We start from the raw sequence: 57,671 nt of genomic DNA on the forward strand, positions 1-57,671 counted from the left end.
GAACGTCGTTTCTTTGCGCTACCGCCCACGCTTCTTCGACGGAAATCATATTTTTCTGTACGGCGTGATGGGATTTTACGTACAAAATTGCTGCCGTGCGCTCGCTGATCGCATCTTCGATATGCTCGGCATTGCCTTCGTTCGCATAACCGACTTCGACAAGCTTACCGCCGCCGAGGAACACCATCGTCTCGACCGGCGCTCCGTATTGAACATTATGGCCTTTAAGGATGAGGACTTCGTTTTTCTCGATCGGATCTTGATGCAGCAGCTCGCTTCTCCGACGATTGCCTTGCGTGACGATGCCGGCAACGCATAATGCGATGCCGCTTGACGCCGAATTGACGACGACCGCCGCCTCGGATCCAAGGATTCCGGCGATGTGATCGCCCGCCTTGTCGACGAGATCGGCGATCTCGACATAGCTTTGCCCGCCGCGCTTCATCGCTTCCATGACCGAATCGGTCGGCGCCGACACGCCAAGGATGCTCATTCGACCGCTCGCGTTTATTACGCGTTTTAACCCGTATTTAGCATTCAAAGAATCGGCCATTAACGAAAACCCCTTTAGCATAAAGATGATGAGTGCCTATCCGCTTGCCACCTTCGGAATCAACGAATTCCGTCCGCTCTTGCCGAACTTCGAAAAGCGTCAAGTTTGCCGCGTCTCCGACCTGAATGCGACCGAGTTCCGGCTTGTTCAGCCACTCGGCAGCGCGAACGGTCACTGCGTTGATGACGTCGGCAAACGGATAACCGAGCGCCAGAAACTTGGACATGACGTGCGCCAGACTGCGAACCGGTCCGTTTAACCGATTGCCTCTATAAATGTCCGAGCTGATCGTGTCGAACGCGATGCCGCTTCGTTGCGCCGCTTCCGCCGTCTTGAACGAGAAGCTCGCCGTTCCATGGCCGACGTCCATCCGTAAGCCTCTTGCGATTGCGTCGACAAGCTCGGGCAACGGCCGACCGTCGGCGTCAAACAAATTGTTGCTTTTGCCGTTAAGGAAATGCGTCACGACATCGTTCCCGTTCAGCAAAGGCAAAATGTCCTGAATGCGCGGCGGAGCCGATCCGATGTGAACCATAATCGGTAAGTTCGTTTCTCTCGCGATGTCGCGGGCGATCCGAAGCGGCTCGATGCCGTTTTCCTTCACGACGCTGCCGCTCATTCTTGCTTTTAATCCGACGATGAAGTCCGGATATTTCCGCGCCGTGTCGATCGCGAGCCCGCGGTCGATCCAAGCCAAGTCAGACAGCTCGTCGATTCTCGCAAGGCCGATCCGCGAAACGTTCAGTAGCGCCAATACGTTCGTACGTGCCCGCTCCCGGCTTGCCGCCAAGTCGCCGATCCGATCCGCGCCGCAGCTTCCTGCATCAACGATCGTCGTGACGCCTTGTTTGATGCCGATCTCGTCGATCTCGTCCCCGTATGGATCGAACTCGGGAACCGCATGGACGTGCAAATCGATCCACCCGCTTGACACATATAAACCGGTGCAATCTTGCTCGATCACGCCCGCCGCCGCACGTCCCGCTTCCGCCACTTCCGCAATTGCGCCGTCCTCCACGACAATATCGACGGGAACGCCGCTAACAAGCTGTGCGCTTCGCAAAACGTATCTGTCTTTCACGTTTGTGTCACCTTCGGTTTCATCGTTGAATGTACATAACGTTATAATGTTTACTCTACATCGGAAACGGTTGGCGGTCAACAAACATTATAATGTTTCCTTGGCGAGGGATTGTTATTCTCGTATGTCGAGTTAGACGAACAAATTCGCTGGGCTGGTACATAGGAGGGGTGAAGAGTTGGAGTAAATTATGGGGTTAGTCTAGTTGCCTGCTCGGGGCGGCGTGGTCCGCCGTATAGGTATACGACGGACGGTAAGAATGTCAATCCTGTCCGACCAATCTGTCTCGCGTGTCCTGCTCGGTACCGTTCAGACGTTTCGTCAACGTCGCACGCCAGCTTATCGAAAGTGCGTCTACTTCCAGAAGGCTCCGAATGCCTGCGACATTGTCTTTCTCATGGTGCATCATTCGATTGGCGTAGTCGACCGATATTGCTTTGGGATGACGGGACAGCAGGCGGCATCCATCCTCCCGGGACACGAGTCCTTCCTTCAGCACGCGAAAATAAAAGCCGGTGTAGCCGGTATTTTGCACTTTGAGAGGCATGTCCGGTGCATCGTATTTGACGGACAACTTAAAACAAGGTTGCCGCGGCTGGCTCACTTGCACGACTGCCTCGCCAAGCGCGAAAGTATCGCCAATGCACACGTCTTTCTCCAGCAGCCCTCGTATCGTCAAATTTTCTCCGAATGCGCCGTAGTTCAACGTTCTCTTCAAATCATTTTCCCAATATGCATAATGTTCGTGGGGGTAGACGCATACAGCCTTCTCCTTGCCTCCGTGATGAACAAGATCAGCCTGCCCGTCCCCTGCAAAATTGGTCCATGTCAGAAATAACGGTCCCTCTGCGGGACGCTTATGTATTCCTGTTGACACTTCCTTGTTCTTGTAAGTCACCTGTGTCGGCATGCCCACGTTGATCGAAAGAATATCGACATTATTCATGATACGGCTCCTCACGACAATGTATGGAGATCAGCCCAGCAAGCCAGTTCACCCTTTTTTGACGAATTCGGATTTTAACTTCATCGCGCCGAATCCGTCGATTTTGCAATCGATATTGTGATCCCCGTCGACGAGGCGAATGTTTTTTACTTTAGTGCCGATCTTAAGGACGGACGAGCTGCCTTTCACTTTAAGATCTTTAATAACGGTTACGGTATCCCCGTCATTTAATAGATTGCCATTGGCGTCCTTGACAATACGGAGATCCGAGCTATCATCCGATTCCTGCTCTCTCGACCATTCGTGCGCGCACTCGGGACAAATCAACAATCCCCCGTCTTCGTACGTATACTGTGAATCGCATTGGGGGCAATTCGGGTATTCCGCCATCATTCATCTCTCCGTTTCCATTACAGCTATATCATGATGCAAGGCATAACAGGTTTACATATTATCACATGTGTTATTATATTTATACACTTCATACACTCAATAGTCAGTAGGGAGCTAATCCAATGAACCGTCTCACCGACATTCAACATTTCAAATCCGAATTTTTTAAAGCTCTGGCGCATCCGATGAGAATACGAATTCTCGAAGTACTTAGCGAAGGCGACCGCAACGTCAACGAGCTGCAAAACATCCTAGGCTCGGAAGGCTCCGCCGTATCCCAGCAATTGGCCGTCTTGCGAAATAAAAACGTCGTCAGCACGATCAAAGACGGGACGTCGGTCATCTATTCGTTAAGAGATCCGTTAATTAAAGATCTGCTAGCCGTCGCGAAGCAAATTTTCGACAACCATCTTGTCGATGCTATTTCGCTGCTTGAAGGCATTCGCAACGAACAATAATCGAGCGATACACATTGACAATAAACATTGACGGGAGTAGTATTTTTAATATATTCAAATAATCAAATATTTAAGAATAGAAGGTATGGGGATGAAATGGACGGGAAGATATGAAGGTTATCGCGCTTCCTCTTTTCGCAAGGATATCGTCTCCGGGCTGATCGTCGGCATTATCGCCATTCCGTTAGGGATGGCGTTTGCTATTGCTTCCGGAGTCAAGCCCGAATACGGCATCTATACGACGATTATCGCTGGCATACTTATCTCCTTGCTCGGGGGGTCTCGCTATCAAATCGGAGGTCCGACCGGCGCTTTCATCCCAATTCTGTTCGCTATCGTCTTGCAATACGGGTACGAGAATTTATTGATCGCCGGATTTATGGCCGGCATTATCCTTGTGATCATGGGCGTCCTCAGGCTCGGCGCGCTCATCAAGTTTATTCCGCGCCCCGTTACGATAGGCTTTACGGCTGGTATCGCCGTTATCATCTTCAGCGGTCAAATCGTGCAATTCCTCGGCCTTACCGGCACCGTGAAACACGAGCATTTCCTCCCTAACATGAAAGAAATCGCAACTCATCTGTCCACCTTTAACGCTTATAGCGTCGCGACCGCGGCAATCTGCTTGGCAGCTATGTTGCTCACCTCCAAATATTTGCCCAAAATTCCCGGTTCGCTCGTCGGACTCATTGCTTCCAGCATCATAGCAACCTTATTCTTCAAAGGCCATGTCGCCACGATCGGCTCATCGTTCGGAGCGATCCCGAGCTCGCTTCCTCACTTTCATTTCCCGGATATGACGTGGGACCGCGTCCAGACGCTCCTTCGCCCTGCGCTTGTTATCGCAATGCTTGGAGGCATAGAATCGTTGCTGTCGGCCGTCGTTGCAGACGGCATGACAGGCGCGCGCCACAATAGCAACCGCGAGCTTGTCGGGCAAGGCATTGCGAACATGGCGGTACCTCTTTTCGGCGGCATACCTGCGACAGGCGCCATCGCCCGCACGGCAACGAATATCAAGAACGGAGCGACCTCGCCGATATCAGGCGTCGTGCACGGCGTCGCCGTGTTGCTCATCCTCCTGCTATTCGCCCCCTTCGCTTCCGAAATCCCGCTCGCAAGCATGGCTCCGATTCTGATGATGGTCGCGTGGAATATGAGCGAACGCAAAGAGTTTATGCACGTGCTGCGAACGAAAACAAGCGATTCCATCGTGCTGCTCATTACATTCCTGTTAACCGTCTTCACCGATTTAACAACGTCCGTCGAAGTCGGTCTTGTTTTGTCCGTTATTTTGTTCGTTAAGCGGATGAGCGAACTGCTGACTGTAACGAAAGTGCTGCCCGATTCGGCCGACAAACGTGAAAAAGTAAGAGCTCACATCGTCAGCGAAAGTCATGATTGTCCGCAGATCAGCATTACGACTTTGGATGGTCCGCTCTTTTTCGGAACTGCGCACAGGTTGGAGAAAGCGATTCGCGATACGTTCCGCCTGCGCCCCCATCTTTGGATTATCCGCATGTCGAAAGTAACTTATATGGATATGACGGGCGAGGCCAAACTGGCCAGCTTGGCAACAGACTTCGGCAAACATGGCGGAATTGTTCTCATATCGGGCATTCAGCCTCAAGCAATGGAAGTCGTCAAGAAGACGGGACTCCATGCATTGATCGGGGACGATCGCTTCTTCGCGCATACCGGAGACGCCATCGATTACGCCCTGCGTCATCTGGAATCCGCCAAATGCATCGGCTGCCAGCATTTCGCGTTCCGCGAATGCCAGGCGCTGTCGAAGGGAAACGCACAATAGTTTAGTTGCGAAAACATTTATTTTTACTTTTTGCGTGAATTTTAATTGATAATGAGAATTAATATCAATATAATGAGAATTGTTATCAGTTAAATGGAAAGCCGAGGGACTTCCGATGAAACAATTGGATAAAGAAAAGATTAAGCTTCAGTATTTAATGTTCGCGAATAGCCTGAAAACGCTCATGCTGAGCACAGTGGACGGAAACGGCAATCCGTTCGTCTCCTACGCCCCGTTCGTTAAGCTAAACGGCAAACTGTACGTGTACATCAGCAGCATCGCGCATCATTACCGCCACATCGAGAACCATCCGTTCGTCGACGCGATGCTCATTGAAGACGAATCGGCTTCAGCCAACCTGTTCGCTCGTCAACGCGCGCGGTTCGTCTGCACGGCCGTTAACATTGGCAACGAAGGGCACGAGGAATTGTTCGCGCAGTTCGAAGAAAGATTCGGGAAAAGCATGATCGGCATGCTTCGCGGCCTCGACTTCTCTTTATTTGAACTGACCGCCCGTGAAGGCCGTTATGTCGCCGGCTTCGGCCAAGCGTTCGACATCGACCTCGCCGGCGAGAAATTTGACCACGTAGCTCGCGATGGACATAAGCAGGCCAACTCATCCGATTCTACATCAGAGCAATCCTCTTAAAACTTAAGGAGTTGTTACTTTATGGCGATTACAACTGTACTTCCAATCTGGCAAGCCATTCAATCGCGATTCCACAAAACGGTTCGCGGGCTGCCGGAATCCGACCTGTCTCTCTCGCTAGGCAGCGCTTCGATCGGTTCGATGCTGCGTCATAATGGCGAAGTCGAGTACATGTTCGCGGAATGGTACTTTGACCGCAAAATACCGGAGGATATCGAGATCCATACGGGGCGCGGAGCGGCGAACATCAAAGTCGACATGTCCAGCCTGGACGAACTGATCGCGTTCCTAGAAGCTTCAAACGATCATCTGATTGAGGCAATGAAAAGTTTACCGGAAAACAAATGGACCGAACCGGTCGAATCTCCTATGGGCGTCACGACACCGCTCGAAGCCGTCGGCAGGCTGATGTACCATACCGGCATCCACGCCGGGCAAATTTCTCTCATCCAAAAAGCAACGAAGGAAAACCAGTCGGCAACACAAGTTCACTAATGAGCCTCCTTCACTTCTTCGACTCGTTTATCGAACCGGGCCATCGCCGACATCGTCACAATTCGATTATGACGATGGTCCGGCGAAACGTCGCGTACTTCTTACCCGGCAACCGCAAGTCCTATCGATCTGATGATCTATTCAGGCTACACGTTTGCATAATTCCGGCTCAGTTCCGGTACCTGCGCCGCAACGATCGGAAAGCTGAATAAATAACCTTGCATCGTCCTGCATCCGAGCTCGGTAAGCATCTCAACCTGCTCTTCCGTCTCTACGCCTTCCGCAATTACATCCAATCCGAGGCATGATGCCATCGATTGGACCGCATGAACGATAGCCGTATTGATGGGGTGGTCTTTCATCCCTCTGACAAAAGATTGATCAATCTTTAGCTTGTCGATCGGGAATTCCTTCAAGTAACTTAACGAGCTGTAGCCGATCCCGAAATCGTCGATCGCAATGCTGACGCCAAGCGCCTTCAAGTCCTTCAGCGCAGCTATCGAACCTTGGACGTGCATCGTCATTCCTTCTGTTATTTCCAACACCAGATACGCCGGATCGAGTCCGGTTTCGGCCAGCACCGATTCGATTCGTTCCTTCAGCTTCTGGTCGTAAAATTGGCTCGGTGACAGGTTCACCGCCACAGGTACGTGAATAATCCCCTCATCCTGCCATCGTTTGTTTTGGAGGCAACCTTCGCGCAGCGCCCATTCACCAATATCATAAATAAGCCCCGTTTCTTCCGCGACCGGAATAAATGTAGCGGGAGATACTCTGCCGAGCTCCGAATTGTCCCAGCGAACCAAACATTCGAAGCCGACGATCCGGCCATTCAACGTATCGATCTGCGGCTGATAATGAAGCGAAAGTTCGTTCAGCTCGATCGCCTTTCGCAAGTGTCGCTCAATCGTCATTCGCAACTGCATTTTCTCCTGGAACGACGGCTCGAACGTCTGGCAACAATTTCCGCCTAGCGACTTGGCATGGTCCATCGCAATATGCGCGTATCTCGATAAATGCTCAGGGTCTTGGTGATCATCGGGGAATCGGCAAATTCCGATGCTAGCCGACATCTGTACATCATGATTATCGATTCGGACCGGATGCCCGAGCGCAAGTCGCATCTGCTCCGATAGCCGAGCTTCCGCCTCTTTCGTCAAGTCTGCGGCAAGCACCACAAACTCGTCCCCACCCGCGCGGAAAATAACCGTATTGTCGCGATCGAACGTCTTTAACCGCCGTGCCGTCAATTGCAACACTTTGTCGCCTACTTCGTGCCCTAGCGTGTCGTTAGCGATTTTGAAGTGATCCAGATTGATGAAGAAAACGCTGAAACTATCCCGCGAAGCGACGAATTCGTCCATCGCTTCCCGCACATATCTCCGATGGGGCAGCCCTGTCAAAGGGTCGTGCATATTTAACAGGTTGAGCTGGTCCTTCAGTCGTTTCTGCTCTGTCATGTCGAGCGCAAGTCCGCACACCTCGACAACGGTCCCGTTTTGGCGGATCGGCTGAAATACGCCTTGGATAACTGATTCTTTCCATTCGAATTCGTAGAAAACGGAATCCTCTCCGTCCCACGCTCGGCGATACAGCGTAGAGATGAACCCCGTAATCTCGGCAGGATAGAACGATTCCAATCCTTCGCCGATCACCCGAGACGTCGAAATGCCGAGCTTCTTCAACATTTCTCCCGCATACTTCGTATGGTTGAACCTCCCGTTCTCTTCTTTAAAAGCATAGATCATCCCGTTCAACTTGTTCACGACCTGAAGCAAGGAGTCGGACACGACAACTTGCTCGTCCGTACAACTAGCCATGAACCCGATGAACAGTTGCATGATGCCGTCGATACCGTCCCATCTTTCTTTAATCCGCCAAGGGGTTTGCGAGCCGGGCGCGGCTTTGCAACGCATCAGGAATTCATCCACGAACAACGGATTGGGCGGCTGAATAAATAGCATATCTTTATGGAAAAAGTCCGCTGCTCCCATCGCCAATGCATCAAAGGCAAATGTGGACCCTTCGTTGGTATAGCTGCTCAACATGACGACTGGAACTGTATAGTCGGACATCATTTTCTGAAGCGCAGTCAATCCGTCCATTACCGGCATTTCCACATCCAACGTAATCAAGTCCAATTGAAGCTCTGCCAGTCGGTCCAACGCTTCCTGTCCGTTAGAAGCCGTTGCGACGACGACGAAAGCCGGGTCCTTCTCGAGGATTGCCTGAACCAGTCGTCTCATAACCGCCGAGTCGTCAACAACCATCACTTTCTTGGGATAGCCGGCTGAACGAGCGTTTGCTTCGATCAAGGGTCTTTCACCCTCCTTTATGTTGTTGCCACATATGGAGTTATCAAATGGGATCTGCGAGCTTATGTAATCAAACTTTGAACTTGTCGATCAGCCGCTGAAGCTTGTCCGCCATCTCCGTCAATTGCCCGGCCATCGCCGCGTTCTCTTCAGCCCCTGCCGACGTCTGTTCCGTTACAGCAGACATGCTCTGCACTTGCAGCGACACTTCCGTGCTCTGCGAAGACTGCTCTTTGCTGGCCGAAGCGATCTCGGATACTCTTCTTGATGATTGATGAATTCTCTCGATGATGTCCTCGAACGCAGAGGCCGCTTGCTTCGCCATCTCGTTCCCTTCCGATACGGCGGCTACGGATGCCTCCGTCTGCTTCTGAATATTCGCGATAATGCCTCCGATCCGCCTTGTCGATTCCGTGCTTCGTTCGGCGAGCTTGCGCACTTCGTCAGCGACGACTGCAAACCCTTTGCCTACTTCTCCCGCACGTGCCGCCTCGATTGCCGCGTTTAAGGCGAGCAGATTCGTCTGGGAAGAAATGTCTTCAATCACCTCAATTATATCACCGATCTGCTTGGAGTTGTCGGACAGCTCGTTGATTTTATCGCTGATTCGACTCATCTCACCGATCGCATTCCGAATAATGCGCCCGCCGTCATTCGCCCGTTCTGCCGCTTCCGCCGTCGACTCGGCCACTTCTTTGGAATGGGCGGCAACACGGTTAATGCCGCTTGTCATCGTCTCGATTTTCTGCGTTACATCTTCGACCAATTCGGCCTGATTCTGATTGCCCATCGCGATCTCGTTCACGCTAACGGAAAGCTCCTTGTTGCTAGTCGTCAAATTGCCTGTCACCTGAATGATGTCAGCGACCAGATTACGTATCATCGCCATCGCTCGGTTAAAGTTGATGCTCATTGTGCCGAATTCGTCTTTCGTATCCGGAACGATAACGTGGGTGAAGTCCCCTTGCGCCATATAATCCGACAGCTCATTCACTTTCTTGATCTGATTCGCGATCATGCGACTGTAGGCAAATATGGCGGCGACGATAATGAAAATCCCAATTAGACCTACAATGGCAATCTTAACAATCAGTCCTTGAATCGGCTCGTTCAATTCCTTGTTCGTAACGGCGATGGTCAATTGCCAGCCCGCCGACGGAACGACCGCTTCATACGTGCGAATGTCGCTTTGCTCGCTCGGAGGCTGTTTGTCTTTGCCAGCAAGATATTTGCCATCCGCATCAGCCAAATACGCCCATCCCGTATCGCCGACTTTCGTCTCCGTGATCGAGCGTTGTATCGTCGACAGGTTGATATCACCTGTAACGACACCCAGAAACTCATCTTTCGCGTCGAACATCGGGACGGAGATGGTGACCATTGTAACACCGGTCCGCTCATCGTAGTACGGCTCGGAATATTGAATGCCATCCACGCCCTTCGGACCGACGATCTTGTACCATTCCTGATTCGGGTAATCGTAATCCGGACTGTTGTAATCTTCCGTTGATACTTTCTTCTCCCCGTCGCGATACACGTAAGTAGAGAAATATTTGGAGCCGACGTCGTGCTTATACGGTTCGAAGAAAATGCCGAGGCCGAACGTCGTCGCATTGGCGTCAACCGCCCGGCTGGTCATCGCCCGGTAATCGTTCAGCGTGTTCAAAGTCCCGCGCGCTTCCGCGGTTCTTGCGAAAGTTTCCGTGAGCTTGGCATGTGCGGACAGGCTGTTCTCTACGTTTTCCACAATGCCATTTAACTGTTTTTCCATACCATATCCCGTTTGTTTGACGATAATCTGCCGCGAGTAGGCGAATGCGACTCCGATCATCGCGATAAAAACAAGCACGACGAGCGGCAATATGATTAACATCGTTTTTGTTTTGACACTTTTGACACGATTTAGGACGGATATCATTACGTCACTCCTTAAGATAATAACTGACTTTATCATAAGCCGAGGTTGTTAGAAGATTTGTGTAGTAAATGTTAGCAATGTATGGAAGATGATCAATCTTTCGGATTGAATGCAAAAAAAACCGTCAAGGCGTTTTGACGGTTCTTACTTTGTATTGACCTTATCAATTGACGGCTATAGCCGCGCCCTTGTGATTACGATACTGTCCCGGGGTCTGTCCGGTCCACTTCTTGAAAGCGCTCTGGAAAGCGCTCGGTTCGGAGAAATGAAGCGCGTAGGCGATGTCTCCGACCGAAAACTTCGTTTGCTTCAAAAAACGGATCGCCATCTCTTTGCGCACCCTCGCCGTCAACTCCACGAAAGACGTCCGCTCTTCTTTTAGCTTGTTCTGCAGCGTTCTCGTACTCGTCCCGAAAGCGTCCGCCGTCTGGCGCAACGTAGGGAAATGCGATGGCATGCAAGTTCGAAGCCAGTCGACGATCTTGTCGGCGTACTCGCCTTCTCTTTCCCAGCCGGATAAAGTGTCTTGAACGATCGTCTCGAACATGTCCAGCAGCTTCTCGTCGGCATACAACACCGGGTCGTTCAGGACGGCTTGGTCGAGTACAAGCTGTGTCGACCGTTCGCCAAAGCGGGGAACGACGCCGAACGCTTGAACGTAGGGCGCGATATCGGCAGGCGTCTCATGCGCGAAATGAACGGCTCTTAGAGTGATCGGCCGGTTGCTCAGCTTCGATATAAGCCGGTAGAGCGAATGCGCCATATCTTCTACGCAATGTCGGGATATTGGGCTACTGCGCTGAGGGAGCAACGAGATCGAAGCTTCATCGCCACGAACATCCCAGAGCAGATTAATTCCGCTGCACAAAATATCGTTATATTTACGGTACGCGTTTAACGCATCCGATATCGTCTTTGAATGCAGCAACACGTAACCGAGTACGCCCATATCGGCGAACTCCATCATGCCGCCCTGATTTAAACCGAAATGTTCGTCGTTCGAATACTCGGCGGCAGCGAGCATTAGGCGCTCCAGTTCCGACTCTTCGATTCTAGCTTCGATATCTTGAAGGAGTGAGTAATCGAAAGACACAGCGCGACAAAAAAGTTCTGCGTCGTAACCTTTGCGGGCGAGCGTTTTCATAATCGGATACGCCATGGATATCGCAATTCCCCGGGAAATCATGCCGTTACCTCCTTTGCGCGAATGAGCAATTGCGTTGCGTCCGCGATCATAGCATCCGTCTTCGGATCGAATTATGCTTAGTACAGATGTTCTCCGCTAAGTGTATCACGGAGGCAATTGGAGGAGGAATAGCAGAAATGAAACCGAAAATTCTAATCATTAACGGGCATCCCGACGATCAAAGCTTCTGCGCGGCATTGTCGGAAGCATACAAGGAAGGTGCTGCCGGGCGCGAAGCCAGCGTGCAAAACATAGACCTCGGTCGCATCGATTTTACGCCGATATTGAAGTTCGGCTATCGCCGGAGGACGGAACTGGAGCCGGCACTGCTGGAAGCACAAAAGTTGATCCGTTGGGCCGACCATCTTGTTTTCATCTATCCGACGTGGTGGGGGACGATGCCCGCCTTGTTGAAGGGTTTTCTCGACCGCATTCTGCTGTCCGGTTTCGCCTTTAAGTATCGCGACAACTCGAGCTTATGGGACAAATTATTAAAAGGAAAGACGGCTCGTCTCATCGTCACGACCGACACGCCGTCCTGGTACAATTGGCTTGTTTACAAACGCGCCGGCCACAACGTCATGAAAAACAACATTTTGCGGTTTTGCGGCGTGAACCCCGTCAAAATTACGGAGGTCGGACCCCTCAGATCGTCTTCCGAGAAGCAACGCGGCAAATGGCTGGCCGACGTGCGTCGGCTCGGCGAGCGCTTGGCATAAGAAAAAGGCGAGGTTTCCTTCCGGAAACCCGCCCCGCCTTATTCGTCCTCGACAAACCGAAAGTCGGTTAAAGTAAATCGACCTGCTTCGTAATGCACGTCCGCCTCGATCGTGCCGATATATTCGGGAGTTGCGAACGCAACTCCTTCGTTAGCTCTTCGCTAACAAAACGAAGCCGGATGGAAAAAGTTTCCGGATGGTCAGGATTTTTATTCCACCTTCGCCAGGATGTCTTCCTTGTACTGGCGGACCGCCTCATCGGTATCAATCGTGTAGCCGCATTCCAAACCGACGAAACCGTCGAAGCCTGTTGCCTTGATTGCCCGCAAAATGTTGACGTAATTAAGTTCGCCGGTTCCCGGTTGCTTGCGGCCCGGATTGTCCGCGATATGATAGTGGTTAATCCGGTCGATGTAGCCGGTGGCGTTGCGAATGACGTTGCCTTCTGTTATCTGCTGGTGGTAGACGTCAAACACAAGCTTTACATTCGAACTGCCTACCTGGTCGATGACGTCGACCGATTCATCGGAACGCTGCAGGAAATGACCCGCGTGGTCGACGAGTCCGTTCAGCGGCTCGACTTCCAGTACGATGCCCGCCTCTTCGAACAACGGGGCGCAGCGCTTTAACGTCTCGACCATCGCCCGTCGCTGTACGTCGCGAGGAACGCCGGCTAGTTCGTTGCCGGTCTGGGAAATGACCGAGCGGACGTTCAAAATTTTGCAAGCTTCGATCGTCTGGCGAATGCCGTCCATGTACGCGTCCCTAAGCGATTCGTCGACCAAGCTGATGAACTTCGTGCAGGTGGTGCTGATGCCCACGCCGATTCTTTCCTGCTCCTTCGCCGTCCGGCGCAAGTCCGGCAAGTCCCACCAAGCGTAATACTCTAGGCCGTGCAAACCATGCTCTTTGATTTTCTCCAAATGATATACTTCGTCTTTGCCCGAATACGCCCCAATACACAATGAATATTTCAAGTTAATCCCTTCCTTGCGTTAAATTTAAAGTTTGACCGGTTGGCCCGAAACCGCCGAGTCGTTGGCAGCGATTGTCACGTCGTGCGTCTTGAGCGAATCTTCGTAATCGGACAAAATCTTCGAAGTGTCCCCGGTGCGAAGTGCATGGAGGAACGCTTCGTCCTCGAGGAAATAAGGGTTCGCTTCGTTCGGATGTTTAGTCGAGCCCTCGCGCGTAATCTCTGTCAACGCGTCGCTCCTTAGCTCCAGTATACCGTTCTCCGTATAAACATCCAGACCGACATGGTGCCCAACCGGGAGCAGACACGTATTCGAGATGGTGGCGACCATCCCATTCGCCAGCTTCATCGTCACCGTACCGACGTCAGGCACGTCCGTCCCTTCGACTTTCTCCACCATGACCTTTAAAGCATAAGCCGCATATACCTCTTCAATTTCCCCGCAAGTGAATCGCAGCAGATCGACGATATGTGTCGTCTGTTCCACGAATTGGCCGCCGGACCCCGCCTGGACTCTCCACCAAGGCACCATCGGCATGCCACCCATCCAGTAGCCAAGCGCCATACCTGCTTTATCGCTTTCCAATATTCGTTTGGCTTGCAATGCGGACGCATCGTATCTCCAGTGATAGCCGACCGACGTGATCAGCTTGTTTTGTTTGACCGCTTCTCCGATCATTCGGGGCGTCTCCCGATCGATGCCTAGTGGCTTCTCGACTAGAAAAGGAATGCTGCGTTCGACGAGCTTCCGCTCCGCTTCGCCGTGCGCCATCGGAGGTACGCACACATATACGCCGTCAAGCTTGGCACTGTCCAGCATGTCATCCAATTGGTCGAATGCCTTCGCTCCCTCGTGTTCCGAAGCCGCTTTCTCCGCCCTGGAACGATCGACGTCGTAGAACGAAGTCAGATTTACTCCATCCATCTTGACCAAGTTTTGAATATGGTGATTCGCAATGCCACCTGTTCCGATAAAACCTAGTTTTAATGTCATGTTCCGATCCTCTCCCGCAGTCAGGATATCGAATTATTCAACTTCGACCTCATTGTAGTTCAGCGGAGAGCGGATTAAAATATAATATAATTCATTTCTCATATCGTAAAATGAAACAGGAGGTGCAGCATGTCAACTTATTACGGCAGGCATTTCGTCACGACTGAATGGGACAGAGAACTTCCCCTTCATCTGACGAGCGTCGGCCTGGTGGAACAATCGCCGATCGACCGTGAGAACGGCTTTGGAAGTTTGCACTGGCTCCACACGGTTGAAGGTTCCGGATTGTTCACTGTGAACGGAATCACGATGAAGCTGCAGCCAAACCACGGTATTCTGATGAAAGCCGGAACGCCTCACAGTTATCGGCCGGAATCCGAACGATGGACGACATGGTATATGACTTTCGACGGCGCTCTCGCGAACCCGATCGTCGCTTCGCTTTCATTACCATTGAACGCCCCCGTGAGTTGGAGCGATAATAGCCCGCTCTCATTCATCCATGAACAATATGGGGAGAAATTCGGTTACAGCTTCGACTTTGCAGGCGTTAACGGCTCTCTTGAAGTATACGCCTTCCTGGCATTGCTCAAGAAATACGGTCAGTCGAGCGGACAGATTTCCTTGTCCAAAGGACATGAGAGACTGAAACCGATCTACTTGCTCATCGAAGAACGTTATGGGGATGCTGCACTGGGACTCGACCGAATGGCACAGCAACTCGGCGTTAGTCCCCAATATTTGAACAAGCTGTTCCGGCTAAGCTGGGGGATGAGCCCTTATCAATATTTGGTCCAGTTTCGGATTCAGAAATCAAAGGAGAAATTGTTGGCGGATCGGGACAGAACGGTGAAAGATATCGCTGCGGATGTCGGGTTCCAGGATGACAGTCATTTCGTGCATACGTTCCGCAAGCAATCGGGCATGACTCCTGTTCAATTTCGTTCCCTGTTCGGTCAGTAAAAAACCACGCCGGGTGGCGTGGTTTGAGAAACGTTATTCGTTGCCAAGGAAACCTTTCTTGAACGCATCGAGCAAAAACTCCAACGTGATCGGAATTACTTTCACATCCGCAGTAATTCTCCCTCCGACGGGACTCCGAGCAGGGAATTGCTTTCAAATCCGCAGTAATTCCCCCTCCGACGGGACTCCGATGAGGGAATTACTTTCACATCCGCAGTAATTCCCCCTCCGACGGGACTCCGAGCAGGGAATTACTTTCACATCCGCAGTAATTCCCCCTCCGACGGGACTCCGATGAGGGAATTGCTTTCACATCCGCAATCTCTCTCTCCGGTGGGACATCCGCCACAAAGCAAGCAATAAAAAAACACGCCCACATCGGCGTGTTTTTGAGCAATCGGCATCTTCGGACCGCATCATGATAAGATCGAAGCTTGAATATTCGCCTTCATGATCCTTCTGTCTTCTTCGGTCAACTTTGGGCAAACGAAACATTTCTCCCCGCCTTCGCGACCATCGTAGTAGCAGCAAGAAGATTTCATCACCCACTGCTCTCCGGCCTTATAAGGACTTTCCACGTAACGGATTTTGCTCATGAACGGATTTCTTCTCGAATGGAACAGTTCGGGCGGAATAGACTCGGACAGCAGCCGGACATGATGAAGGAGACTCGCCTTCATCGCCTCGGGCATAGGCGATTTCTCGGCAAAATCAACGAGATTTCCGACGATGCCGCCGAACTGTTGCCATATTGCTTCCGGCTTAAAACCTGCCGCCTTGGCGATCGCCTCTACGGCCGGTGTCACGAACTCCGAAATATAGGCGCTCCAATCGGCTAATACGAACTCGTCTCCACCGTTTTCAGGAATTTCGCTTGCAACGACTTCCACGACTTTATAACCGAGATGCGGGTGTCCATGGCCTTCTTTGTATTCGATCTGGAAAAGAATCCGATCGGCCGAAAGATCGAGCGTACATCCGTACTGCGCTAAGAAGATCAGTTTGGTCAAGCATAAATTCGCCAATGATGTACCCAAGAAGGAACCCGGCAGCTTCAGATCATACGCCTGAACCGTTGTCCCCGCGACGCGCATCAGCTCTTGCAGCCGAGGCTCGTCGAAAAACACGTTCGGATGATGCTCTTCCAGCAAATGCTCTGCGCCTTCGGGAGAGATATGTAAATAAGCTTTTGCTAAGGAAAAATCGTAAGCAATGCCCATAAAAATGCCCCAATCAATGATAATGATAATTATCCTCAATGATAGCATAAGACTGCTTCTATTCACAACGACGGCGATTCGCAACAGACTGTTTCTATTCACAACGACGGCGATTCGCATCAGCCGGCACGCAAAATGCCCCTATGGAACGATCCGTAGGGGCATTTTGCTACCGTTTTCGTTCAATTCAAGCGAATGCCGCTTAAACTGGCGCCGGCGACAAACAATCGCTCGATGCCCTTCTCGACTGTCGGGTCCGAAATAAGCGGCGGCGCTTGGTGCGGCTTCGTGCGGGCATCGATAATGACGTTGTCGCACGCCCAGTGCTTAAACACGAATCCGGCGTTAACGCCGTAAATGTCGTGCGAAGGGTTACTGCGCGTAAATGTCGCCCATAAGAAATTCGATGTTGACGCACTTAAGAACGCGCTGTCGTCACACAGAACGATCATCGGGCAGCTATCAAGAGAGCCTTGAGCGCTAATGGCATCGCATAACTGGGCAATTTCTTTTTGCGCTTGCGCGTAATCTACGAATGCCCCGCCTTGCCTCTCGATGGCGATGATACCCGGCATAACAAGCCGAGCATTGCCGAAGCCCGGAAGCTTCGTCAGCGCGCCTGGCACTTCGGTGCACAGCTCCCTCTTTTTCTCGCCGACGGCTGCGAATACGACTTTACTCCCACTGTTTAATCCCGTGCCCGAATAGTCCAGCGTGTCGATTGTCGTGTTCGTCTGAAAATGGATATCGCGGCGAAGATCAATGCGTTCAAGGATGTAGGGCAAAAACTGTTCCACCCGATGGGTATCCAGCGGTTGATCCTCTTCGGCGGTAATAAACAAATACTTCGCCAAGCTAAGCTGACCCGTACCCAGAATCCGGTTGGCGATCGTCAAAATTTCGGCCGGTTGCTTGATCGGTTCGTATGGCGTATACCTTTCGCTGCCGATCGCAAGCAATAACGGATGCACGCCGGCATCGTCTACCGCATGCACTTCTTTAACGCCGGGAATTTCTTGCCGGATCGCGCTGCCCGTCAGTTCATGAATAAGCGCGCCGAAAGCAGTATCCTCTTGAGGAGGGCGGCCAACGACCGTAAACGGGAAAATGGCGTTTGGTCTAGCGTACACTTTATGCACCCTCATCACCGGGAATGGATGCGTGAGACTGTAATAGCCGAGGTGATCGCCGAACGGTCCTTCCGGTTTCGTCTCCCCTGGATGAATCTCGCCCGTAATAACGAAATCCGCGTCGTTGCTGACGCAAAAACCGTCGATATAACTGTAGCGGAACCGGTGACCCGCCAGCAATCCCGCGAATGTTAGCTCGCTCATGCCTTCCGGTAACGGCATGACGGCAGACAGCGTATGTGCCGGAGGTCCACCAATGAAAATGCTGACTTTAAGCGGAACACCCAGTTTGTTCGCTTTATCCTGGTGTATGCCGATACCCCGGTGAATCTGATAGTGAACGCCCACTTCCCGATCCGTCACATAGTCGTTGCCGTTCAGTTGGATGCGGTACATGCCGAGATTGGCGTTCATGATGCCCGGCTTGTCCGGATTTTCCGAATACACTTGCGGCAACGTCACGAATGCGCCGCCATCGTTCGGCCAGCTCTTAATAAACGGAAGATCGGAAATGCTGATTTCTTGCAACGCGACCGGTTTGCCGTCGGTTTGCTTATGCGGAAGCGCCTTCCACGCCGCAAGGCCCGTGCCGACGTGTTTGAAAGGATTGCGGAACGCGACCATCGGATCGTTACGCAAGGCGATGACATTCCGAACCCCTTCCAATGTATGACGAAAAATAAACTTGCTCCGTTCTATCGTCCCGAACAAATTCGATACGGCGCGGAATTTGGAGCCTTTTACGTTCTCGAACAACAAGGCCGGGCCGCCGGCCTCGAACACTTTCAGATGGATCGCCGCCATCTCCAGATGAGGGTCCACTTCCTCGCGGATACGAATGAGATGCCCGTTGTTCTCCAAATCGATTATGCATTCTTCCAAGCTATGATAGGTCATATCCCTGCTCCAATCGTGAATGTCCGAATTAAATCTTCGCTTGTACGATACCGATATTGTACCATTCCCGCATGCGTTGATCTATTGACAGATCAACTGTACTACAGACATAATACAATCAAGCCAGAAAGTAGGTGAGCGCGCACGTGCTGAATTTTTACGAACTGAAGCTGAACACCCGTGATCCCGTCTATTTACAAGCAGTGCTGTACGTGAAACGGCAAATTCTGCTTCGCAACGTAACGTCCGGAGACAAATTGCCGTCCAGAAGAGAAGTCGCTTCTCAGCTAAGCATTAATCCGAACACGGTCCAGAAGGCGTTTAAGCTAATGGAGGATGAAGGATTCGTCCATACGAGCAGCACGTCAGGGAGTGTCATCTACGTCGATGACGAGATATTCTCCCGTATTGAAGCCGAGCTTACGCGCGAGCTCGTGCAATCGTTCATCGAGTCTGCTAAGGAAATCAAATTGTCGTTCAAATCGGTCGTCGAGCTGATTAGTGAACACTGGGAATAATCTGCAGATGTAATGCATGAGTTTCGCTTGTCATCCTTGTACTATGCCACTAATACAAATGAGGTGATTGCTTTGAAAGGCCTGTATCGTCTTGCCAACATTGAATTCGTCCGATGGATGCCTTTCGCAGGACCGCTGCTGATTGCGTCTTTCGTCATTCCGATATGGATGCTGCGTTCGGCAGCTTCAGATTACAACATGTTTGCGAATCATCCGCGATACGAGGATCTGTACGCCGCATCCGGTTGCGGGCTGCTGTTGCTATTCTTGCTTGCTCTTCTTTGCCTTTATTTTCTGATTACGATCTATTCAGGCTATTGGGGCAGCAAAAGCGTGTATACGTATTTGACGTTGCCGATCCGGCGCGAATCGTTGTATTGGAGCAAAATGCTCGTGTTCGCGACGTACTTGCTTTTGTTTATCGGGGTGCAGCTTCTTGTCATTAGTCTCGGTTATGCGATCTTCGCGGCCAAAGCGCATGTGTATCTGGAAGGCAGATATGCGATGAACAATGGCTTGTTCCTTGCTTTCGCCCGGTCGGACGAATTCCGGTTACTCGCACCTTATTCCTTCAGCCGTGTCCTATCTTCCGTCGGTCTTCTGACGGTGCTAATGACCGGTATATACTACGGCGCTTTATGTGAGCGAAGCCGGACGTATTGGGGGTTCGCTGCCATCGGCGTCGCCGCTCTGTTCGCGTATCGCATACTCGTCTATCGCCTGAACGAATCCGCGCATCTGTTCGAACCAAGACACCTCTATCCGAGCAGCATGCTGATGCTTGCGCTCACCGGATTTTTCATCTGGCACAGCATCCGCATCGTCAAAAATGGAAACATCGCCTAAAGAGGAGGTACAGTTATGGCCGTATGGAAAAAACACGCCGCTTTCCCTGTGTTGGCGCTGGCGATCTCCGTGATCGTCATCGTTATCACATCTGTATACTCCCGCAAAGACAACGGCACCTTTTACTGGAAAGACCTTTCCGGCAGCCGTGACGCGATCGGAATCGTCGCGATCGGAGGAGAATTGCGTGACGGATATCATCGAACTTCCTTTCGTCTGCAGAACGGCAAGTTAAGTGCACAAACGGAAGTGTTCGAGCAGGCGAGGCTTGCGGAAATGTATCGATACATTTCCGGCGGATACAAAAGAATCGGAAACAAACAGTATTATATTGACGGGCAAGGAGAGTACAGAATTCATTCGCTTATTCGTATGGCGTCCACCGGACTGTATGCAATTCCCGAGGGTACTGCAATCGTATCGCCATCCATCTACTACAGACTTAGTAACGGCGATGGCTCGCCGGCCTCAGCCAATCCGCTGGAGTATGGACTTGCAGGAATCGGGGATAAAGTATTTTTTACAGTACCTGTATCGTATGGCGCTACCGGAACGAGCGGCATTTATGAGCTCAGTTTTACCGAGTGGTACAATGCAACACAATTTCCCGACAAAAACCCGAAGCCGCGCCAACTCGCAGAAATCAGCCTCGAAGCGAACGAATCGGATGTGCCGCCCAACATTGAAATTCTCGGTTTGGAAGCCGTCGGCGATAAGCTGGCGTTATTGTCTGTGGAACACAACGAGTTGCATGTCACAAGTTACGACAGCAAGAGCGGGAAGCTGCTCGGGAAAGCGATCGTACCGCAGTTTTACTTGTCCGGACGACCGGGTTCACCCCCGTCTGATCAGGATCATACGCACGATGAACGTTACGAAGCGTATAGCGACAACGAACATGGCATTTTGAACATTAGTTTCGGGAGTTCGAAATCTTATGTGCTAAGTTTTGACTTTAATAATGGGGTTAAACTGCTGAACGCAATCACAGCTTCTTTTCCAGAAGGCGTTGACGACCCTCTGCGTTGTCTTACCGATATAAGCTACCGGGACAATAAACTTTATATCGTCAAAACATTTCGGGAGCAGCGACCCGATCCCGCGGATCCTTCCCAAGATCGCATGCTTCCTTTGCACTTCTATCTGTATGTATATGATCATGAGAAACTCGTCTATAAGGGAGAACTCGTAACCGCCTTAAACGACGATACGGCAATTCTCGGTGCTGCACGGGAGCAATTCAGCATAGAGCAAAAGGACTTTCGCTATTTCACAAACTTTACGATTGAATAACGGTCGGGAAAGGAGAACATCCATGATCGAATTGAAATATGTGAATCGTCGTTATCCGACGAGCAGCGCACTGCAATACAAGCAGATCGTCACGATTCCAACGGGCGAAATCGTCGGCGTCCTCGGAGAAAACGGCAGCGGGAAAACGACGTTGTTGAAAGCCATTATGGGCATCGGGGAATTTCGTGACGGAGAAATTACGATCGACGGGAAGCCTGTGAGAGATCAATACGAACGCATGGCGTTTATTACCGAAGAAGGCAGTTATGTGCCTGATATGTCGCCACAGAAATACGGCCGGTTTCTGGCCGAATTTTACCCAAAGTTCGATGAGACGCATTATGCCGAGCTGATCGAAGCTTACGAGCTTCCAGCGACTCGCCGTATCCGAACGTTCTCCAAAGGCCAGAAAATGAAGTTGGAGATTTGCGCCGGATTGGCAAAACGAGCGGACTATTTGATTATGGACGAACCGTTCGTCGGTAAAGATGTTTTCTCGCGGCGCGACTCCTTGAAACGAATGATCGACGGCCTGACAGGCGAAGAAACAGTGCTGCTAACAACCCACTTAATCGACGAGATCGAGAACGTGATCGACCGCGCGATCATTCTTCACAAGGGGATCATTCGAACGGACTTCTACATTGACGATATGCGGGCGCAAGGACTCAGCCTGGCGGATATTATGCAGGAAGCTCGTGAAGCAAAATTTTACTCGCCGATCCGCTGGCCGAGTTCGAACTGAAAAATACGGGGAGGTGAGCGGACATGAGAAAGCGTCAGACGCAACGCTCCCCGAACCGAGTCAACACCGTTTCCCAATGACGTCTCATCATCTCCCTCATGTAGACGTCTTCCAGCATTTCCTGATGGATGGAGATGGACGTCTTGCCCGATGGCGTGGACAGAAATCATAACATGATTGGTTGTGGACAAGGAGCAAGAATTCAGCTACGCTTTGTTCGAAATTGTTGATTCGCGAAGGAACAGGGGCAGGATAACATTGCGTATTAACGAAGACATGAAACGTTTCTTGCAAGTCGATGGCGCTGGAAAAATGTTGCTGACGCTGTGTTGCTATGGGATTGGGATGGGCATATTGGCCCCGATGAACGCCATTTATATGAGCGACAGCATCGGGTTAACGAAAGGCGAAATTGTGTCCGTATTCATCGTATCCCTGCTTCTCAATATGGGTACGACGATTACAGTCGGACTAATTAGCGATAAGCTGCGCGGGCGCAAAAATCTCGCGATCGCAGCGGCGTTGATATGCTTGATCGGGTTGTTAATCTACATGGACGCGGACAGCTACCGCCAGACTTTGATCGGAATGTGTTTGGCGAGCGCGCCGTCCGGCCTCATTATGGGCCAATTGTTCGCGATGTCTCGGAATCATTTTAGCCGATTGGCTGCGGACATTGTGGAAATGGCGCAAATATGGCTTCGTGCCGGATATAGCGTCGGATTTTTCGGCGGGCTGCTGCTTGGAGCAAACTTGTATTTGCTCGCAACGTTCAAAGGCGTCATATGGGGGAACTTCGCGGGATACGCGACACTTGTGTTGCTGCTTCTCTTCTACCGGGAAATCCCCGCCGACAAAAAAACATCAGCGCCGGGAGCCAGCGAACCGTTCTCCCTGCTGATGCTGGTTGCATTATTGATGCTTGCCTGCGCGGACGCCATTCGCGGACTGTACTTGCCGCTTGTCGTGAAATCGTTATTCGGAAAGCCGGAAATCGTGTCGTATATATGGAGCGCGCAGGCTGTATTCGAACTGCTGTTCATGACGCTGGCCGGTTATTGGGCGGCCAAATACGGCAGCCGGACGATTATTTGGCTCGGCGGTATCGGCGCACTCGTTGCTTATACGGTTTATGCGCTGCAATCGCCTTTTGTCGTTTTTTTCCTCGTCCAGCCCGTGTATTCATTCTTCGTCTCTATTCTGTACGGCGTGGCGATGGGATACGTCCAGCGCATGTTCGCCGGTCGGGCAGGATTCGGTGCCAGCTTATACGTCTTCATCTCGTTAACGGCGTCGCTGATCGGTTATTTGCTTCCACTCTTCATCGAAGGGTACGATCCGTCCCTCTTCATGATCCCGATGGCGCTCGTGTTCGTATCTTTAACGATGATCGCAACAGCGATGATTCGGGAACGTCGAGCAGCGAAGGCGACACATGCCGGTTAAGTCCGACGCATATAAGCGCGAACTGTGAGCGGCGCGAAGATCGCTACGATAACAGCTGCTCCGATGAGCGAAATGGTGAGATCCCAGCCGAAAGTACCGGAATCAGCCAACTTGCGGACAGCTGTGACGAGATGCGACACCGGGTTAATGTTGACGAACCATTGCAGCCATTTCGGCATCGTATCCGTCGGCACGAAAGCATTGGATAAGAACGTAAGCGGGAACAGTACAAGCATCGATATCCCTTGTACGCTCGAAGCTGTACGTGCGATGACGCCAAAGAAGGCGAAAATCCAGCTCATAGCCCACGAGCAGAAGATGACAAGAAGCGCGGCAATGGCGACATGACCAAGTCCGCCGTCGGGGTGATAGCCCATAATATATCCCATCGTTAGCGTCAACACGGTTGCGATCGTATAGCGGATCGTATCGGCCAGCAGCGCGCCGGCGAGCGGCGCGATTCGCGCAATCGGCAGCGATTTGAACCGATCGAACACGCCTTTGTCCATATCTTCCCGGAGCTGGACGCCGGTAACGATCGAAGTCGTAATGACGGTCTGCACGAGGATGCCGGGAATAATGACGGGCAAATAGCTGGCGACATCGCCGGAGATGGCACCGCCGAAAATGTACGTGAACATCAAGGTGAAAATAATCGGCTGAAGCGTGACGTCGAACAATTGCTCTGGCGTCCGCTTGATTTTCAGTAAGCCGCGATAAGCCATCGTGAAAGAGTTACGTATGGCCTGACCTAAGCTTGCGCGGTTTTTCAAAGGGCGGCTGGTTATTGCTTTCATGGAAGAACTGTTCATACTTTTGCCTCCTCTAGCTCTTTGGACGAACTTGCGTTTGTCGTATCTCCCTGCACCCCATGTCCCGTGATCGTCAGGAATACTTCGTCAAGCGTCGGCTTCTGCACGCTGATCTCGGATAGCGGAATGTCTGCTGCGCGAAGAGCGATCAGCAGATCGGTCACCCGGTCGGCATCGGCCATCGGCGCGGTAATTTTGGCAGCTTCCGAAGACACGCTCGAATGAACGCCCAGTACTTGATCGATCGTCCGGCGGGCCAATTCGATCTGTCCCGGATTCAGCACCCTCAGATGCAGCGACGAGTTGCCGACCGACATTTTCAGCTCGTCGACGGTGCCTTCCGCAACGACTTTACCGCGGTCGATTACCGCGATCCGGTCGGCCAGTTGATCGGCCTCGTCGAGATATTGCGTGGTCAGCAGCACGGTCGATCCCGTCTTCACCAGTCGGCGAATCGTATCCCACATTTGAGAACGGGTTCGCGGGTCGAGTCCGGTCGTCGGTTCGTCCAAGAAAATGAGCGGCGGCTGCGAAATCAGACTTGCGGCCAAATCCAATCTGCGCCTCATGCCTCCCGAGAAGTTTTTGAGCGGGCGTTTCGCCGCTTCCGTCAAGCCGAATTCCTCGAGCAGATCCGCTGCTTTGCGCTTCGACTCCGCACGTCCCAGACCGAGCAGCCGGGAGAAAATAATCAAATTTTCCGTAGCGCTAAGCGACTCGTCAACCGAGGCATACTGACCGGTCACTCCGATCAACTGGCGAACAATATGCGATTCCTTCACCACATCGTGACCGAATATCCGCGCCGAACCTGCATCCGGCCGAAGCAATGTCGCCAGCATGCTGATGGTCGTCGTTTTGCCCGCCCCGTTCGGCCCCAGCACGCCATAGATCGAGCCAGCGCGCACTTTCAGGTCGACGCCATCCACCGCCCGGTTGTCTCCGAACACTTTAACAAGTCCGTTCGCCTCGACTGCCCAATCGCCATTGTTCGGCGTTATCTGATCATTAATCATCCGTGTCATTGCGATTCCTCCTGTAACTGATTTCTAACGTCATCGTATATGTGCAGTATGAACTGAATGTGAACGAGTCGGCATCGGTCGCAAGATGGCTTCTTGTCTCCGCCTCAAGGGGCCTTTCCGTGAAAATGACAACCAAAAAGGCTGTTCCTTCGGAACATTATCCGATAGGAACAGCCTTATTTGATCGCAGCCACCCTCTACTCCCTCTCGAGCAAGTCATAATCCGGCGAGCGTCTGAATGTCTCATACGTATTTTGCATGACGCGAAAACGTACGAGATTCTCCTCAGAGTCACCCGTTCTCCGGTTGTTCGCTAGTAAGGCAAGCCGTTGGTTATGAAGCGAAGACGCTTCGCTCCGGGTTCGGCAAGTACGCAGCGATTGTTCATACGATCGACGTTCCTGCTCCGCTTGCGATGCTTTGCGATACAGATCCGGATCAAGTGTTTTCAATTCTTCCAGTTCGGCATCTGTCAGCGGCTTGCCTAATTGATGCTTGTCCCGCAATGATTGTACGCGAATGCGCGTCCGCTCTTGCTCGTCGGGTATACCAGGCAACAAATGGATGTCCCGTACGTTGAGACCTTTTGGCTTAAGTCCTTGGTTAAGGCCGATCAATGGTGAATGAGAAGGAATCTTCATTCTGCTTCACCTCCCTATATCTTTACTATCGTACAAGGCCGCCAAAAATTGTATAGTGCGCCTTCAGTCAACGCTTCAACGCCTTTTCGTCCACTTGATTCCCTGTCACAATTTTATCCGCTGGCATGAGTAGAACGCAGAATGCCGCAAGCGCCACCGGGACAAGCGCCCATAGGAACGTACGGGCAATCGAGGAAGATAGCGCATCGATGAGCGTGCTCAGCATATGCGGAGATAATTCGGCGCGATGGGCAGGCGTTAATGCCGAACGGGGATCCACCAGGGCACTCCCCATCTTGTCGTTAAAGTAATTCCGCTGAATAATGCCAAATACGGTAATCCCTATTGACATCCCCATCGAGCGAAGGAAAGCAACGGAAGAAGTCGCGGCTCCGCGTTGCCGCATCTCGAAAGGATGGACGGCCGCTTGCATCAAGACGGACATCGATACGCCAATCCCCATCCCGGCAACAACCATGCACACCGTTGTCATTAAACGCGTCGAAGAAGGGGATAACCCGCTAAGTAAATAAATACCGACGATAAACAAGAGAACCGAACCGATCATTAGATTCCTGAAACTTGTCCTCGTCGTTAGTCTGCCGCCGATTTGACTGAACAAAACTCCAGCTAACAGCATCGGCATCAGGATCATGCCCGAGCCGGTCGCGGATCCGCCGAAAACGCCTTGAACGAAAAACGGAACATACACCGTAGCGACTACAAAGCCGATCCCGTAAAAAAACGAAGTACCGACACTGGCTGCAAACAGGCGGTTTCTGAACATCCGGAACGAAACGATCGGCGCTTCCGCCCTTATCTCGGCCGTAATGAATATGGTTAACAAGACAGCAAGTAACAGGAACAGCCCCAGTATGATGCCCGAATCCCATGCATACCGAGTACCGCCAAGTTCGAGCGCAAACATCAGGCTGACGATCGCGCCGATCAGAGAGGTTGCTCCCAGCCAATCGATTTTCTGCCGAGAATGCGTCAATGATTCTTTATAAAACACGACTGTGAGCGCGCAAGCGACAATGCCAATAGGCACGTTCACGTAGAAAATCCAGTGCCATCCCAGGTGGTCCGATATGAAGGCGCCAAGCAGCGGGCCGAAAATGCCGGATGCGCCGAACACCGCCCCGGATATGCCCGATATTTTGCCGCGTTTTTCCGGAGGGAAAATATCGAACAGAATCGTCAGAGCGATCGGGAAAATGGCTCCGCCGCCGATGCCCTGAATCGCTCTGAACACGCTAAGCTGCAAAATGCTTGACGCAAGCCCGCACAGAATGGATCCTGTGAGAAACACCGCAAGGCCGAATACGAAAAAACGTTTACGTCCATACATATCGGATAGTTTTCCGAAAATCGGCGTGCCTGCCATCGATGTTACCAAATAAGCGGAAGTTACCCATACGAAGTCATCCATCCCGCCGAGATCGGACACAATTGTGCTCATCGATGTCGCGACAATCGTGTTGTCCATAGACGGCATCAGAATAGCAAGCATTAATCCGGCGACGATATAGTTGACTTTCTTCCCATGTTCGGACATAAGAACCCTCCTCCAGCCAATCCCCGGCATCGTTACGGCTTTCCTTCTTGCGGAACATCCGGTACAATCGGGATACGACGGTTAGTTATTATAAGCAACCATATTAATAAGTTACTTATAATAAGTTTACGTAGTATTTATTTTGACGTCAAGGAGTTTTCCTATGCCTAATTCGGATACAAATGCGCTGGACGCGCTCATTCGCACTGCTCACTATGTAAAACATGAATTCGAAACACGATTGTCCGCTATGGACTTGCCCGCCTTCCTTACTGGGCCGCGACTTCGCCTGTTAATCTCCGTATCCGAATCGGAACCGATCAGAATGAGCGATCTGGCTGCAGCGATGGACATTAAAGCCATTACAGTTACCCAATTCGTCGATGCGCTGGAGAAAGAACATCTGATCGTCCGAATTCCCGACCCTAACGATCGACGCGCAACGCTTGTGAAACTGACCGACGCGGCTCGTCCTCTGATCGAACAAGGGCGGGCGGCAGCGGCCAAAGTAAAAGAAGAGCTGCTGCAATCGCTGCCCCTGGAATCTCGCAATCAGCTGGTCGCACTTCTCACGCAACTCGTAGGCAAAGAAAGATAAGGCGACGCAGCACGCCGGGCTCCTGTGGGCAATAGCCCGGAAAAACCGGGCTACGTAGCGCTGACAGCCGGTTTCTCGAGCAGTAGCCCGGAAAAACCTGGCTACGCAGCGACGAAAGCTGATTTCTTGGGCAATAGCCCGGAAAAATCGGGCTAAACAACGCCGACAGCCGGTTTCTCGAGCAGTAGCCCGGAAAAACCTGGCTACGCAGCGACGAAAGCTGATTTCTTGGGCAATAGCCCTGAAAAACCTGGCTACGCAGCGACGAAAGCTGTTTTCTTTGGGCAAGGCCCGGTAAAACCGGGAATAGACCAAAAAAATGCAATAACGGCGCTGGATAAATCCCAAGCGCCGCCATTTTTCAAAGAAGATTATTTACAGATCAAACCTAAACGGCTTGGCCGGAAGCCCCGCACTGCTGTACAGGTTCACTTCTACGTAATCCGTCCAGGCGAATCGGATTTCGAGCGAGCGCGCCTTCTCGATCGCTTCGCTATCGATGCGCAGAGCGTTACCGCGAACGTCGACTTCGAAGTCCGTCGTCTCTTCCCCATCAATGAACAGTTGCAATCCGTTCAACTGATCCCCATTAACGACCAGACCAGCTCCAGCATGAAGGAACGCGATGCTCACGCTTGCGCCAACGCGCATAATCTCGCTAGTCTCCGACGCCTCGCAGAGCACGTCTTGCCCGTACACTTTGCCTCTTGCCAGCAATGCGAGTCGTTCCCCGACAGGGCGCTTGTTTTTCGGATGGATGTCCCAGATCATTCCCCCATCCATCACGCTCGCCATATATACAAGAGGAACCGTCTTCGATACGAGCTCTTGCTGCTCCCTCACGATCGGATAGTTAACTCCTTTGGAAGAAAACCATGCGCGGAAAGGCGCCAATTGGACGGAAAGGAATGGCAGCTCGTCTTGCCATTCCGCTCTCCAGCAAGCGATAAGCGCCGTAAACAATTTGCCGTACAAGTTAGGCTTGACCGCGTCGGATTCCCCTTGATACCAGAGCACGCCGCGCGCGGTATACCCGGCAATCTGCTTCACCATCGCATGAAAGAGGCGAGCCGGCCGATTGAAAAACTTCGGGCCGATCAAATCCTTTACGCTTGGATCCGATTCCGCGGTGTATTCCACCGGTTGCTCCGTGAACTCGTGCCCGACTAACCAATCCATGTATTCTCTGTGCTCGGGCCCTTGCATGGACGCCTGCAGTTCCTGGAATTGGCGCTCGTACTCTACCAGATCGAGGTCTCTGGTAGCTTCCTCGTATTCTCGCAAGTAGATGCTTAAATCTTCATCCCGCTCCAAATACTGTTCGCCAAGCCAGGTAGATGCGGTCGTACCGCCCCAGTTGCAGCCGACAATCCCTACGGGGACGTTTAAGCTTTCATTGATTTTGAGCGCGAAATAATAACCTATCGCCGAATAATAACCCGCGTTATCCGGATCGCAAGTTCTCCAGAAGCCGTAATCGCTGAAGTCCCCGTCTTTCTCTTGTCCTTCGTAACACAATTTCGGCGTGTCGAAAAAACGAATCGAGGGATTGTTGGCTGAAGAGACGGAATGGGCGGCTTCGGCATCCAGTCTCAATACATATTCCATATTGGATTGCCCGCCCGCGATCCACACTTCACCGATGGCGACGTTACGAATGACGAGTCGCTCTCCCGTAGCAGCAGAGGATACGCTCATCTCGCAGCTTTCGACCGCTTCCATTGGAGGCAGCACGGCCGTCCATACGCCGTCGACCGGACTGACGGTCATCTGCGCATGGCCGAGCGCGACGGTAATCGCGTCTCCATCTGCACCCTTGCCCCATACTTTAATGTTTTTGCCCCGTTGCAGAACCATATTATCTGAAAAAATAGCGTTCAAAACAAATGTCTTCGGCAATACCGTCTCCATCCGGCACCTCTCCCTCGTTATTCAGAAACGCCCTAGAAATATCCGTTTACTATTTTAGAAAACTTTCAAACTTTCTTTGTACGTATCGACACTATCTTTCGTCAAGAAAATTGTACCGGAATCCATAATGGAAGTCACCGTATCGCCGGCAAAATGACTATGAATGCTTTCGACGGCTTGATAACCCATGCGATAGAAGTTTTGCACTTTGCTCGCCCAAATGTATCCGTCTTTAATATTGTCGACCGTTTCCTGGATGTCGTCGATTCCGAGTACCGTAATTTTATCTTTCAAACCTAGCTCTTTCATTGCCTTAGCCGCTTCTACGCCCGCATTCGCGTTAAGTGCGATAACGGCGTTTACGTCCGGGTTCGCTTTGAAAATATCCGTGAACTTCTGTACGCCGACGAGCATGTCGCCTTTATCGGCTTCGACGACGCTCACTTTCATGTCCGGATACTTTTCTTCGAACCGCTTCACGATCGCGTCTTTCATTTCCGCTTGGACTTGAATGTCTAGCGCAACCATCATAATGGCGACGTTCCCTTTGCCGTTCATTTTCGAAGCGAGTTTATCTGCAGCGTCTTTGCCGTAAGTCGCGGCATCGGTGCCGATATAGGCCAAGCGAGTGTCAGCAGGCGTGTCGGAGTTCAAGTTAACGATCGGGATGCCCGCGTCTTTGATTTTTTTGTATACGTTGCCGAAAGCTTCCCAGTTGAGCGGCACGGTGACGATCGCGTCGGCTTTTTGCACGACGGCATTTTCCAATTCTTTAACCATTGCCGTTGCATCAATCGTGGAAGGTCCAACTTCGACGATTTTGTAGCCGTATTTTTTGGCTGCGTCTTTTAAGCCTTCATGAGCCTGAATGAAAACCGGATGTCCGACGAGCGGGTTGACGTAAATGATCGTCTTCGGATCTTCTTTCGCGCTTGGCGAAGCTTGTCCGCTTGCGCTAGGCGAAGCGTTATTGCTGTTGTTGTTTTTGCCGCATGCCGCGAGAACGAGGACCATAACCGCAACCAAAGCCCATATCAATGTCCGTTTTTTCATGTTGAACCCTCCATAAATGTTTTTTTATATTAGTAAGCGACGTCTGATAGGACGATCGCCTCTAACCGTTAGTTGGCAACCATCCTGGAAGCGGACCCGGTTGCGATTTTCATTACTTTCTCTTGCGTCGCTTCTTCTTGGGTCAGCGTGCCGCCGATTATGCCGTTCGCCATAATGATGAACCGATCGGACATCGCAAGCAGTTCCGGCAAGTCGGAAGAAATCATAATGATCGCGACGCCACTCTCCGCAAGTTCAGTCAGGAGATTGTAAATTTCGACTTTGGCTCCGACGTCGATGCCTCGCGTCGGTTCGTCCACGATCAATATTTTGATATTGGTCATGAGCCATTTCGCCAGAACGATTTTTTGCTGGTTGCCGCCGCTGAGTCCGAGGATGCTCGCTTTGATGCCTTGCGCCTTTACAAGCAATTTCGAGTAATAGGACTGGGCGAGCGTCTCTTCCGCGGATTTGTTGATGATGCCTCCGGAAGAAATTTTGCCCAGGTTGGCAAGCGTCATGTTCTCCCGCAAATTCATCGTGCCTACGAATCCGGTCGCTTTCCGATTTTCCGTCACGAGGCCGATGCCATGCTTGATCGCGTCAAGCGGCTTACGAATATCCGTTTCCTTGCCTTGGATGAATACTTTCCCGCTCGCTTTAGGAATAGCGCCGAATATGGCATTGACGATCTCGCTTCTCCCGGCGCCGACAAGTCCGGCAATGCCGAGAATTTCCCCTTTGCGCACCTGGAATCCGACGTCGGTCACAATTTGTTTTCCCGCCGAGTAGGGATGGGGAACGCTTAACCCCTCCACCCTAAGCATTTCTTCGCCGATCGGCACCTTTTTCTTCGGATACATCGTTTCGATTTTACGACCGACCATATCTTCCACGACTCGATTGATATCCGCACCCGGTCCGGGGCTAGTCGAGATGACGTTGCCATCCCGCATAACCGTAATCCGATCCGCAATGGAGAACACTTCGTCCAGCTTGTGGGAAATATAGATGGATGAAATCCCTTTCGCCTTCAAGTCGCGAATAACGTTCAGCAGGTTGTTCGCTTCCGTCTCGGTTAATGCTGACGTCGGCTCGTCCAGCACCAATATTTTCGGGTTCCGCATAAACGCCCTGGCGATGGAAATCAATTGCTGCTGACTCGTATTCAAGTTGCGAACCGTCTCTTTCGGCGAGACCGTCAAGCCTACCAGCTTCAAATAACGTTCAGCGGTTTCGTTTACCTTTTTCCAATCGACGGCGAACTTGTTTTTGATAGGCCATTTGCCTAGAAACAAGTTTTCGGCAACGGTTAGATCGAGATGCAAGCTGATCTCCTGATAAATCATCTCGATGCCGGCTTTCTCGGAATCCCGGGTCGTTTCGAACTGCTGTTGCACGTTGTCGACGTAGACTTGGCCTTCGTAGCTGCTTTTCGGATAACTGCCGCTAAGGATTTTCATCAGCGTCGATTTGCCGGCCCCGTTCTCCCCGACGATGGCGAGAATCTCTTGATGTTCCAGGTCGAGGTTAACGCCTTTGAGCGCGTATACGCCGTTAAAAGCTTTTGCGATGCCTTCCATGACCAGCGCTTTCGCCATCAGACACCCTCCTTTGTCATGCTCCTTGCTTTCTTCGCTTGTAGAGGTCGAGCCCTACGGCCAAAATTATGACGAGACCGACAGTGAACTGCTGCCAGTAAGCCGATACGTGAACAAGCGTCATACCGTTGGCGAGTATGTTCATGAACAGCGCCCCGAGAACGGTTCCGAGTATCGTGCCCGCTCCACCGAACAAGCTTGTCCCCCCGATAATGACGGCAGAGATAACTTCCATCTCGAAGGAAACGCCGATATTCGGCTGGGCGGATCCGAGGCGAGAAGTCGTTAAAATACCGGTAACTGCGCTTAACGCGCCGACGATAATATAGACGACCAGTTTAACGCGATTGACGTTAATGCCGGACAGACGCGCCGTTTCTTCGTTACCACCGACAGCGTACACCGATCTGCCGAATACGGTGCGGGTTAATACGAAATGTCCGATCACCGCCAAGATAAGAGCTATAAAAACGGAATAATTGATGCCGAACGCGACGCCTTGATCGATTTTGCCGAAAGCTTCAGGCAGCGGGTATACCGGGGTACCTTTCGTAATGATGAGCACGAGGCCGCGTCCCATATACATCGTTCCGAGCGTTGTAATGAGCGGCGGAATTTTGAACTTCACGACGATAAAGCCATTAATCCATCCGCCTACAGCGCCAACGCCGATGCCGATCAGTAGCGCCAGCGGAATCGGAACGCCTTCCCGCAAGCATATACCGGTAAACAAGCTGCCCAGCGCCAGAAACGAACCGACGGACAGATCGAGCCCGGCCGACACGAGGACAAAAGTCATCCCAATGGCGACGATCAGCGTAAACGAGGTGTTATGCAGCACGTTCATAATGTTATCGAAGGAGAAAAATACCGGATTAATAAGGCCGACGATCAACGAGATCAGAACGACGGTCAGAAAGATGCCGGACTCCGATACGCTTAGCAGTCTCTTTATACTTTTCATAGGTTAACCTCCTGAAGTCGTTGATCGTATCATCAGCGATATCGTTGAATAAGCGCTTTCAAGCGGCATGTCGGTTCGTCCTCTCATATCGTCGACATCGGTCTGTATTGTTCGTATATTTTCCATTGAGACGTCAGTGAAACTTCGCGTTGCTCATGCCCGGGGTTGGAAGTTACCCAATCGGCGATATGCCGGAGCACTTCGCTCCATATCATTTCCACCGTATAATAGGGAATTCTCGGAATTGACGTCGACACCGCCTGATCCTTTAGCTGTCTTGCTTCCATGCACAGACGATCGAGGGACGCTTGCATAATTTGCCCGCCAAGCATGGGCGATGCTTCATCCGCATCTGTGCCGAGCGCCAACCTGCCGCCCGATCCGGGAACGTCTTCATAGTGGAGCGCGCCCATGTCTACGAGATCCGGCCGAATGTACATCAGCTGCGAAATCTCGTATTTACCAGCATGATCTCCGTCGTAAATGCCCTCCACCAGTTCGGGATCGCTCCGCACCCAGATTTTCACGGGGACGCGCTCCATGAACTTTTCTGCAGCAAGACGGATATCTTTCTGGTTGCCGCCGCCGTGTCCGGTCAGAACGACAATTTTCCGAAACCCCGCATTCACGAACGCCCTTAGCTGATAGAGGAAAAAGTGCAGAAATATCGCCGGCGGTACGCTCGTCATATGCGGATTTTCTTCGCCGATCGTTTCCTCGAGCCATTTCGCATGGTTGCCGGATTCGTGAATGTGGTAGCCCATGGAAGGCGCTACGATTCCTCCGATTCTTTCGGCCGCCTGCCGGCATAACCACTCCGCTTTTATCGTGTCCAGACCGAAGGCGCTCACTTGCCCATGCGGTTCGCACAACCCGAGCGGGAGATAGACGAGCGGAAATTTCGCCAACCGCCTTTTGAATTCATACGGCAACAGTTCCGACCATAACGTCTTAACGCCAGTATTTGGTTTCATAGAAATTCCTCACCCATCTGTGATATCTTCGGATTTCCTCAAAGATCCCATCCGGCAGAGGTTCTCTATCGACAGCAGCGATGTTCTCGTTCGCGTACCGGGCAACATGCATCGAGCTGACCGCCGTCGTCACTCCTGGGTGATGCAGGACGAATTTGATCGCGAGCTCCGCCAACGTATTCGCAAATTGCGGAACGAATTCGGCGCGGAGCCGTTCGACGCGTTCGATATATAGATGGCGGGGTAAATAATCGAAATATGTTTTTCGGAAATCTCCATCTTCGAACACGGTGTCTTGCTGCAAAAATCCGGTCAAGCCGCCTTCATCCAGAATACATCGCGCGATCACCGCAACGTTGTTATCTTGGCACAGAGGAATGAGGCAATCGAGCGGCAGCGGATCAAAAATATGAAACACCGTTTGCACGGAATCGATCTTCCCGCTCTGCACAAGCGACAAAGCAATATCGTGACGCTGGTCGGGTATCGATACGCCTATACCGCGAATTTTCCCCTCTTCCTTCAGTCGCAGCAATTCGTCCATCCAATAATCGACGTGGTCCCAATGCGGCCAATACTGATGCAGCTGCATCAGGTCGATTGTCTCAACACCCAATTGCCTCAGGGAAATTTCCGTACTCTCCCTAAGCCAGCCTTGCGGAAAAGCCGATTGCACAGGAACAGGACCGCCCCAGCCGTTCTCGTCTTTCGACTGGATTTTGGAAGCGATAAACGGCCTATCGCCTTTCCATTCACGCAAAGCGATACCGAGAATACGTTCCGACTCGCCATAGTTTCTGGCGGTATCGATAAAGTTAACCCCTTGTTCCAAGCTGTTAACGATCGAGCGAACCAGTTCCCCTTCGTCATGACGGCCGAACACTCCGCCAAGGCCCATGGCACCGTACCCGAGACGCGAGACGCGATCCCCTAATTTGCCGAACGTGTTATATTTCATAGAGACTTCATCCCCTTCCGGATTCAAGAAATGGACCGCAGCAACTCTCTCAGCTTGAAGCCAGGATCGGTCAACTCTGCTAGATTCGGTACAGCCTTCGCGGCAATTAGCTTCTCTGCGAGGCGCAAGTCTTTCGAGATCGTTCCTTCGGAACCGATGCCGCTTGCCGAGACTAATCGTCCGTCTTGTGCCAAGTGGAAAATAAGCTGCCCTGAGCTTCCGACATTGCGATGGACGTTCGTTTCGGAACCGTCAGTCAATCCGGTCACTTCGAGCGTCTCATCGTATTGATCGGACCAAAACCAAGGAATTCCGACATAAGGCGTGTTTCCGCCTAACATGTTTGCGGCGACATGAGCTCCCTGATCTTGCGCGTTACGCCATGCTTCCAGCCTGATTCTACGTCCGCCATAGAGCGGATGCGGGAACGAGCAGCAATCGCCAGCCGCGAAAATATCCGGATCGCTTGTTCTGAGATATTCATCCGCTTTAATGCCGTTGTCGGTGTCCAGTCCGCCGGCCTCGGCGAGTGTCGTCTCGGGAATCGCGCCGATCCCGGCTAGCACGACATCACTCTCCACAAGGCTTCCGTCCGCCAGCGTAATGGCGTAACCGCCGCCAACCCGAACGATATATTCGATCATGTTGCCGATCTTGAATTCGACGCCTGCGTTGCGGTGCAATAACTCAACTCGATCCGCAATTTCCTTCGGAACGCCGCGCATCAGAATTCGAGGACCGACTTCAATTAACGTCACCCGGCAACCTTTGCGAATCGAACTGGCCGCCACCTCTAGACCAATGAATCCTCCGCCGATAATGGCGATATGCTGACCCGGCTGTAGCCTGTCGCGCAGCTTGACAGCATCCGCGAATTTGCGCAAGTAAAGCGCATCTTTCGCGCCTCCGCCCTTCACATTCAATTGTCTCGGCCTCGCGCCAGTTGCAAGCAGCAACCGCTCGTAGAAGATCAGTCGCCCGCTTGCAAGCTCGATAAAGTGGCTTGAGCGATCCAGATTTACCGCCGTTTCCCCGGATAACAGCCGAATACCGTATTCGTTCAGCTTCTCCTGCGCGGCGATCGTAACCGGCGCCTGTTCTTCCTCCGTATACAATTGATATTTCGAAAGCGGCGGACGTTCGTAAGGAAGCTGATTCTCGTCTCCGACGACCGTTATCGTCCCTTTCCAGCCTTGGTCCCGAAGCTCGAGCGCCGCTCTGACGCCGGCTTCCCCCGCCCCAACGATGACCATACCGTATTCGCCCATGCGCATGCTCCCCGTTTCAGATATGAATGTACACTGTGCTACCTTCGATTTTCACGGGATACGTTCTCAGATCGACGCACACCGGTGCTCGCTTGGCCGAGCCCGTCGGAATATCGAACCGCCCGTTATGCTTCGGACATTCGATAACGCTGCCCATCACGAGTCCGTTCGATAAATGAAACTTCTCGTGCGTACAATAACCATCCGATGCATAGAAATCTCCTTTATCCGTGCGATAAATCGCAAACGTTCGGTCTTCATGATCGAACCGAATGACGTCTTCTTCATCGATGTCATCTATGCCGCACACTTCAACCCATCGGGATTCGCTCATGAAATATCGCTCCTTAAATTCAGATTGTGTTCGATCCCGTGCATATACGGTCGGGCTGTGCTAGGCAACGGCTTGACGACCACATAGGACGGATCGTCCTTCTGCTTCCTCAAGGCGGCGATCACTTCCTTCAACGCTGCCGTGAAGCTTCTGCGGGCTTCCGGGCAGTCAGCCTTCATCTCATCGTGAAGTTTGGCCAGCGCGTGATACGGAACCATCGGAAACATATGGTGTTCGACATGATAGTTCATGTTCCAATAGAGGAAACGAAGAATCGGATTCATATAGATCGTCCGCGAGTTCAGACGATGATCGAGCACGTCTTCGTAAAGCCCCAAATGCTGTGTCATACCGAATCCTAACGTAAGAATAAAGCCATAAAATGAAGGCAGAATGACGAACATCGCAGGCAGGATGCTGCCGGCATAGAAGCAAGAGGCGATGACGGCCAAGAAGATCAACATATATACGCGTGCTTCGCGGAACACTTTCTTATGCTCGGAAGCCGGAATATACTCTTGCTCCTGCTTCTCCAGTTTGCCGAACGCATGCAAGAAAAATCGCTTGATTTCGATCGGACCGCCGTACAGATCGAACACTTGCATCCATAAGATCTTCCATAGCGGCGGCCGTTCGGTGACGATTTCGGGGTCTCTGCCGACGATGATCGTATCCGTATGATGTCGCGCATGGCTCCAGCGCCACGGCGTTGCCGAACGCAAAACCATGAAAGAAGCGATCTGATAAATCACTTCGTTCATCCACGGCGTTTTGAACGCCGTTCCGTGACCACACTCGTGCCATCTCGAATCTCCCGGGGTCGTGTACAAGATGCCGTAAGCAAGAAAAGCCGGAATCGCCCACCATGTTCCCCAGGACACATAGCACGCATAACCGAGTGCGATTAAACCGACAAACCAAATGATCGTATCCCGTATCGCCGGGCCGTTCTTGCGCTTCATCAGTTCTTTTAACTTCGCGCGTGGAATCGGCGTCGTGTACCATTCGGCGGCCACCAAGCCTTTCTCTTCGGCGCGTTTGCTTTCTTGTCCGGTAATGCTGTAGTCGCGTTTCTGAACGACGATTGCCACTGTTAGAACCCTCCTCCGAAGTGTGCCCGGGCACATAAAAGATCAAAAAAAGGACATCTCGCCGAACTATAAACTTTCGGAAATGTAAATATGCGTATCCGTATAATAATTCACTTGATCAGGGCGCTTACCCATAAAAATCAGATCGTAAAGCAGCCGCAAAGACAAGTACCCTTGTTGCCGCGGGTTTTGAACGATTGTGAAATCGATGATTCGATCGCTCAGCCCTTCTCTCGTCTCGGGGATGAGGTCGTTGCTGATCACTTTGATTTTGCCTGCTTTGCCTTGCTTCTTGAGAACGTCGATCGCAGCGTCAATTGGACCGGTCGCCAAATAAAGCCCCGCAATATCAGGATGCTCGGTTAGCGCCTGACTGAGTTTGGCATGCGTCTCTTCGTAACGATCGAAGCCTTCGATGATTTGGATGATGTCGAATTTCTTCTCTTTGTTGGCCGACGCTTCCTTAAACCCTTGTACTCTGGAACGATGGGCATGAAACTTCAGGTTGCCCGTCAAGATCAGCACTTTCGCCGCTGCCGGCAACATTTTGTCCATCAGTTCGGCCGCCACTTTACCGCTCTTATACAAGTCCTGACCGACGAAACAAACGCGTTTACTGTTCTCCACGTCGGAATTGAACGTAATGACCGGTACGCCTTGTTCGGCAGCTCTATCGATGTTCTCCCGGACGATCTGGTCGTCCATCACCGAGAACATGATGCCATTCGCGCCTGCGCTTACCAGCTCTCTAATCGCTGCTGCGCCTTCTTCCGGCGTCTTGTTGTCCACGTAGCGGTATTCCAGCCGGATACCGAAACTTTTTAACTCTTCGGCGGCCATCTCGATGCCGACTCGGATTTCGTCGAAAAATGGGATATCCCGAGGTGGCATAATGATGCCGAACAATACTGGTTTCTTGCTGTAAGCGAGTCCCTTGCCGGCTGCATTCGGAACATAATTCAGCTCGCGTGCGATCTCGAGTACCCGCTCCCGGACTTCCGGTTTTACCCGCGGTCTGCCGTTCAGCACCCGATCAACCGTTCCTCTTGAAACGCCGGCTTTCTCTGCGATTTCCCGTATAGTGACGACCAAGTTATAACCACCCCATCTTGCTATTTCGAAAATGCCTCATCTTCAATCCATAAGCTGGTTGCAAAACCGATTTCTTCACCTGGCGCTATCCCTCTGACACCAGTCAACCGGTGATCGTAAGGAAGATTAAATCCGTCTGTGACGCATGTATACGGTTCTAACGAAACGGCCGATGCCCAGTCGGGTCGGAATAATACGACGAAAGGGAATTGATGGTCGAATCGATAAGCGATCGTATAGCGCTCATTGCTCATACTAATATAACACGTATGATCGGCTTCTTCATGGAGAGATAGAAGCGAGCAACCTTGCTTCGGATAATCCGCGAACGGAAGGCCGTCGTTCAGCTGTTCACTGAACGGTGTAACCGACGGTTCGCCCTTCACGAATGCTTCATTCGTCACAGGCCATTCCGCGACAGCCGGAATGCGAACGGTAATGCCTTCTTCCTCGGAGGGAAGATGAAAATACGGATGGAACCCGAATGCGAACGGCGATACCAACTCTCCCTCGTTGACGATAGATCCTAGCGCGTGCAGTTGTCCGTCAAAGAGCCGGTAAGTGATCGTAAAGGTCAGCCGATGAGGAAAATAGGCCAGCATATCGGGATGAGCTTCGTACTTGAAGCGGCTTGTGACGAACGCCCCGGTCGCTTCGGATGCTCCAAATTCCGTCACTTCCCACGGTCTGGCGCCGATCTCCCCGTGCAAATGGTAAAGGGATCTTTCGTTTAGCGGCAATCGGTATTCCTGTCCCTTATAGGTGAATGTTCCATTCTTCACGCGATTTGGCGGAAAAAGGATCGGGGTTCCGTATTCGGAATACCCGAACGGTTGCCGTTTCAGTTCGCTCAGGCTTGGGGGCGGCATAATCGCTTGGCGTCCTTTGCTCTCGAAACGAAAGAGATTATTTCCGACGTCCGATACAATGTCTGCGACGGATCCGGATAACGCGTCGCTTAATTCGATCGTCGCAAATCCTTCTTTCATTACGCGATCAGCCGAATATCGGCTCATTGAACCACCTGCCTTCCACAATGTGCCCGCGCACACATTAAGGTAAAAAAAACGGCTTCACTGCTGAAACCTTATTTCGTCTTTACCCTGTGTATGCTGTTCATCAATTATGTGCCCGCGCACACCTTTGATGAATTCATTGTAAAGCAGTTCAATAAAATGCGCAAGCCCCAATTTGTAAGCGCATTATTAGGGCAAGAGTTATTGCGAATAAGTGCAAAATCCCCGCTATCGCGAAGGCGGGGACTCGTGCTAGAAGGCTCTCGTTCTCGTAAACAGCCAGCCGCACGTAAACAATACGCAGCTTGATAGAAAGGTAATGCCGAAGCCCTGCAGCAACGAATCATTATATAGAAGTACCTTAAATCCGTCCCCCAGACTCGACCGAAGCGTCGGAATAGATGTCATAATGGGAATCGCAGCGATGAATACGACCCAGAGGATCCAACCCGTCACATGCCGTATACCGGAAAACAATAAGTTAAACACGGACATCAGCAGCAAATATATCCCAAGCTGGTACACGAACATACCGGCCACACCGAACTGATCCCAATGGAATATTTCAAGAATGTTCATGTACCTGCTGTGCAGCGAATCGGACAAGCCGATCTCCAGCTTCAGCCATGCAATGTTAAATACAGCAAATATAATCGCCCAAAAGACATACGAGATTAACAACCCCGTATAATACTCTTTCCGCGTAGCCCCCAAGTTAATGATCCTCTTGAAAGATGCAAACGGCAGGACAGTCGATGCGAGTACAAGAAAAACGGTCATTATATTGCTTGCGGATACATGGCTATTCTCACCTTCAGGTAGAGATAGCAGCAAGATGATGTCCACCAGAAGACTGATTGCCACTAAACCCGCTACGCCACACAAATAAAGTCTTAATTGCAGTCGGGAAGCTTTCAACAGCATTTTCAACTTATTCAATGTGTTCCCCTCCATCAATTAAATAAGCGAAAAATTTCTGCAAAGGTAATCCTTCAATTGAGATTCCTTGATCATGAGCCAACGCCCGATCCTCTTCGTCAAAGGAATCGAATACGGCAGCAAGGATGCTGTTACCGTACGCCTCCCGGTAAATGACCCGTTTTTCACTGGTCCATTTCTCCATCGCTTCTTTGCTGCCTTTCAGCATAAAAGATTTCGAGCGGATCGCGTCGGCATCATCGTTCAGCAAAACGTTGCCGCCCTCGACAATGACGATGTTCTCTACGACTTTGGCGATCTCGTCGATCAGATGGGAAGAAAGAACAATCGTCCGCGGGATAACGTCCAATACAGCAAAGCCAAAGCGCTGACCGAAGCGCCTAGGATGCACACGCCGTTCCATCCCGCGTAGGCGTATACAGCAGTCGAAGCGATCGAACCGACGGCGCTTCCGATCGAATAGAATATCATATAGCCCGCGGTAAGGCGGCTGCGCGATTCCGGGCGAACACTCATAATCATGCTCTGGTTCGTGACATGAACGGCCTGCACCGCGAAGTCCAACACGATAATGCCGACGATCAATCCCCATAGCGAGAATTCGATTAAGCTGATCGGCAACCACGATAGTAACAGCAGAGCCAGTGCGATTCCCGTCGTTCTCTGGCCTAATCCTCTGTCCGCCAGACGCCCCGCCTTAGCTGCCGCTAATGCTCCGGCAACTCCGACAAGACCGAACAACCCGATCTCGCTGTATGAAAACGCAAATGGCGGCACGCTCAGAGGTAATACCAACGAAGTCCATAATATGCTGAATGCGGTGAAAATGAGTAGCGCCAGCACGCCACGAATCCGGAGAATCCTTTCTTGCTTAAACAAATAAATAACCGAGCGAAGCAAGCCGAAGTAAGATATCGTCGCTCTTTCGCACCTTATATTAGGCAAAGCCCGGAATAAAGCAACCGCCAGAAGGAGCGTCGCTCCAGCAGAGGCGAGGTAAACTGCACGCCAACCTGCTGCATCCGCCAAGATGCCGGCAACCGTTCGAGCAAGCAAAATCCCGATCACGATGCCGCTTGTCACCACGCCGATCACCCGCCCGCGATCGGCCGGGGCGGCTAACGACGCTGCAAAAGCGACAAGCGTCTGCGTCACAACCGCCAGCAGCCCTACTCCGGCCATGCCCGCAAGTAATACCGCGATCGTGGGGGCCAAACCAACCGTCACTAACGCCAATACGGATAATAGCATTTGGCCCGCGATAAGCCGCCGTTGATTCATCAAGTCACCTAGCGGCACCAGGAGAATCAAGCCCAAAGCATAGCAAATCTGGGTAACGGTGATGATCATTCCGATCGCTGAGCGATCAATGCTGAACTCGCCCGCTATGGCATCCAGAAGCGGTTGCGCGAAGTAGATGTTCGCAACTGCCATCCCACATGCGACTGCAAACAAGAGCGTCATAAAACGAGACATGGCAAATCCCAATTTCGTCATTTTTACTCTTCACACCTTCCATTTCTCTATTTCTCAGCTCATTAACGTACCGAACGGTACAAAATTAATTTGACTTTTACAGTAGATCATTTCTTTGTTCTCTGTCAATACATTACTACTCCAGCACGATAATTGACAAACCCCCTGGCCTGGAATTAAGATAAATCATACTAATCAGTATGTTATGAAAAGAGGGATGGTCCATGGCACGACTCCGAGAATTTAACGAGGAACAAGCGCTGGATGCCGCCATGCAGTTATTTTGGGAAAAAGGATACGAAGCCGCATCGTTAACCGATTTGACGTCTCGCATGGGCATCCAGCGTCCTAGCATCTATTCGGCCTTCGGAGATAAGAAACAGCTGTTCGAATCCTCGCTGCGCAAATATACGACATCTCATGCATCGCACATGCGAGCCAAGCTTCAGCGACATTCCTCCGTGAAAGAGGCGTTTCGAAACCTGTTCGAAGATTTGATTGCAGAGGAATACAAAGAGGAACGTCCGAGCAAAGGATGCTTCTGCATCAATACGATGGTTGAACTCGCCCCGCACGACGAGAAATTCGCAATCTTGACCAGAGAGCATCAGCTGTATCTATCGGTCATTTTTCAAGAAACGATCGAACGGGGCGTACGTTCAAATGAGCTCTCGACCGGAATGAACCCTAAAGCTTTAGCGCAAACGTTGGTCGTTGCTTTAATCGGACTGACCGTGATCATGAAATCGCGACCTGACCGCTCGTTTGCCGATCATTCCGTTGCCTGTATACTTTCATTGCTTTCTTGATCGGTGAACGTAAAAAAACACGCCGGAGAGGGCGTGTTGAAGGTGTTAAAGTCTATTTATTTAACGCGTGTCGAAAGCCGTCTCGCCATGAGCACGCCGGAGTCCAGCCCTGTATCAACGCCTTGTCGTTTGAAGCGCCTCTTTCCCATCTGCCATGCTCCCGACGATATGTAGGTTCAGGGGCGCCTATCATTTCTGCATACACCGGCAGCCACTCCGTCCCGGCGGCAGGCTCGTGATCGACGATGTTATAGGCGCCGGACGGCCACGCCAGCGCGAGTCGCGTTGCCTTCGCTGCATCACTGACGTGAACGAAAGAAGCGATCCCTTCAGTCGCGTTCAGTTGACGTTGACGCACTTGCTCTGCCATATAACCGTCCGGAGCGTACCATGTCCCGGCGCCGTAAAACAATCCATAGCGAAGAATGACATGCTCCGGCATTTCCGCAGCAGCGCTTTCCAAAGCGCAGATCCCTTCAACTGTCGTTTTTCTCGGATCGGGGGCTTCCAGATCAAGCGGACATTCCTCCGAGGCAGGTCCGTCGCCAGCTAAATAAGCCCACGATATGCTTTGAACGATCATTTTGTTCACGCCCGCTGCCAGGGAAGCGTCCACGAGATTTCGCGTCCCCTCCTTGCGGATTTTTGCATTATCGGCGAAATTCCTCGCCCCTAGCGAAGTCAGTTGATGAATGACGACATCCGGTTTAGTTTCTTGCAGAGCATCGAACATGGCTTCCCGGTCGAAGACATCGAGAATGATCGGTTTGGCTCCTAGATCGGACAAGCTCGCAGCACCGCCCGCATTTCGCGTAAATCCGGTCACTTCATGACCGTCCTGGATTAGCAGCGGAATCAGCGCTCTGCCGATGACTCCGCTTGCCCCTGCTACTGCAATTTTCATGTCGGTTTAACCTCCGTTCTTCGTTTGTTTCTCCCCGGGAAAGGAATTACCCCTATCGCGCCGAACACGCCGAAAACAATAAATGCACAACCAATCAGATGATAATAGGCCAGCTTTTCGTTCAAGAAGATGATGCCTGCCAGTATCGAGACAAACGTCCCAAGATTCGTAAACATGCTCATTTTATACGCTTCAATCTTGGACAATAAATAATTGGACATGATGGAAGACAGGAGCGAAGAAATGAGGCCGATATACAACAACGATGCGACAAACACCGGATTCGTCATGGGTTCCCACAGCTTATCGAGCGTACCCGCGCTCGCGTGTTTGCCAAGAGCCAGCGCGTCGAACAAAATGCATCCCATCAGCATCATCACGTAACTCATTTGCATCGGCGAAAAGTCGTTTCTGTACCATCGGGCAAGTACGCCATACAACGACAAGGCGAAGACCGACACGATGATCAAAATGATACCTGTAATGCTTGTCCCATGAACGGAGCCGCCGCTCATCACGACAATGAAAACAACCCCGCCGACCGAGATCAGCACCGATAGCTTTTGCCCCATGGACGTACTTTCCTTAAGGATCATGGAAGCCATAATCAGTGTAAAAATGGGCGCGGTCGCCTGAAAGATCGCAGCCTCGGAAGAGGCCGTATAGGTAAGCCCCCATGCTTGAAAAGCGAAAAACGCCGCCGGATACAGAAGACCGATCGGAATGATACGCCACCAACTGCCGCCTCGCCGATCAAGCTTTATCCACCCGGCGCGTATCGGGATAGCCAGACCGATAAACGCGATGGTGAAACGCCATGCCAACGTATCGATCGGATCTGCGTAATCCAGAGCCAGCTTCGTAAATAAAAAAGCGAAGCCGATGATGAGCGCATATAGCAGCGCAAGCAAATATACTGTTCGTGATTTAGACAAATGAACTTCCTCCTTGCTGACTGTACAAGCCGGCCGACTTTGTAGTATGTATTTAGTATGGGGGCTGTAACAGTGTGATTCAATGATGATTTATGTATACTGTACCGGTACAATTATTGTAAGAGGTGCGAAACGGTGAAAAAATACATCGAATTGGTCAGAGAAATTGAATCCCAATTGGAAAATGAAACGATACGCGGAGGGCAAAGACTGCCTTCCATTCGAGAAATGTCCGATCAATTCGCCTGCAGTAAAAGCACGGTCATCAAAGCCTATATGGAACTGGAAAGGCTTCATCTCATCTATAGCGTTCCCCAAAGCGGATACTATGCAGTAGTAAAAAAACCAGAGTCGGAACAAATGCGGAACCGGACGATGATCGATTTCACATTGGCCTCCCCCGACCCGGGTTTATTTCCTTATTTGGATTTTCAACACTGCCTGAATAAAGCAATCGACATGTACAGGAATCATTTATTCTCTTACGGGGTATCACCCGGATTGCCTTCATTGTTACAAGTTTTGAGCAAACATCTGGCCAACGATCAAGTATTTGCCCGTCCCGATCAGCTCACGATTACGTCAGGCATTCAGCAAGCGCTATCGATTCTGACCGCTATGCCGTTCCCGAACGGGAAGCGTACCGTATTGATGGAACAACCTAGTTATCATTTGTTTATTCAATTATTGCAGACGCAAGGCATTCCGGTTCAAGGGATTGCCAGAACCGAACAGGGAATCGATCTGGACCAATTGGAATCCTGGTTTCGGACAGGGGAAATCAAGCTGTTTTATACGATGCCTCGGTTTCATAACCCTCTGGGTACCTCTTTCACGGAAAAGACGAAAAAAGCCATTGCCGAATTAGCAGAGCGGTATGGCGTGTATGTGGTGGAAGACGATTATTTGGCCGATCTGGAGAAAGATACGAAGGCAGATCCGATCTATGCTTACCGTGCATCACACGTCATTTACTTACGCAGTTTTTCTAAAATACTGTTCCCCGGTCTACGTCTTGGTCTAGCTGTGCTCCCTCAAGAACTTCAAGCCACTTTTAACCTGTATAAACAATTATCAGATATCGATAGTTCTATGTTGTCGCAAGCTGCTCTCGAAATCTATTTGCAGAACGGCATGTTTGATCGGCGCAAACATAAAATTGTGACTTCCTATCATAATCGTATGTCTCTTTTGAATCGCGCACTGGAAAAACATAACGATTTGAATGATGTACGCTATGCAGCAGTTCGGTACGGCGTTCATACGCATATGACCTTCGCGAAGTCTCTGCCTATTCAGACCTTGTTGGACCGTCTGCGCAAAAGGAACATTTTACTGAAAAAACTTGACCAATGCTTCATTGACGCTTTCGAGAAAACACCGATGTTGAAGTTGAGCATCTCAGGCGTGGAGGAAGCCCGAATCGATGAAGGGGTTCGAGCGATTTTTGAAGAAATTCGCCGGATGATTTGAGAAAGGACCTCAAGCCTTGAAGAGCGGGGGCTGAGGTCCTCTTCTCGGAGAAATCGGTTCTAAGAGGGGCACTGGAATTATCTTTTATGTCCAAGCAGTTATGCTTTTGCCAATCGTATCGGTCACCATTGCATTTCCAGCAGCGTCTGTGACCGTGCCGTTGCCGCCCGCTGTGTATGTTACGGTGACGCCAACCGAGGATGAAGCAGACAGATTGCTTACGGTAAGTACGACTTGATCGGGTGTTCCTCCTGGCGCAATCTTCGATACGGTGTATTGAATGCCCGGGTTGGCTTTATCGCGAACCGTGAATCCGCCGTCGTTGGATTTCGTAACAGTTGCGGCCGCCGCAACTTCATCCAGGATGACCGTAATTTGAGTATCACTATTCCTAAAAGCAAGCGACAGCGCAGGCGGCGTCGTATCGGGCGCAGCCGATACCGCGTTCGTTACCGTTTGATAGGAAAAGGATGCAAGAATGCCGCCGTCGGCCGCTGTCATTTCATCTGGGGAATGCTGAAGAAACGCTACCTTAACTTGTTGTCCGCTCGTTATCGGAGCCGCAAGCGTCAGGTCGATTTTGGTTGTGTCGTTGTTCAGCGCCGCCGCTGTTAAAGCAACATTAGCCGTTGGATAGAAGTTGTCTACATACACCTTAAAATAAGATTTTTTATCCGCCGGGTCGGCCATCGCTTTGTTGAACGTTACGGTGACGATCGTTCCCGCCGCATTCGTCGTTGCACTTACAAATACAGGCGCTGCTCCCGGCGTCATGACCGCATTCGTCACGTTTTTAGCTGCGAACGTTGCAAGTACGCCGGTGTCGGCTGCCGCAATTGTCCCGGCCGTATAGGCTACGGTTACGGTTTGGCCGACCGTTACAGGAGTCGCCAGCGTCAAGTTAATTTTGTTCGTATTTCCATTTAATGCTGCCGCTGTCACAGCATTCGCTGCGCCGTTTGCCTGCACCGTGAATTGACTATGCTTGCCGGCCGGATCTGCCATCGGCTTGTCGAATGTTACGGTTACGATTGTGCCCGCCGTATTCGTCGTCGCACTTACGAAAGTAGGCGCCATTGCCGGTGCCGCATTCGTCACGTTTTGCGCTGCGAACGTTGCAAGCACGCCGGTGTCGACTGCCGTAATCGTGCCTGCCGTATAGGCTACGGTTACGGTTTGGCCGGCCGTCACGGCAGTCGCCAGCGTCAAGTCGATTTTGTTCGTATTATTATTTAATGCTGCCGCTGTCACAATTTTCGCTGTGCCGTTTGCCTGCACCGTGAATTGACTATGCTTGCCGGCCGGATCGGCCATCGGCTTGTCGAATGTCACGGTTACGATTGTGCCCGCCGTATTCGTCGTGGCGCTTACGAATGCAGGTGCCGTTATGACCGCAGGCTCCGACGGCGTCGGGGGCTGCGGTGCCCGCACCATGTTCGCAACGGGCTGATCCGTGAACGATGCGAGAACTCCCTTGTCTGCTGCGGCGACTTTTCCTGCCGCGTATACATACGCTATTGTGACCGTATCTCCGGCTTTCACAGCAGTCGCCAGCGTCAAATCGATTTTGTTCGCTCCATTCAGCGCTGCTGCTTTTAATAAGTTAGGCCGTCCATTTACATTGACCGCAAATTGACTTTGCATCCCTGTCGGATCTGCCAACGGTTTATTGAACGTTACTGTGACGATCGTACCCGCTGCATTGGTCTCCGCGCTTAAGAACGCGGGAGACTCTACCGTCACCGCATTCGTTACATTTTGTGCCGCAAACGATGCAAGCTGCCCCTTGTCTGCCGAAGTCACCATACCCGCCGTATAAGCTACCGTTACCGTTTGTCCTTTTGTCACCGGTGCCCCTAGCGTCAGGTCAATTTTGTTTTGGGCCGCGTTCAACGCTGCAGCTGACACGAATACGGATTTGCCGTTAACGTTAACCTTAAATGAACCATGAGAGCCTGCCGGATTCGTCATCGGCTTGTCGAACGTTACGGACACCCTTGAACCTGCCTCATCGGTCGTCGCGCTTACGAATTTGGGTTTTGCAACCGGAATCGTTACAGGAAGCGAAAAAGGGATTATCGGGAATGCGTCCTTTGCAAGATATTGGGCTTCCCCGAGCGACTTCGAATATGAATACGAGACCATGACCTCTTGTCCGGCTTTCACAGGTTCCTTCAGTTGTAAATCGATTTGACTTGCGCCGTTCAGCACTGCCTCTTCCACCATAATGGTCTTTTTATTCGTATATCTATCCACTTCCACGATAAATTGTTTTTCATAGCCCCTGGGACTTGCTACCGGTTTGTTGAATTTTATGGTTACAATCGTCCCCTCTATATTGGTCGTTGCACTTACAGGCGACGATCCGCTCATCGTTACCGTATTCGATAGATTTGAATCTGCGGAAGTCATTCCTGCAACGTTCTTTGCTCTGATCGTGAACCTGTAATCCTCTCCCGGCTTTAGATTTTTGACGATGTTTTGGACGAGATCGGTCGTTTGGCCGCCCGGATACGTCGTCACTGTGTAACCGGTTATAAAAGATTGTTCTTGTGGCTGTGTAAAATGTATAATGGCCTCGCGATCTCCATTACTTCTCGCCATTGTGATTGTTGGTGTTGAAGGCGCTAATAACGTAGAACCCGGCTGTATTTCGAATAAAATACCGTCCGGTGAAGTATACAAAATCGCTTTGTCGATTGTCCCGTTGCCGACAACGTGTACAGGAGCCCCAACTTCCATTTCTTTAACATTCGCACCGTTCTCTAAACTGACTGTACTCCCCCCGGCATTGGAGCCGACGTTCACTACTTGTATTTGCCCGCCCTGGACGAAGATTTTCGTCGGAGCGTTCATATTGACCGTTTGAATGCCACCTAGTACAGGACTGTTCGGCACATCTCTTTGCTGAATGATTACCGGGGTTGTCACATTAATAATCTGAATGGTAGATCCAACGACTTCGAGACGCACGGATCCATATTGGGAAGTATAAACCTCGGCAAACACATTAATTAATGTGCTGAAGTCAATATGAATGGAGTTCTCGCCGCCGCCGTTTACGAATGTTGCCCCCTGTACGGTTACATGGTCCAAGTACGCATCGCCGTCTCCAACGGAAGCCGCTATCCTTAAGTTTCCTGTTATCTCCATATTCCTCAATGTTACGCCGGGCGCCGTAATCGTTACATTGCCCGCAATCGTTTCCGTTCCGGTATCGGGACCATACGTTCCCTCTTTATCGTATACAACGCCAATGATGCGCTGCAGCGTTACGATCGCTTCCGCCCGGGTAATCGGACGTTCCGGCCTGAAGCTGCCGTCAGCGTAACCGCTCATGATGCGATTGCCGACGACCGCGCCGATCACTTCCTTGCTCCACGACGGGAAAGATGCGCTATCTGCCAGCGCTGCCGCCGCTCCCGAATCGCCTTGCAGCTTCTGCAGCCGATACACGATCGAGGCTGCTTCCTGACGGCTGATCTTGTTGCCCCAGCGTATCGTCTGGTCATCATACCCTTGCACATAACCCGCCTTGATCGCGATTTGCACGTCATGATACGCCCAATCGGAAGCTTTCAAATCTTTGAAATGCACTTCCGCGCGCGCCGTAAAATGAAAAGCCCGGTTGATGAGCGCCATGAACTCCGCTCGCGTGATCTCGCGGTCCGGCTTTACCGAGCCGTCGCCGTATCCCGAGATTAAGCCTTGCTGCATCCAATCGTTCAACTGTACCTCTGCCCAATGCCCCTTTGTATCGGTGGCCGCAGCGGCGCCAAAGGCGGACGTAAAAGCCACAAACAGCAAAACAATCGCGAGGAAAAACGTTGCGACTCTTCTTATTTTCATCATAAATGCCCCCAGTCTCGGTTGCTTGTAAACACGTCCATTATACGCAGTGACGCTAAAAGCAAACTGAAAATAAAACGCCGGAAGGCTGCTAGCCGTCCGACGTACGATTTAACCACTCATAGGGATTTAGCGCTATACGTTCAATATCGGCATCAAAGGGGGCGTCCAGTTCTTTACGAAAGATTTCCTCTTCCACATATGCAGCGTATTTGCGAGCTTCGTCTGCGTTTTCCATAAGCAAATGCAGGGCGATCATCTTCGTATGGACACGCTCGTCATAAGGAAACAGGTTCGTCCATTTTTGCAGCATGGGCATAGCGCTCCGATAACGCCTCAATTGCACATAGGTATGGACGATCTTCTCAAGCAGTGCCGCATAACTGTACTCCAACTCCGCCTGCCGCTGAGCAGCCCAGTCATAAGCGTGAGCTTGCAAATATCCGCCCCGATACAGCTCTGCCGCTCGTTCGGCATGCGTGAGATCGAACGCTCCGCTATTGATTTGTCTGCATGCTAGCTCATACTTATACAAATCGCAAAGGTCCGGGGATAGCCGCAACCGGTAACTCCCGCTGCCTCCCTTGGATTGCTCGACTACGTCGAAAAGACCGCACGCTTCCAGATCTTTGCGCAGTTGATAGACGGTGCTGTACAAGTTCGCCTGTGTCCGCACAGGATCGCGATCATGCCACAGCGCCTCCATAATTTGCGCCTTGTCGACCGGTTCACGATTGTGATGGACCAAATAGGCCAGCAACTCCTCCGACTTGGAATTGCGAAACTTGACGGGCTGATCGCCCGACATAATCGCGAATCGGCCGAAGCAGCGAATCGACACGCCTTGATATTCGCCCCAGTCTGCCGGGAATCGTTGTTGACGCTGCAAGCAGCGCTGCAGCGTTCGTTGCATGCGTTCCTCGGCAACCGGCTTCAACAAGTAATCGATCGCATTCGCATCGAACGCCTTCACCGCATATTCGTCATAAGCAGTCACGAATGCAATGTAGACGCCCTCCCGAATCGATTGAATCGTTTGGGCCAGTTGCAGCCCATGGCTGTCCGGCATTTCCATATCGAGCAGCACAAGATCAACCGCTTCGATCCGCAGCCGTTCCAGAAACGCATCCGCATCCGTAAACAAACCGCAAATTTCTACGTCCGCAAATGTCCGCAGCACTCTTTCCAATTGTCTTAACGCAGGCAACTCGTCATCGACGGCCATCACTCGAATCATTCTTGTCCTCTCCCGTCGTCGGGAAATCGTAGCGTCACTCTCGTTCCTTGACCTTCCTTGCTGGCAATATCGAGCCCATAACCGTACATCCTCATCATTCGCTGTTGAATGTTGCGCAGTCCTACCCCGCCCGGACGGTCCCTGTCCGTGAACAGCGCTTGCAGCAGCGACTCCGACATTCCCATCCCGTCATCTTCAATCGTTATGAGGACAAACCGTTCTTCCCGCCGTACCGAAACGTCGACCGTTCCTCCCTTTTTACGTTTCATGACGCCATGGCGCACCGCATTTTCCACGATCGGTTGGAGAGCAAGCGGAGGGAGCATGCAGTCTACTCCTTCTTCTATTGTATAGACTACACGCAGCCTGTCTCCGAAACGCGCTTTCTCGATGTCCAAATACGATTCCGTCAGTTCCAGTTCTTGGTTCAGCGGCACCAACTTGTCCAGATGATTAAAATCAAAGCTGCTTCGCAAATATCGGCTTAGCTTGATAAGCAGATGATACGTCGTCTTCGGTTCATCCAGCGATAGGGAAACAAGCGTATTCAGCGTATTATACAGAAAATGCGGTTTGATCTGCGCTTGCAAGAACGCCATTTCCGAAGCGACCGCCTCTTCCGCAGACCGCTTCATATCTAGCAGCGTTCGCACGCGAGCCCTCAGCTCCACCGAATAGAACGGTTTCGTCAAAAAATCGTTAGCACCGGCGCCGAAACCGTTCAGCATGTCTTCCGGTTCGGTTTTCGCCGTCGCCAGAAGCACGGGCAGTTCGGAGAGCGAATATCTTTGCCGGATTCTCCTGCATGTCTCGTAGCCTGACAATCCCGGCATCATCACATCAAGAACGATCAGATCGATCTGCCGCCGATGACTTTCCAGCACATTAAGCGCTTCTTCTCCTCGGCGGGCAACAAGCACCTCGTACGGTTCGCTCGTCAATGCGCCGATGACGACTTGCAAATTCACCGGATCGTCGTCCACCGCCAGAATCGTATATTGACTGTTTCGATTAGACCTTTGCTCAGCGGTGGCCGCAATGAACGGCTCGGGCATTCTTCCGTCTGCAATAGCGTTTTTTCCGTTCCGGATCTCGGCGGCTTGCTCGTTCTCGTCTCCGATCGGAATCGTAAATGAAAACGTCGAGCCTTTGCTCGGTTCGGACGCAACAATAATCGTGCCGCCGTGAAGCTCTACCAGCCGTTTCGTAATACCTAGCCCGAGACCTGCCCCGCCGTATGCCTTCTCTTCGGTTGTGCCGATCTGCTCGAACGATTGGAAAATGAGCTCCCGCTTCTCCTCGGGAATCCCGATGCCCGTATCGGATACGTGCATAAGCAGCATATCGCCGTCCCGCTGAGCCGACACGATAATCTCGCCACGCTCCGTATACTTGATCGCATTGCCGATCAAGTTGTACAAAATTTGCAGAAGACGATTCTCGTCAGCACGAGCGTATGGAAGCTCGTCAGGCCAGCGGAACTCGAGGCGGATCGGCTTCGTCCCGATATAATGGCGGAACACTTCCAGATTGGCGGCCATGACTCCCCGTACGTCCACGTTACGCAGATGCAGGATGATGTCGCGGTTTCTCAAGCGGGAGAAATCGAGAATATCATCGATGAGAGCGGCCAATCTGCGGGCGACAGACAAAACGGAGCCCAGGTTAGCCCGTTGAATGTCGTTCAAGTTGTCGGTGCCGCTATCGATGACCGACTGCGACAGATTGATAATTCCATGAATCGGCGTTCTCAGTTCGTGCGACGTATTGGCGAGAAATTCGTCTTTTAGGCGGTCCTGGGAAATGAGCTTCTCCGACATCGTCTCGATTGTTCGAAAAGCGTTCGAGAAACGTCTTGATAGCGCTATAGCCTCGATACCGATCATGGCAATCATGCCGATATGTGCAATAGGGATGCCGCCGCCATGATAAAGCTGCGGGTTCAGCAGGAACAGGATGTCGTGCACGAGTCCGGCAAGCGACACCGAAGTTCCGATAATGTGCAGCCATGCGCCTTCCCTTTTTCTCCATGCCGCGACGGCGAGGCCGAACAAATTGTAACCGCTGCTGAACCATGCCAATAGATGAAAAGCGGAAATCCATTTCGTATACATTTCCGTAGGTAGCAGAACAGCAGACAAAATAAATCCGCTTCCGATCCAGACGGTCGGATATACGATCTTCTTCGAAAAATCGTCCGGATACAAGTGGCGTCTATAAAGCGCTCCGAACACAATTCCGCCGTAATACGTAACATGCTCCAAAAATATGACCAACCGGATATCGGCGGAAGGGAGCAGTTGCAGGAGGAACACATCTTTGACAGCCAGCAGCCGAATCGCGACCATTAAGCAAAGAAGCCCGAAATAAAGCGCCGATCGACTTCTGCGGTTCTGAAGAAAAATAAAAATATGATACAAGCCGATCATGAGCGAACTGCCGAGAACAATCATTTCGACTGCGAACTGCTGCTTGTCAGAAGCAAATATTTGTTCCTCGGTACCCAGTTCCATCGCGTACCATGTGCCGCCCTCGGGGTACAAATAGTTGGATACTTGAACGATGATGTCAAAGGTAGGGCCGGGAGGCTGAAAGACGACGGTCCTCGGCGCATAAGCCGCTACCGCTTCTTCGCTGGATTGTGCCACTTTACCGCTGGCGGCTACTGTCCGTCCGTCGATCATCACCTTATTCGCAGTCGACATAATCGGAACGGTCAAAGCCAATGAATCGGGCACCTTGTCCGCATCGAGCTTTACTTTCAATCGATACGTCGCAAATCCGTAACCGGGCAATCGCTTACCATCTATTCGGTATTGGTCCCACACGGCAGGCACGGATGTTACAGCGTCCGGCACAGGAGCACCCGGTTTATCCCAATCTTCGCTCGCGAGCAAGCGCTGCCAATAAAACCCCCACTCACCGGCAAGCTTGACGGACCCTTGGCTGCCCATATCCCAATTCGTCAAATCCAACACGCCATGTACCGCTTTCGGCGGAGGGTTCGTCTGCGTCGACGGCGGCAGCAGCAGAAGGACCGATGCTATCAGTACGAACGCTAGGCCGGCCACTGCTCCTAAGACGTTCTTATAACGGATGCGAGATCGTTTCATAGTATCCTCTTTGGATTGGTATCGTTGTCTCCTCCCATTTTAATGCATTTCTGCCGACTTTGAGAAACCTATTTTGATAGACTGCGTCTATATACTGAACTTCCTGGAATATTTGCGATTATCGCTTTTACAAAACAAAGCAGCAAGCCATACAGGAATGGGAAACATCTCAATGGCCGAAGGAGCAAGTATTGACTAAGGCAGAAGTGATAAAAGACTGGGAAAAGTTCTATAGAAGAAAATAAGCGAAAGCGCCGGTCAGGGAAGCCCGGCGCTTTCGCTTAAGATCATCACTAGCACAATAACTTCGAGTTCCCTGCACGCAAAGATGTTACCACGGAAGTTCTTCTTGCTTGTGGAAAAACCCGCCTGTCGGGCCGTCAGCCGGCAACGTCGCCAGCCATACGGACGTTTCGGCGCCTTCGCTTACCTCCATCGGGGCATCCATGATTGGCCCTTAGGCGCTCCTGCAACTTTGCTATGTTGCTTCTTTGTTTAAGGCAACGCTATCCCAGCAGGATTGAATCAGCTGCCGAATCAGCTCGTCGTTTATTTCCAGTTGCCCGTTTAAAGCCCCTTTTACCACGTACACCAGCGAACCATAATGCATCTGCACCATCACGTGCGGATCCAAGTGATCCTTGAATACTTTCGCGTCGATTGCCTCCTGGTAAAGCTTGTCGAGCGGCCCGCACCAGCCGGCGTCGTAGCTCATCTGCTTGATCTCGGCGCGAATATACGGTGAGAAGGAATACTGCTCTATGAACTGGAATCCCTGCGGATACTCCAGCGAAACCCTAATTAATTTCTCCCATGCCCGCTCCAGTCGAATCCGAATCGGCTCATCTGTGAAAAATCCGTCCAGTACCTGCTCCCCGTTAAACTTCACGATCCCTCTATACAGCTCATTAATAATGGCTTCTTTGCTGTCAAAATAATGATAAATGCTGCCTGTCGACACGCCGGATTTCTTGGCGATTAACGACATTGACGTCGCCTGCAGTTCCTTCTCGATGATCAAATGTAAAGTCGTCTCAAGAACCGCCCGTTGAACCTTGTTATACGAAACAAACATCCTCAGCCCCCCATTCGAATGAATGTTTCGGCATCGCCGTGCCCTTTTTCATTCTCATGTTAGGCATCCCCATCTCCCTTGTCAAGCCGAGGAAGGCTACCGAGCAGCTTATCGATAATTGTGAGCGATTGTCTCCAAGTATTGTTCAATCGGCACCGATCTACGCAGCTCCATCAAATCTTTCCCCGCCTGGCCAACCAACGTGCGGAACTGCATGGTTCGACCAGTTGCAACGGCCTCTATCGCGTCGACGATAATTCGGGGGTCATCTAACGACTCGGGATTGGCGCTGGCGTTTGCCATCATTTTGCTTACTTTGTCAGTCAGAACGTCGTAAGCAGAGATTGCATCATTGCGGGTCCAGGAAGTGTTGTTCACAAAGTTGTTACCGGCCGATCCCCCTTGCTCGATTAGCCTAAGCTCGATATTCATCGGTTTGAACTCGTAGTACAAGCCTTCCGTCAAGCCTTCGAGCGCAAATTTGGACATATTATAGAGAGAACCTAAAGGAACCGCAGTCGTCACGCCCATGAACGAGCTGATATTGACGAACATCCCGCCGCCATTCGCACGGAAATGCGGCAAAAATCCGCGTATCACATTCATCGCCCCGCGAACATTAACGGCGAACTGCCAGTCGATCTGTTCCTCTGTCGCCAGTTCAAGCGCTCCGTACACACCCATTCCCGCATTATTAACGACTACGTCGATTTTTCCGAACGCTTCGATCGCCTGCGCGACCGCCGAACGGACCTGATTCGGATCAGTTACATCCAGCTTGAACAACCGGATATTCTCATATGCTTGCAACTCCGTTTCCTTCTCCGGCGAACGCATCGTTGCCGCCACTCGCCAACCTAATTGAGCAAAGCGAATAGCCGTAAGCTTGCCGAGACCCGAACTTGTGCCTGTGATGAAAATGGTCTTTTGATCCATATTTAACTAACCTCCACGCGCAGTAGATTGAACGATCATTCTAATGGATATAAAAAAATAAAACGAATTAGAATGATCGTTCGATCTAATTATTGCGCGGTCATCTCCCCTTTGTCAAGCAGAGACTAGCTCTGGCAAGGACAATCACCACACAAAGGCCGATGCAGCGTTCAAATCGGCCACATGATAGCCTTCAAAAAAGATGGATTAAACAACAGGGGAAGCGGCAAAACAAGCCAAACAAATGTCCACACGCGCCCTAACCACGGGATACTGGCTATGAAGAAGCCCTTTCCCTCCAGTACACGCTCCGCTACAATCCCGATCCCATGAATGACAAAATAGAGCAATGGCATTCCGAAGCTTTGTCGGACGGGTAACGAGATCGCCAACTCATGCATAATGCCCGAAAATAAAAAGGAAATGAAGGCCGCCCCGTTTTTGCCGATAATACCAAGCAACGGACGATAAACGCTCA

General features: G+C 51.4%; 51 protein-coding genes (2 of these 51 cut by a window edge). 14 read left to right on the top strand and 37 right to left on the bottom strand.

Features of this window, described 5'->3' with window-relative positions; all coding sequences use genetic code 11:
- From ACFPOF_RS21340 to ACFPOF_RS21355, 4 genes are all read right to left on the bottom strand, one after another.
- On the bottom strand, positions 1-553 hold the 5' portion of the coding sequence (locus ACFPOF_RS21340) for a DgaE family pyridoxal phosphate-dependent ammonia lyase (protein ID WP_378136410.1). The gene continues 551 nt to the left of window position 1, outside the view; only the first 553 of its 1,104 coding nucleotides appear in the window; the start codon lies at positions 551-553; its stop codon lies beyond the left edge, outside the window.
- Positions 531-1,634, bottom strand: a complete 1,104-nt coding sequence (locus tag ACFPOF_RS21345; RefSeq protein WP_378136412.1) for an amidohydrolase/deacetylase family metallohydrolase — start codon at positions 1,632-1,634, stop codon at positions 531-533. Before ACFPOF_RS21345 ends, ACFPOF_RS21340 begins: the two co-directional genes overlap by 23 nt.
- 262 nt (positions 1,635-1,896) lie before the next feature.
- Entirely contained in the window at positions 1,897-2,580 is a 684-nt protein-coding gene (locus ACFPOF_RS21350) for an MOSC domain-containing protein (protein WP_378136414.1), read from the bottom strand.
- A 48-nt stretch (positions 2,581-2,628) separates the two neighbouring features.
- Positions 2,629-2,970, bottom strand: a complete 342-nt coding sequence (locus ACFPOF_RS21355; RefSeq protein WP_378137096.1) for a zinc ribbon domain-containing protein YjdM — start codon at positions 2,968-2,970, stop codon at positions 2,629-2,631.
- Positions 2,971-3,095: 125 nt separating this feature from the next.
- On the opposite strand from ACFPOF_RS21355, the gene ACFPOF_RS21360 reads away from it, so the two are divergent.
- The 4 genes from ACFPOF_RS21360 (at position 3,096) to ACFPOF_RS21375 (ending at position 6,385) form a co-directional block, all read left to right on the top strand.
- A complete protein-coding gene (locus ACFPOF_RS21360; protein ID WP_378136416.1) occupies positions 3,096-3,431 on the top strand; it encodes an ArsR/SmtB family transcription factor in 336 nt (111 codons plus the stop codon).
- 91 nt (positions 3,432-3,522) lie between these two features.
- Positions 3,523-5,241, top strand: coding sequence for a SulP family inorganic anion transporter (locus ACFPOF_RS21365; protein ID WP_378136417.1), 1,719 nt, complete (start codon positions 3,523-3,525; stop codon positions 5,239-5,241).
- A 115-nt stretch (positions 5,242-5,356) separates the two neighbouring features.
- Positions 5,357-5,890 (top strand): HugZ family pyridoxamine 5'-phosphate oxidase, encoded by a 534-nt coding sequence (locus tag ACFPOF_RS21370; protein ID WP_378136419.1) that lies wholly within the window; start codon positions 5,357-5,359, stop codon positions 5,888-5,890.
- 21 nt (positions 5,891-5,911) lie between these two features.
- On the top strand, positions 5,912-6,385 hold the full coding sequence (locus tag ACFPOF_RS21375; RefSeq protein WP_378136421.1) for a DinB family protein: 474 nt from the start codon (positions 5,912-5,914) through the stop codon (positions 6,383-6,385).
- Positions 6,386-6,531: 146 nt separating this feature from the next.
- On the opposite strand, the gene ACFPOF_RS21380 is transcribed toward ACFPOF_RS21375, so the two are convergent.
- The 3 genes from ACFPOF_RS21380 to ACFPOF_RS21390 form a co-directional block, all read right to left on the bottom strand.
- Positions 6,532-8,700 carry an EAL domain-containing protein gene (locus ACFPOF_RS21380; protein WP_378136423.1) on the bottom strand — a complete coding sequence of 723 codons (2,169 nt, stop codon included), beginning with the start codon at positions 8,698-8,700 and terminating at the stop codon, positions 6,532-6,534.
- A gap of 70 nt (positions 8,701-8,770) precedes the next feature.
- On the bottom strand, positions 8,771-10,618 hold the full coding sequence (locus ACFPOF_RS21385; RefSeq protein ID WP_378136425.1) for a methyl-accepting chemotaxis protein: 1,848 nt from the start codon (positions 10,616-10,618) through the stop codon (positions 8,771-8,773).
- A gap of 163 nt (positions 10,619-10,781) precedes the next feature.
- Positions 10,782-11,804, bottom strand: a complete 1,023-nt coding sequence (locus ACFPOF_RS21390; protein WP_378136427.1) for an AraC family transcriptional regulator — start codon at positions 11,802-11,804, stop codon at positions 10,782-10,784.
- Between the two features lie 137 nt (positions 11,805-11,941).
- Here ACFPOF_RS21390 and ACFPOF_RS21395 point away from each other — a divergent pair, with 137 nt between their 5' ends.
- On the top strand, positions 11,942-12,523 hold the full coding sequence (locus tag ACFPOF_RS21395; protein ID WP_378136429.1) for an NAD(P)H-dependent oxidoreductase: 582 nt from the start codon (positions 11,942-11,944) through the stop codon (positions 12,521-12,523).
- A gap of 209 nt (positions 12,524-12,732) precedes the next feature.
- Here ACFPOF_RS21395 and ACFPOF_RS21400 read toward each other — a convergent pair whose 3' ends face one another.
- Positions 12,733-13,500 carry a TIM barrel protein gene (locus ACFPOF_RS21400; protein ID WP_378136431.1) on the bottom strand — a complete coding sequence of 256 codons (768 nt, stop codon included), beginning with the start codon at positions 13,498-13,500 and terminating at the stop codon, positions 12,733-12,735.
- Positions 13,501-13,524: 24 nt separating this feature from the next.
- Positions 13,525-14,493: a Gfo/Idh/MocA family protein gene (locus ACFPOF_RS21405; protein WP_378136433.1), complete on the bottom strand. Its 969-nt coding sequence runs from the start codon at positions 14,491-14,493 to the stop codon at positions 13,525-13,527.
- Between the two features lie 129 nt (positions 14,494-14,622).
- Here ACFPOF_RS21405 and ACFPOF_RS21410 point away from each other — a divergent pair, with 129 nt between their 5' ends.
- Positions 14,623-15,456, top strand: coding sequence for an AraC family transcriptional regulator (locus ACFPOF_RS21410; protein ID WP_378136434.1), 834 nt, complete (start codon positions 14,623-14,625; stop codon positions 15,454-15,456).
- A gap of 416 nt (positions 15,457-15,872) precedes the next feature.
- Here ACFPOF_RS21410 and ACFPOF_RS21415 read toward each other — a convergent pair whose 3' ends face one another.
- A complete protein-coding gene (locus ACFPOF_RS21415; RefSeq protein ID WP_378136436.1) occupies positions 15,873-16,676 on the bottom strand; it encodes a hypothetical protein in 804 nt (267 codons plus the stop codon).
- A gap of 182 nt (positions 16,677-16,858) precedes the next feature.
- Positions 16,859-18,703: a UbiD family decarboxylase gene (locus ACFPOF_RS21420; protein ID WP_378136437.1), complete on the bottom strand. Its 1,845-nt coding sequence runs from the start codon at positions 18,701-18,703 to the stop codon at positions 16,859-16,861.
- Between the two features lie 146 nt (positions 18,704-18,849).
- On the opposite strand from ACFPOF_RS21420, the gene ACFPOF_RS21425 reads away from it, so the two are divergent.
- From ACFPOF_RS21425 to ACFPOF_RS21445, 5 genes are all read left to right on the top strand, one after another.
- Positions 18,850-19,221, top strand: a complete 372-nt coding sequence (locus ACFPOF_RS21425; protein WP_378136439.1) for a GntR family transcriptional regulator — start codon at positions 18,850-18,852, stop codon at positions 19,219-19,221.
- 72 nt (positions 19,222-19,293) lie between these two features.
- Positions 19,294-20,067 carry a hypothetical protein gene (locus tag ACFPOF_RS21430; RefSeq protein WP_378136441.1) on the top strand — a complete coding sequence of 258 codons (774 nt, stop codon included), beginning with the start codon at positions 19,294-19,296 and terminating at the stop codon, positions 20,065-20,067.
- A 15-nt stretch (positions 20,068-20,082) separates the two neighbouring features.
- The gene (locus ACFPOF_RS21435) at positions 20,083-21,360 is read left to right on the top strand and encodes a hypothetical protein (protein WP_378136443.1); all 1,278 of its coding nucleotides are present in this window, start codon (positions 20,083-20,085) and stop codon (positions 21,358-21,360) included.
- Positions 21,361-21,382: 22 nt separating this feature from the next.
- On the top strand, positions 21,383-22,105 hold the full coding sequence (locus ACFPOF_RS21440) for an ATP-binding cassette domain-containing protein (RefSeq protein ID WP_378136445.1): 723 nt from the start codon (positions 21,383-21,385) through the stop codon (positions 22,103-22,105).
- 258 nt (positions 22,106-22,363) lie between these two features.
- The gene (locus ACFPOF_RS21445; RefSeq protein ID WP_378136447.1) at positions 22,364-23,551 is read left to right on the top strand and encodes an MFS transporter; all 1,188 of its coding nucleotides are present in this window, start codon (positions 22,364-22,366) and stop codon (positions 23,549-23,551) included.
- On the opposite strand, the gene ACFPOF_RS21450 is transcribed toward ACFPOF_RS21445, so the two are convergent.
- From ACFPOF_RS21450 to ACFPOF_RS21465, 4 genes are all read right to left on the bottom strand, one after another.
- Positions 23,548-24,363, bottom strand: a complete 816-nt coding sequence (locus tag ACFPOF_RS21450) for an ABC transporter permease (RefSeq protein WP_378136448.1) — start codon at positions 24,361-24,363, stop codon at positions 23,548-23,550. The two genes, ACFPOF_RS21445 and ACFPOF_RS21450, sit on opposite strands and share 4 nt — an antisense overlap.
- Positions 24,360-25,388 (bottom strand): ATP-binding cassette domain-containing protein, encoded by a 1,029-nt coding sequence (locus ACFPOF_RS21455; protein ID WP_378136450.1) that lies wholly within the window; start codon positions 25,386-25,388, stop codon positions 24,360-24,362. Before ACFPOF_RS21455 ends, ACFPOF_RS21450 begins: the two co-directional genes overlap by 4 nt.
- 197 nt (positions 25,389-25,585) lie before the next feature.
- Entirely contained in the window at positions 25,586-26,029 is a 444-nt protein-coding gene (locus ACFPOF_RS21460) for a hypothetical protein (RefSeq protein ID WP_378136452.1), read from the bottom strand.
- Between the two features lie 67 nt (positions 26,030-26,096).
- A complete protein-coding gene (locus ACFPOF_RS21465; RefSeq protein WP_378136453.1) occupies positions 26,097-27,587 on the bottom strand; it encodes an MDR family MFS transporter in 1,491 nt (496 codons plus the stop codon).
- 163 nt (positions 27,588-27,750) lie between these two features.
- On the opposite strand from ACFPOF_RS21465, the gene ACFPOF_RS21470 reads away from it, so the two are divergent.
- Complete coding sequence (locus tag ACFPOF_RS21470; RefSeq protein ID WP_378136455.1) at positions 27,751-28,185, top strand: MarR family winged helix-turn-helix transcriptional regulator; 435 nt, start codon at positions 27,751-27,753, stop codon at positions 28,183-28,185.
- 375 nt (positions 28,186-28,560) lie between these two features.
- Here the strand turns inward: ACFPOF_RS21470 and ACFPOF_RS21475 are convergent, their stop codons facing one another.
- The 14 genes from ACFPOF_RS21475 to ACFPOF_RS21540 all read right to left on the bottom strand — a co-directional run bounded on the left by ACFPOF_RS21475 (position 28,561) and on the right by ACFPOF_RS21540 (position 42,883).
- Positions 28,561-30,096 carry a sialate O-acetylesterase gene (locus ACFPOF_RS21475; protein ID WP_378136457.1) on the bottom strand — a complete coding sequence of 512 codons (1,536 nt, stop codon included), beginning with the start codon at positions 30,094-30,096 and terminating at the stop codon, positions 28,561-28,563.
- A 54-nt stretch (positions 30,097-30,150) separates the two neighbouring features.
- On the bottom strand, positions 30,151-31,149 hold the full coding sequence (locus tag ACFPOF_RS21480; protein WP_378136459.1) for a sugar ABC transporter substrate-binding protein: 999 nt from the start codon (positions 31,147-31,149) through the stop codon (positions 30,151-30,153).
- A 68-nt stretch (positions 31,150-31,217) separates the two neighbouring features.
- Complete coding sequence (locus ACFPOF_RS21485; protein ID WP_378136461.1) at positions 31,218-32,750, bottom strand: sugar ABC transporter ATP-binding protein; 1,533 nt, start codon at positions 32,748-32,750, stop codon at positions 31,218-31,220.
- 16 nt (positions 32,751-32,766) lie between these two features.
- Positions 32,767-33,714: an ABC transporter permease gene (locus ACFPOF_RS21490; RefSeq protein WP_378136463.1), complete on the bottom strand. Its 948-nt coding sequence runs from the start codon at positions 33,712-33,714 to the stop codon at positions 32,767-32,769.
- A gap of 83 nt (positions 33,715-33,797) precedes the next feature.
- Complete coding sequence (locus tag ACFPOF_RS21495; RefSeq protein WP_378136465.1) at positions 33,798-34,688, bottom strand: creatininase family protein; 891 nt, start codon at positions 34,686-34,688, stop codon at positions 33,798-33,800.
- Positions 34,666-35,646 (bottom strand): aldo/keto reductase, encoded by a 981-nt coding sequence (locus tag ACFPOF_RS21500; protein WP_378136467.1) that lies wholly within the window; start codon positions 35,644-35,646, stop codon positions 34,666-34,668. Before ACFPOF_RS21500 ends, ACFPOF_RS21495 begins: the two co-directional genes overlap by 23 nt.
- 23 nt (positions 35,647-35,669) lie before the next feature.
- Positions 35,670-36,914, bottom strand: coding sequence for an NAD(P)/FAD-dependent oxidoreductase (locus ACFPOF_RS21505; RefSeq protein WP_378136469.1), 1,245 nt, complete (start codon positions 36,912-36,914; stop codon positions 35,670-35,672).
- Between the two features lie 16 nt (positions 36,915-36,930).
- Positions 36,931-37,248 carry a MocE family 2Fe-2S type ferredoxin gene (locus tag ACFPOF_RS21510; RefSeq protein ID WP_378136471.1) on the bottom strand — a complete coding sequence of 106 codons (318 nt, stop codon included), beginning with the start codon at positions 37,246-37,248 and terminating at the stop codon, positions 36,931-36,933.
- Positions 37,245-38,339, bottom strand: coding sequence for a fatty acid desaturase family protein (locus ACFPOF_RS21515; protein WP_378136473.1), 1,095 nt, complete (start codon positions 38,337-38,339; stop codon positions 37,245-37,247). Before ACFPOF_RS21515 ends, ACFPOF_RS21510 begins: the two co-directional genes overlap by 4 nt.
- A gap of 66 nt (positions 38,340-38,405) precedes the next feature.
- Positions 38,406-39,431, bottom strand: a complete 1,026-nt coding sequence (locus ACFPOF_RS21520) for a LacI family DNA-binding transcriptional regulator (RefSeq protein WP_378136475.1) — start codon at positions 39,429-39,431, stop codon at positions 38,406-38,408.
- Between the two features lie 20 nt (positions 39,432-39,451).
- Positions 39,452-40,447: an aldose 1-epimerase gene (locus tag ACFPOF_RS21525; RefSeq protein ID WP_378136477.1), complete on the bottom strand. Its 996-nt coding sequence runs from the start codon at positions 40,445-40,447 to the stop codon at positions 39,452-39,454.
- Positions 40,448-40,699: 252 nt separating this feature from the next.
- Entirely contained in the window at positions 40,700-41,386 is a 687-nt protein-coding gene (locus ACFPOF_RS21530) for a hypothetical protein (protein WP_378136479.1), read from the bottom strand.
- A complete protein-coding gene (locus tag ACFPOF_RS21535; RefSeq protein WP_378136481.1) occupies positions 41,379-41,735 on the bottom strand; it encodes a hypothetical protein in 357 nt (118 codons plus the stop codon). Before ACFPOF_RS21535 ends, ACFPOF_RS21530 begins: the two co-directional genes overlap by 8 nt.
- Positions 41,693-42,883 (bottom strand): MFS transporter, encoded by a 1,191-nt coding sequence (locus ACFPOF_RS21540; protein ID WP_378136483.1) that lies wholly within the window; start codon positions 42,881-42,883, stop codon positions 41,693-41,695. The genes ACFPOF_RS21535 and ACFPOF_RS21540 overlap by 43 nt, the downstream gene beginning before the upstream one ends.
- 203 nt (positions 42,884-43,086) lie before the next feature.
- On the opposite strand from ACFPOF_RS21540, the gene ACFPOF_RS21545 reads away from it, so the two are divergent.
- Positions 43,087-43,671 (top strand): TetR/AcrR family transcriptional regulator, encoded by a 585-nt coding sequence (locus ACFPOF_RS21545; protein WP_378136485.1) that lies wholly within the window; start codon positions 43,087-43,089, stop codon positions 43,669-43,671.
- A gap of 52 nt (positions 43,672-43,723) precedes the next feature.
- Here ACFPOF_RS21545 and ACFPOF_RS21550 read toward each other — a convergent pair whose 3' ends face one another.
- Both ACFPOF_RS21550 and ACFPOF_RS21555 read right to left on the bottom strand, forming a co-directional pair.
- Positions 43,724-44,575: an NAD-dependent epimerase/dehydratase family protein gene (locus ACFPOF_RS21550; protein WP_378136487.1), complete on the bottom strand. Its 852-nt coding sequence runs from the start codon at positions 44,573-44,575 to the stop codon at positions 43,724-43,726.
- Complete coding sequence (locus ACFPOF_RS21555) at positions 44,572-45,510, bottom strand: DMT family transporter (protein WP_378136489.1); 939 nt, start codon at positions 45,508-45,510, stop codon at positions 44,572-44,574. The genes ACFPOF_RS21550 and ACFPOF_RS21555 overlap by 4 nt, the downstream gene beginning before the upstream one ends.
- A 135-nt stretch (positions 45,511-45,645) precedes the next feature.
- Between ACFPOF_RS21555 and ACFPOF_RS21560 the strand changes: the two genes are divergently transcribed.
- Positions 45,646-46,983: an aminotransferase-like domain-containing protein gene (locus ACFPOF_RS21560; protein ID WP_378136491.1), complete on the top strand. Its 1,338-nt coding sequence runs from the start codon at positions 45,646-45,648 to the stop codon at positions 46,981-46,983.
- A gap of 84 nt (positions 46,984-47,067) precedes the next feature.
- Here the strand turns inward: ACFPOF_RS21560 and ACFPOF_RS21565 are convergent, their stop codons facing one another.
- The 6 genes from ACFPOF_RS21565 to ACFPOF_RS21590 form a co-directional block, all read right to left on the bottom strand.
- Positions 47,068-50,832 carry a SwmB domain-containing protein gene (locus ACFPOF_RS21565; RefSeq protein ID WP_378136492.1) on the bottom strand — a complete coding sequence of 1,255 codons (3,765 nt, stop codon included), beginning with the start codon at positions 50,830-50,832 and terminating at the stop codon, positions 47,068-47,070.
- 91 nt (positions 50,833-50,923) lie between these two features.
- Positions 50,924-52,069, bottom strand: a complete 1,146-nt coding sequence (locus ACFPOF_RS21570) for a response regulator (RefSeq protein WP_378136494.1) — start codon at positions 52,067-52,069, stop codon at positions 50,924-50,926.
- Complete coding sequence (locus ACFPOF_RS21575) at positions 52,066-55,182, bottom strand: ATP-binding protein (RefSeq protein ID WP_378136496.1); 3,117 nt, start codon at positions 55,180-55,182, stop codon at positions 52,066-52,068. Before ACFPOF_RS21575 ends, ACFPOF_RS21570 begins: the two co-directional genes overlap by 4 nt.
- 478 nt (positions 55,183-55,660) lie before the next feature.
- Complete coding sequence (locus tag ACFPOF_RS21580; RefSeq protein WP_378136498.1) at positions 55,661-56,257, bottom strand: TetR/AcrR family transcriptional regulator; 597 nt, start codon at positions 56,255-56,257, stop codon at positions 55,661-55,663.
- 108 nt (positions 56,258-56,365) lie between these two features.
- The gene (locus tag ACFPOF_RS21585; RefSeq protein WP_378136500.1) at positions 56,366-57,193 is read right to left on the bottom strand and encodes an SDR family oxidoreductase; all 828 of its coding nucleotides are present in this window, start codon (positions 57,191-57,193) and stop codon (positions 56,366-56,368) included.
- A gap of 170 nt (positions 57,194-57,363) precedes the next feature.
- On the bottom strand, positions 57,364-57,671 hold the 3' end of the coding sequence (locus ACFPOF_RS21590) for a wax synthase family protein (RefSeq protein WP_378136502.1). Its footprint extends 610 nt past the window's final position; 308 of the gene's 918 nt are visible here — the last part of the coding sequence; its start codon lies off the right edge, out of view; it ends in the stop codon at positions 57,364-57,366.

The organism is Cohnella soli (assembly GCF_042655525.1).
GTDB classification, from domain to species: Bacteria; Bacillota; Bacilli; order Paenibacillales; family Paenibacillaceae; genus Cohnella; species Cohnella soli.

What these genes read in the sequence shown, in the direction of transcription:
- ACFPOF_RS21350 (WP_378136414.1), bottom strand. Translation starts at nt 2,580, where the DNA reads ATGAATAATGTCGATATTCTTTCGATCAACGTGGGCATGCCGACACAG.
- ACFPOF_RS21355 (WP_378137096.1), bottom strand. Translation starts at nt 2,970, where the DNA reads ATGGCGGAATACCCGAATTGCCCCCAATGCGATTCACAGTATACGTAC.
- ACFPOF_RS21360 (WP_378136416.1), top strand. Translation starts at nt 3,096, where the DNA reads ATGAACCGTCTCACCGACATTCAACATTTCAAATCCGAATTTTTTAAA.
- ACFPOF_RS21365 (WP_378136417.1), top strand. Translation starts at nt 3,523, where the DNA reads ATGAAATGGACGGGAAGATATGAAGGTTATCGCGCTTCCTCTTTTCGC.
- ACFPOF_RS21370 (WP_378136419.1), top strand. Translation starts at nt 5,357, where the DNA reads ATGAAACAATTGGATAAAGAAAAGATTAAGCTTCAGTATTTAATGTTC.
- ACFPOF_RS21375 (WP_378136421.1), top strand. Translation starts at nt 5,912, where the DNA reads ATGGCGATTACAACTGTACTTCCAATCTGGCAAGCCATTCAATCGCGA.
- ACFPOF_RS21385 (WP_378136425.1), bottom strand. Translation starts at nt 10,618, where the DNA reads ATGATATCCGTCCTAAATCGTGTCAAAAGTGTCAAAACAAAAACGATG.
- ACFPOF_RS21390 (WP_378136427.1), bottom strand. Translation starts at nt 11,804, where the DNA reads ATGATTTCCCGGGGAATTGCGATATCCATGGCGTATCCGATTATGAAA.
- ACFPOF_RS21395 (WP_378136429.1), top strand. Translation starts at nt 11,942, where the DNA reads ATGAAACCGAAAATTCTAATCATTAACGGGCATCCCGACGATCAAAGC.
- ACFPOF_RS21405 (WP_378136433.1), bottom strand. Translation starts at nt 14,493, where the DNA reads ATGACATTAAAACTAGGTTTTATCGGAACAGGTGGCATTGCGAATCAC.
- ACFPOF_RS21410 (WP_378136434.1), top strand. Translation starts at nt 14,623, where the DNA reads ATGTCAACTTATTACGGCAGGCATTTCGTCACGACTGAATGGGACAGA.
- ACFPOF_RS21415 (WP_378136436.1), bottom strand. Translation starts at nt 16,676, where the DNA reads ATGGGCATTGCTTACGATTTTTCCTTAGCAAAAGCTTATTTACATATC.
- ACFPOF_RS21420 (WP_378136437.1), bottom strand. Translation starts at nt 18,703, where the DNA reads ATGACCTATCATAGCTTGGAAGAATGCATAATCGATTTGGAGAACAAC.
- ACFPOF_RS21435 (WP_378136443.1), top strand. Translation starts at nt 20,083, where the DNA reads ATGGCCGTATGGAAAAAACACGCCGCTTTCCCTGTGTTGGCGCTGGCG.
- ACFPOF_RS21440 (WP_378136445.1), top strand. Translation starts at nt 21,383, where the DNA reads ATGATCGAATTGAAATATGTGAATCGTCGTTATCCGACGAGCAGCGCA.
- ACFPOF_RS21450 (WP_378136448.1), bottom strand. Translation starts at nt 24,363, where the DNA reads ATGAACAGTTCTTCCATGAAAGCAATAACCAGCCGCCCTTTGAAAAAC.
- ACFPOF_RS21455 (WP_378136450.1), bottom strand. Translation starts at nt 25,388, where the DNA reads ATGACACGGATGATTAATGATCAGATAACGCCGAACAATGGCGATTGG.
- ACFPOF_RS21460 (WP_378136452.1), bottom strand. Translation starts at nt 26,029, where the DNA reads ATGAAGATTCCTTCTCATTCACCATTGATCGGCCTTAACCAAGGACTT.
- ACFPOF_RS21465 (WP_378136453.1), bottom strand. Translation starts at nt 27,587, where the DNA reads ATGTCCGAACATGGGAAGAAAGTCAACTATATCGTCGCCGGATTAATG.
- ACFPOF_RS21470 (WP_378136455.1), top strand. Translation starts at nt 27,751, where the DNA reads ATGCCTAATTCGGATACAAATGCGCTGGACGCGCTCATTCGCACTGCT.
- ACFPOF_RS21475 (WP_378136457.1), bottom strand. Translation starts at nt 30,096, where the DNA reads ATGGAGACGGTATTGCCGAAGACATTTGTTTTGAACGCTATTTTTTCA.
- ACFPOF_RS21480 (WP_378136459.1), bottom strand. Translation starts at nt 31,149, where the DNA reads ATGAAAAAACGGACATTGATATGGGCTTTGGTTGCGGTTATGGTCCTC.
- ACFPOF_RS21485 (WP_378136461.1), bottom strand. Translation starts at nt 32,750, where the DNA reads ATGGCGAAAGCGCTGGTCATGGAAGGCATCGCAAAAGCTTTTAACGGC.
- ACFPOF_RS21490 (WP_378136463.1), bottom strand. Translation starts at nt 33,714, where the DNA reads ATGAAAAGTATAAAGAGACTGCTAAGCGTATCGGAGTCCGGCATCTTT.
- ACFPOF_RS21495 (WP_378136465.1), bottom strand. Translation starts at nt 34,688, where the DNA reads ATGAAACCAAATACTGGCGTTAAGACGTTATGGTCGGAACTGTTGCCG.
- ACFPOF_RS21500 (WP_378136467.1), bottom strand. Translation starts at nt 35,646, where the DNA reads ATGAAATATAACACGTTCGGCAAATTAGGGGATCGCGTCTCGCGTCTC.
- ACFPOF_RS21505 (WP_378136469.1), bottom strand. Translation starts at nt 36,914, where the DNA reads ATGGGCGAATACGGTATGGTCATCGTTGGGGCGGGGGAAGCCGGCGTC.
- ACFPOF_RS21510 (WP_378136471.1), bottom strand. Translation starts at nt 37,248, where the DNA reads ATGAGCGAATCCCGATGGGTTGAAGTGTGCGGCATAGATGACATCGAT.
- ACFPOF_RS21525 (WP_378136477.1), bottom strand. Translation starts at nt 40,447, where the DNA reads ATGAGCCGATATTCGGCTGATCGCGTAATGAAAGAAGGATTTGCGACG.
- ACFPOF_RS21540 (WP_378136483.1), bottom strand. Translation starts at nt 42,883, where the DNA reads ATGACGAAATTGGGATTTGCCATGTCTCGTTTTATGACGCTCTTGTTT.
- ACFPOF_RS21545 (WP_378136485.1), top strand. Translation starts at nt 43,087, where the DNA reads ATGGCACGACTCCGAGAATTTAACGAGGAACAAGCGCTGGATGCCGCC.
- ACFPOF_RS21550 (WP_378136487.1), bottom strand. Translation starts at nt 44,575, where the DNA reads ATGAAAATTGCAGTAGCAGGGGCAAGCGGAGTCATCGGCAGAGCGCTG.
- ACFPOF_RS21565 (WP_378136492.1), bottom strand. Translation starts at nt 50,832, where the DNA reads ATGAAAATAAGAAGAGTCGCAACGTTTTTCCTCGCGATTGTTTTGCTG.
- ACFPOF_RS21570 (WP_378136494.1), bottom strand. Translation starts at nt 52,069, where the DNA reads ATGATTCGAGTGATGGCCGTCGATGACGAGTTGCCTGCGTTAAGACAA.
- ACFPOF_RS21575 (WP_378136496.1), bottom strand. Translation starts at nt 55,182, where the DNA reads ATGAAACGATCTCGCATCCGTTATAAGAACGTCTTAGGAGCAGTGGCC.
- ACFPOF_RS21580 (WP_378136498.1), bottom strand. Translation starts at nt 56,257, where the DNA reads ATGTTTGTTTCGTATAACAAGGTTCAACGGGCGGTTCTTGAGACGACT.
- ACFPOF_RS21585 (WP_378136500.1), bottom strand. Translation starts at nt 57,193, where the DNA reads ATGGATCAAAAGACCATTTTCATCACAGGCACAAGTTCGGGTCTCGGC.